Here is a 57,671-nt window from a genome sequence, read left to right as displayed (position 1 = left end):
CACGGCGCCAACATGGCGCGGGTAAGGCCTCCCTTCGGCCTGCCGCAGGTGATCAGCGACTGCGGGCGGGTGAGGCATCATTTCCAGCTCCTTCTGGACGCGCTGCCGGAAGGCGTCCTGGCCGACCGTCGTGCCGCCGTGGAGCAGGTGGCCCGCGACGTCGAACAATTCTATCACCGCGTCGTTCTCCAGCCGCCGAGGCTCGAGCAGTATGTCAAGGCCCTGAACGAGCTTGAGCCGGCGCCGCTCTGGTGGTCAACTGTTGCTTATCCCGCGTTGCAGGACCTGTGGACGCATGAAAAGGAGATACAATGAACAGCGTGAAATTCGGAGATGTGCCGGTTGGGACGGATACTCACCCCTATGTAATTGCCGAGATCGGTTCCAACCATAACGGAGACATGAACCTCTGCCGTCAGCTGATCGATGCCGCGGCCGAGGCCGGCGCCCATGCCGTGAAGTTCCAGTCGTGGACGGAAAAGTCGCTCATCGCCCGGGAGGAATATGAGCGTAACACCGAGTACTCCGACAAAAAGCGTCATTTCGGCTCCCTGTGGGACATGGTGAAAGCCTATCAGTTCACGGCAGAGCAGCATAAGGAAGCCCATGCCTACTGCCTGGAGCGTGGGATAGCCTTTTGTTCCACCCCCTTTTCGCCGGAAGAGACCGATCTGCTGGAATCGCTGGACGTGCCGTTCTACAAGATTGCATCCATGGATATCGTTCATCTGCCGTTTCTGAAGTACGTGGCGCGCAAGCAGCGGCCGATGCTGATCTCGACCGGTATGGCAACCCTGGCGGAAATCGAGGCGGCCGTTGAAACCGTGCGTGCCGAAGGTAACGATCAGATCGTGCTGCTGCACTGTGTATCAATCTATCCGCCCGACTACGAGATGATCCATCTGCGCAACATGGCCACGCTCCAGCAGGCGTTTGATGTCCCGGTCGGGTTCAGCGATCACACCATGGGTACGGCCATCCCCCTCGCGGCCATCGCCCTGGGAGCCTGTGTAATCGAGAAGCACTTCACCCTCGACCAGGATATGGAAGGATGGGATCACGCCATCTCCGCCACGCCGGCCGAGTTGCGGACCATCGTGGAGGAGGGGAGAAACATCCGGATAGCGCTCGGCGGCGGCAAGCGAATCGTTACCGAAGCCGAGATGGAGAAACGCAAGAAATTCAGGCGGAGCCTGGTAACCCGCCGCGCCCTTCCCCAAGGCCATGTCCTCGTCGAAGCCGACCTGGACGCCAAGCGTCCCGGCACCGGCATTTCCCCCGCCGAGATGAACTATGCCCTCGGCCGCAAGCTGGCCCGGGACATGCAGGAAGATGACGTTATCCGCTGGGAGGATCTGGTGTGATGGGTCCGCTGCGACCAGAGCACGGGATGGGCGGCATGTGCCGCATGAATGTCAGAGGTGAGCTTGATGTCTGAAACCGTGTATGTCGTTCATTGCATCGATACCGAAGGACCTCTGCACGAATCGACCGAGGCAACCTTCGATCGTCTGAAATCGATCTTCAAGCTCGATCTGGAGCCGAGCTCCGCACTGCTGCGCCGCCTGCAGGCCGGCGAGGTGGACCTGGGCGGGATCGAGTCGGCGGTGATGAAGGTGGTGGACCCTCATCTCCTTGCCTACAACGATACCTGGGACAAGGTGGATGCCATGCTGGCCGAATGTCTCTCTGACGAGTTCCGCATGAAGATGCGCGACTCCTTCGGCGGTGGATGGGTCTACAACTGGTTCTGCGTCGATCATGTGGATTACGATTATAATCCCCGCCGGCGGGACATGGGATACCACAATGTCTTCGACCACTACCGGCAGCTCATGCGGGAAACGGGGTCAACCCGGGACGGGCTCCATTTTCACTACCATCCCCATCCCTTCAGCCGGGAGGCCCATCGCTGCGCCACCCACTGGTGGGCCAATTCGGACAGCCTGCCCCAGATCCTGTCGCGGCGGGTCATTGACCGGAACTGGTTCCCGTCTGCCCATCGGCCCGGGTTCCACGTGATCCGTCCGGACAGTCACTGGTTCCTGGAGCAGTTCATTCCCTTCGACTTCTCCAGCCAGGCCATGGTACCGACCGGGGACGACACCGCCCAGTTCGGTCTCAAGGGAGGGCGGTTCGGCGACTGGCGCCGGGCGCCGGTGAACTGGCAGCCGTTCCACCCCGCGCCCGATGATTACCAGGTGCCCGGCTCCTGCCGCCGCTGGGTGGCGCGCTGCCTCAATGTGGGCACGCGGTACAGGCTCATGACAGAAATCGATGTGCGCCAGGCCTTCCGTGAGGCCCGGGACGGCAAACCCGTGGTGCTTTCCTTCACCAATCATGATTTTCGCGACATGCGGCCCGACATCGAAGGCGTGCTGCACCTGCTCGGCCGCGTTGCCGCCGAGTTCCCGGATGTCCCGTTCCGGTTCGCCGAGGCGCTGGAGGCCATGCGCGGCGCGTTCGGCCTGCCCCTGCCGCCGCCCTGCGAGCTGGACCTTACCCTGACCGCCGTGGGCGATTCGGCCCACGTGCTGGAGGTCCGTTCCGAAACGCCGACCTTTGGCCCGCAGCCCTGGCTTGCCCTCAAAACGGCGGCCGGAACGTACCACTATGACAACTTCGACATCGAGATACCTTTCCACCGCTGGCAGTATGTGTTCGACGAGGAAACGTTCCCCCTGAACGCCCTGAGTGCCGTGGGGGTTGCCGCCAACAACGCTGCGGGCACTGCGACCGTGGCCGTGATGGACACGGCGACCGGTACGGTTACCAGACGCCACTGGAATGGAACATCATCCGCCAGCCACCAGGAGTGAGCCATGACCTCCGATACCAAAACCATTCTCGAACAGGTCGTCGTTTCTCCCGACGTCCCCATTGCCGAGGCCATCGCCCAGCTTGACAGGGCAGGGACCGGCTCCCTCGTGGTCTGCTCGGCGGACAGAAAGCTCTACGGCCTCCTGACCGACGGTGACGTGCGCCGTGCCCTGCTCAAGGCGGTCGACATGAGCGCGCCGTGCGGCGACATCGCCAACCGGAAGCCGGTAATCACGTTCGTGCCGCTGCTGCCGATCGAAGCCCTCCGGCTCATGAACCATCACGACATCAACCACCTGCCGGTGCTGGACGCCGAGGGGAGGGTGGTTGATTTCCTGTTGCGCCGCGACCTGGTTGCCGAGGACGAATTGGCCGCCCGGGCCAGACGCCGGCTCGACAGCGTTGTTATCCCCTGTTCCGCTTCCATTGCCGAGGCCATCGCCCAACTGGACAGGGCAGGGACCGGCGCGTTGGTGCTCTGCGCGGAAGAGGACCGGCTCCACGGTCTCCTGACCGACGGCGATATCCGCCGCGCCGTGCTCCGCGGCATCTCGCTCAATACCCCCTGCCAGGATATCGCCAGCCGCAGGCCCGTGACGGTGGATCCTTCGTTTTCGGCAGCCCAGGCCCTCCAGCTGATGAACCAGCACGATATCAACCATCTGCCAGTGGTGGACGACACGGGCCGGGTCGTCGATTTCCTGCTCCGCAGGGATCTCATTGCCGATGACCAGCTCAACCTGTCGGCGGTGGTAATGGCGGGAGGCTACGGCAAGCGGCTGCTCCCCCTCACCGAGCAGGTTCCCAAGCCGATGCTCCCGGTGGGTGACCGGCCCCTGCTGGAGCGGACCATCGACCAACTCCGCCGGTCGGGCATCAGGGAGGTCAACCTGACCACCCACTACCTGCCCGACAGCATCGTGGAGCATTTCGGCGACGGCGATTCGTTCGGCGTGAAGCTGAACTACCTTAAGGAAGACCATCCCCTGGGCACCGCCGGCGGACTCAAGCTGATGAAAAAGGCGAGCGGCCCCTTTCTGGTGATGAACGGTGACATCCTCACCGGTGTTCCGTTTCAGGAAATGTTCGCCTACCACCGCAAGAACGGCGCCGAGATCACCGTGGGGGTCAGGAAATACGAGGTTCAGGTCCCCTTCGGCGTGGTGGAGTGTGAAGATGTCAGGATCACGGGGCTGAAGGAAAAACCGTCCCTCACGTTCTTCATCAACGCGGGAATCTATCTGCTGGAACCGTCGGTCTGCGACCTGATTCCCGAGGGGGAGCGCTTCGACATGACCGACCTGATCCAGAAGCTGCTGGACGAGGGCCGCTCCGTGGTCAGCTTCCCCATCATGGAGTACTGGCTCGATGTGGGGCGGCACGAGGACTACCAGAAGGCCCAGGAAGATGTGCGGAGCGGAAAGATACAGTGAGGAGAGTCGTATTCTTGGAATTTATCGCACGAAGATCTTGTTGGAAAATAGACATCTATGCTTGGTTCTGATCTGATAATTGATTTTGAGAACTGCGGTCAAGAAATGTACCGGCTCATGGCCGAGCTGTTTCCCCTCTGTCGCAGCATTACCGGCGACGGTGTCCGGGAAACCCTCCGGACCATCCAGGGGCAGATCCCTCTCCGGCTCGTGGAGGTCCCGACAGGCACGCAGGTGTTCGATTGGACCGTTCCCCGCGAATGGGCGATCCGCGACGCCCACATCAGCGACAGCAATGGCAAACGGATTGTCGATTTCCGGAGTAACAACCTCCACGTGGTCGGCTACTCCGTGCCGGTGGACAGGACGATAAGCCTTGCCGAACTGCAGAACCACCTCTATTCGCTGGAAACCATGCCCGACGCCATCCCGTACGTCACATCCTACTACCAGGAGCGCTGGGGGTTCTGTCTTACGCACCGCCAGCGCTCCGGCCTTCCCGACGGCGAATACCGGGTCTTCATCGACAGCGAACTGAAAGACGGCCATCTGACCTATGGTGAGTTGATCATTCCGGGGGAGACCGACCGGGAGATCTTCCTTTCAACGTATGTCTGCCACCCGTCCATGGCCAACAATGAGCTGTCGGGGCCGGTGGTGGCAACCATGCTGGCCAGGTGGATCATGAGCCGGCCGCGCCGGTTCACCTACCGCATCGTCTTCCTCCCCGAGACGATCGGCTCCCTGACCTATCTGAGCAGGAATCTGGACAGAATGAAGGAGAACATCGTGGCCGGGTTCAACCTGACCTGCATCGGCGACGACCGGGCCTATTCCTTCCTTCCCTCGCGAAGCGGTTCGACCCTGGCCGACAGGGCCGCCCTGAACATCCTGGGGCACAAGCATCCGGACTTCATCAGGTACTCCTTCCTGGACCGCGGCAGTGACGAGCGCCAGTACTGCAGCCCGGGGGTCGACCTCCCGGTGGTGTCGGTCATGCGTTCCAAATACCGCGAGTACCCGGAGTATCATACCTCCTTGGACAATTTGGACCTGGTGACGCCGGCTGGCCTGCAGGGGGGATTTTCGGCGGTGCGGGACTGTCTCGAACTTCTGGAAAACAACCGCGTCTACCGGGCAACGTGCCTCGGCGAACCCCAACTCGGCAGGAGAGGGTTGTTCCCCACCGTGGGCACCAGGGATTCCCACAGCCAAGTGGCCGATATGCTTAATGTTCTCGCCTACGCGGATGGGACAAGCGATCTGATTGACATCAGCAACATTATCAAAGCGCCCGTATATCAACTATATCCGATTATAGATGAGTTGCTATCTACAGGTCTGATCGGATGCGTTTCTGTTTAATGTGAGGCACGTTACGTTGCATGCGAGGATGTGAGGAATAAATGAAAATACTGCTTATTAATGATTCGAGTAGTAATCCGAATTGGGGTGATCGGGCAGCTGCAATCGCTCTAAAGAAAATGTTGTCAAAAATAGGTGGACAAATAATTAAAGCTGTCACTGAAACAGATTTATACCTCTCTAGATTTAACAACAGTGATCACAATGTTGCTGAGCATAAAACTCATAAGTCGATAATAAACGCTGCAAAAAAATTCATACCACCATTAATTATTGATATTAAACAATTTATAAGTAGAGCGATCAATAACAGAAGCATTATACCTAATATTTGGTCACAGTTTGAAGTGTATGCTGAGCTAATAATAAAAAATAGCGAGTTTACTGCAAATATGCATCGAATAATTAGTGACGCTGATGTAGTGGTAATTCATGGTGACGGATGCATGACCGGAAACAATTTAATCCCGCGCACGCAGCTGTTCCTTACATATGTGATAAAAAAATACTATTCTAAACCTGTAATTATGATAAATCATACCGCAGACTTTTCTCATCCGATATTGAGAGAAATTGCGGTAAAGGTATATCCGCTTTTTGATGATGTGGTTTTTAGAGATAATATCTCACTTGCAAATTGTCAAGATATATGCAGTGGTAGATTTGCAGCTGATACAGCTTTCATTTTTGAGCCAATGCCTCTGTCAAAACTAATCACTGTTACACGACGTGATACTTATTACGATTGCTGGCCAGACACGGCAAATATAGATCTAGAAAAACCTTACATCTGTATTGGCGGATCAGCAGCTTATCCATATATTAAAGGCTATGATCCTATAAAATCATTCTACGAACTGATCGTTTATTTGCAAAACACATATAATGGTCAAATTGTATTAACTGTTTCAGACGGAAGGGATCAGGATATTTTCCGTCCGATTGCTGCGCATCTGAATTTACCTATAATTGGATTAGTCACGCCTGTGCAGCAGGCAGTTGACATAGTTGGTAATGCGGATGCCTATATTGGCGGTAGATGGCATCCAAGTATATTTGCTTTGCGCGGTGGAACACCCATCATCCCGATCAGTTCAAACACATTCAAGATGAACGCCATAGTTGAAATGTCTGGCTTGTCGGTTGAAATATTTAGTGCAACCAATTTGAGTCATGATAAAGAGTTGATAGGACAAAAACTAATTGATTACCTGGATGATGGTAAGAATCTACGCAACAGATTGCGAAAATGGGCCGATGTAACCGCAGATACTGCTTGGGATAACTTGAGTTATTTAATGACCAAACAGCAGTAATATACTATTGGTATTGCATAATGAGGTCAGAATTGAACATTTATATAGTCGAAACTAGGCTCCAATTAGTTAACGCAACCGAGGCTAAGCACAAATTCGAAAGCATATACAATGTGCTCATAATTTTCTATTCAAAAATGTCCCCTATTGAAGCTTTTCAACCGCTTCTTGTAAATGAGAATTGGACTAAGATAATCTACTTTCAAATCAGTGACCGAGTATACAGACCTGGGATGACAACAAGTTCCAGTACCTTGTTTGGTGTTATTCAAGAGTACTTCAATACGCTTAAACAATTTAAGCGCAGGAGGCGATTGGATGCGATGCTAGATGCTTTCCCGAATGCAGATGCCTTGTTCCTTGGCAATTATTTGATTCCCTACATGAGGCATTCAGCAACACGTCTGAAGTATCGTAAATTAGTTGCTCTAGATGATGGGACAGATACTTTACGGATTAACGACTTGAGAAAAAGAAATTGTTTTGGTGAGAATTTTCGCGAGAGAGTACCTATTTGGAAATCAATCAAAAGTTATATTCGTAAGGAATATATTGACTGGACATTATTCGATGAACACGAATTGTGTTTTTTCTCGACATATGACCTGGAAGTAAAAAAAAGCGACAGCTTAATAACTAATAACTATGAACACCTTAGGCGTAGACTGAATAATCAGCGTGTTGTGAATGAAGTATATTTTTTAGGCGAACCATTGTGTGAAGATGGCTACATATCAGATATAGTATACAGCAAATACTTGACTCGGATACAACAATATTTCGCTGGGCAGAAATTCATATATGTGCCACATCCGAGAGAGTCGAATGATAAAGTTACTAACATATCTGCTAAGCATGGATTTCCTGTGCGCAGGTTCAATGTGCCAATAGAGATCCAACTCATTCTCGGGGAGCAACAACCCATTGTATTAGCATCATTCTTCTCAACTGCACTGGATAATTGTCGTTTAATATTCGGGCAACGCCTTGCGATTAAAGCATTTTACATAGACAGGCAAGATTTGAATGTTGGGTATGATTTTATTTATGATATTTATGACTATCTAGATAGCAAAATAACATACAATTTTGACGTTCTGAGACAATATTGATACCAAAGACATTTGAATTAAAAGGTTAAGGAACGCAATTATGGGAATTGGCAGTAAAATATTTAAACACACAGTTATTTATAGTTTTGGAACAATCTTGGGAAAGCTGATCAGTTTCTTGATGTTGCCATTTTACGCAAATATTTTCAGGACTGAGGGTTATGGCGTAATTGCAATGATAGATACTAGCCTCGGCTTGTTCACAATTATGTTTGCTGGTGGTGTTCACACAGCTATTACACGTATTTATCACGAGCATAGTAGGGAAACACAATGTCTTGTTTTGGGTACTGCTATACGAATTGTTTGGATTGTTGGCGCTATTGCTGTTACTTTACCATTGATATTCAGTAAGACTATAAGTAATGTGTTGCTGGGAAGTCAACAGTATTATACGTTATTTTGTATCGCATTGATTACATTTGTAATAGAAGTTGCAGGACAAAGCGCTAGTACAATTCTGATAATAAGACAAAAATCAATTGCGTTTTCATCTGTTGAGTTGATAAGGTTAATTATTGGTGTCACTTTTAATATTTTACTGGTTATCATGATGGATATCGGTTTGATTGGAATATTTATATCTTCATTCCTTTCAACAGCGATGAGTGCGGCTATTTACCATATCTTATCGTTTAAGGAGAGTGGTTTGGGCTTTGATGGGAAAATTGCGTTAGAACTTCTCAGATTCCAACTGCCTCTTATTCCTGGAGAGTTGATAGCTTTCCTCGGACGTCAGGCAGAAAGAGTTATTGTCAGGATAATGCTTGGTCTTGAGGGTATGGGTGTGTTGGAAATGGCTTACAAATTCCCGCCACTACTCAATTTGCTTATAGTAATTCCTTTTACAAGGGCATGGCGTACAAAATGTATAGAAATTGCCGATCGTGAGGGGAGTCAGGATGTTATAGGAAGAATGTTCACAAACTTCCTTTTTGTAGTGATTTTTGCGGGTCTATTACTAGCGGTTACTATTCCTTATCTACTCGAAGTGATGACCCCGGCAGAGTTTTGGAACGCGAGCAGGATTGCACAAATTGAGATCTTGAGTACGATATTGGCTGCCAGTTCCTCCTATATGGTTTTTGGTATTTTGATAAGGCAGCAGACGGCTGTTATATCAATAATTAAATCAGCTCTCACCCCTGTAAAGATTATACTTGCATTTGCGCTGATATATGCATGGGGACTTGCAGGTGCTGCTTATTCTGCATTGGTAATAGAAGTTCTAACTCTGATATGGATTAGTGTTAAGTCACAGTCTTTTTACTCAATTACACTCGAATATAAGAAAATTGGTATGATTATATGCGGAGCAGCTATGATTTTTGTAATGTTGGATGGTAATAACTATACAACATCCGGTCCTGCACGATATTTTAAAGAGCATTTTCTTAGACCAGTGTTATTGTGTTTACAGTCATCTCCTTTAGGCGATGGGAAGTCTGGGAGGCTTGTACGTGCTCTAATGATAAAAGAGGATCAGCTCGTGGCTATTATTTTTAATTCTGCAATCAGTTCAATTTTGTGGGTTTTGTTTCCTTTTGTTAAACAGAGAAGGCTCGTCGGAAGTCGAATGAGTTAAAACCTGTGCTTGACAAGCATTGGTTGCAAATATTCGTAGCGGAGAACTACATGTGCGGTTTGATTGCTTTATTTGACAAAAGCAATAATAATGTTGATGCCAGAACCATAGAGTCAAGACTACTGACATGTAACCAGATGCTAGACACTTTACGGTTTCGTGGTCCTGACGAATCAAGTTTAATGCATGATAAATCTGTCATACTTGGTCATACTAGATTAAGCATTATTGATATAGCAACCGGATCACAACCGATATACAATGAAGATAAAACAATATCTGTTATTCTTAATGGCGAAATATATAATTATCACCGATTGAGGCGTGAATTAGAATTAAGGGGTCACCAATTTCGAACGACTTCAGACACTGAAGTAATAGTCCACCTTTATGAGGAGTGCGCTGAAGACGTCTTTTCTAAGTTAAATGGGATGTTTGCTATTGTCATCTATGATAACCGGACAAACACTTTTATCGCTGCCAGGGACAGGGCCGGCGAGAAGCCCCTTGTTTATTGGGAATCTCCTGAGCTGTTCATAGTGGCATCCGAGATCAAGGCACTGCTTCAATATCCCGCCGTTTCCCGTGAAATTGACGGGAATGCCTTGGCTCTCTATCTAAATAGCATGTATGTTCCCTCGCCGATGAGCATTTTCGTTGGAATAAGAAAACTTCCTCCGGCTCATTTCATCAGAATTTCCGGCGGTAAGACGAGCATCCTGAAGTATTGGGAGCCATGTCAGACCATCAGATGGGGATGGCGAGAAGACGATATTCGCGAGCAGTTTCTTGAGACTTTCGCGGACGCGGTAAAAATCCGGACTTATTCTGACGTCCCACTCGGTGTCTTTCTCTCGGGTGGCATCGATTCTAGTGCGGTGGCAGCTTTCATGGCACGAGATTCCAGTAGCCCCATAAGAACTTTCACGGTTGGATTTACTCAGGAAATAGATGAGCGGCCTTTTGCGCGTTTGGTTGCTGAAAGATACCAGACTGCGCACACCGAGATCCTGATAAGTGATCGTATAGATGACGTAGTAGAAGATGTCCTTGGATACTTTGATGAGCCTTTCGGCGATTCTTCCGCGATACCCACCTATCTGATTTCACGCGAGGCAAGAGAGCACGTCAAGGTTATACTGACTGGAGATGGCGGGGATGAGCTTTTCGCCGGATATGGATCCTATCTGGACCAGAAATATCAGACCCGGAGCAGAGTGTTGACTAAATTGTATAAGTCTGTAAATCAGTTCTCCAAGGGCTATTGGGGCTCAGGACTCCTAGAGTCACTTTATCCCCGAAGTACCAATAGCCTGCGTGCTTTTAAACACTGGCACTGGGTAAGAACGATATACACGGACCAGGAGCTCAGAGAGATCCTGCCTGCCCAGAGTGTGTGCAGTCAGGACTTTTTCAGGAACAGTCGGTGGCTTGAGTTGAATGGCGCTGATGCGCTCACCGCATCGTATTCCTTCGATATGAACTTCTATCTTCCCGACGACTTGCTGAAAAAAGTCGATATGGCATCCATGCTCTCCAGCCTCGAATGCCGTGCCCCGTTCCTCGACCACAGGTTGATCGAGCTTTCGTTTCAAATGCCGCCGAACCTGAAGGTGAAGAACGATTGCCTCAAGTACCTCCTGAAGAAGAGCATGGCGGATTTTCTTCCGCCGGAGATTCTGCACAGGCGGAAGACAGGTTTTGGGGCACCCGTCGAGTCTTGGCTCAAGAGTCACCTGAAAACATTGACTTTGGACTTGCTACATCGCGGTTGCAAGATCGAATCATATGTCGAGCCAAAGGCCATCCAGCGTATAGTCAATGCATTTTATCAAAGCGATTCGCATCATGATTACCGTGTAGCATATAAATTGTGGTTACTGTTTGTACTTGAACTGTGGATGAGGAAATACTTGTGATTAGGGAAACTATGAATAAGCCAACTGTCAGTGTAGTTATTACATGCTTTAATTACGGCAAATATCTCAATGGATGTCTTACTTCGGTCTTGTCGCAAACTTTTAAAGACATAGAAATAATAGTCGTAAATGATGGATCGACCGACAATACCGATGATGTGATGAAGGATTTCGAGCATGTTGCCAATCTTAGATATATAGTGCAGAATAACGCTGGCCAGGCAAATGCAAAGAATACCGGAATCAAGCATGCCAAGGGAGAATTCATCGCGTTTCTGGATGCAGATGACCTGTGGTGTGATGAGAAATTGGAAAAGCAGATGAAATGCTTCCAGAATTCAGGCGTTGGTGTTGTCTATTGCAGGGCAAGATATCTGGACGAGCGCAATGAGGAATTCACCTACGAAATGACATCCCCCTATCTGCAGCCTAGGCGGGGGTCGGTCACTCGTTGGCTCGTATTCGATAATTTTGTTCAGTTTTCCTCAACAATTGTCAGAAAAGAGTGCTTAGACAGATTTGGAGTGTTCGATGAGAGCTTGAAAATGGGTATTGATTGGCATTTGTGGTTGAGGATTTCAGTGGCATACGAATTCGATTATGTTGATGAGTGGTTGTTATTTTATCGCATGGGGCACTCAGGGCAGATGTCAAAAAACGTAGAAGAACGCCAACGCTGTTCTGACAGGATTATAGCAGATTTCATACAGAGTCATGTGGGCTCAGTTTCAGCAAGTTTAATAAGTCAAGCAATGGCGTATACATATTGCAATAGAGGTGAATATTACAGAAGTACTGACAGATGGAGGTCTACTTGTTATTACATCAAGGCACTCAAAATGGCACCTCTTAATGTAATAGCATACAAAGGTCTGATAAAGAACATTCTTTACTGGTGACCTCACTGCTGTCCCATAGTTTCTAAAGTAGCACCAGTTGTGGCGAAGCCTCTATTTTTGGTGGTTTGAATAGACTTTCGAGGTCTCGCTGCTCGAACAGATTCAGCTGTAATAACCGCAAGATCTGCTGCATCGACGCTCCGATCGTTGACAGAAACGCCAGATACGCCAGCACCAAGTACACGCACAGGGCAACCCAGATCTGCGTGAGTACCGCATTCTCCGAGGTGCCAAGGAAGGTCTTGATCTTCAGGTTTTGCTTGATCCACTTGAAGAACAGCTCAATCTTCCAGCGTTCCTTGTAGAGATCGGCCACGGTTGCCGCTTGCAGGTGATGGGCATTGGTAACGAAACGGTACTCGTTGCCGTCGTCGGCGATGAACTGGACGAGCCGCAGCTTGTCTTTCATTCCCTTGAGCCTGATCTCCTGATCGAGGACAACACCCTTGGCTTTGCGGCCGGGCCGCTTCTTGAAGTATTCCACCAGGGCGTTGTCTTTGAGTCGGGTGACGAAGAAGATGCCGTTGGTGGTCAGTTCCTGCCACCACTCATAGTCGGTGAAGCCCTTGTCGAAGACGGCAAGAGAGCCCTTGGGCAGCTTCAGCATTCTGGCCCAGGACATCTCGTGCTTCTTGCCTTCGGTCACATCGATGAACTCGGGCAAGTAACCGTCGGCATCCAGACCGATGTGTAGCTTGATGGCGCCTTTGTTCTGCCGGTAGGTGGCCCAAGGAAATGCCGCCAGACAGAGATTGATGATGCTGGCGTCCAGCAAATAGACTTTTTCCGCAAGCTTGAAGCGATTCCTGGGAGCCACGGTCTGGCAGCGCTGTAGCATTTTGTGAAAGAGCTCTTTGTACAATGCAGCCGGCTGTCCGTCGTTGACTCTGGCCAGGGTGGAGCGGGAAACCTTCTTCATCCCCAGGTGGTACAACTTGTGGCCTTGGGCTTTGAGGTTCTCCACCACATCCCGCAGGCTTTTTCTGCCGGAAAGCTGGCAGACCATCATGGCCATGAACTGCGACCAGCGATTGAACGACCGAAACTTATGCCCGACGTGATGCTTGCGGGCAATGGATTCAAATTCATGTCTCTTGAAAAAACCGACAACTTGATTCAGCACTGTGTTACAATGGGCCACGGCTCGGATCTCCTTGTGATTGTTATGGTTTTGGCGAACACATAATACCACAGGTAGCTCTCCGAGCCTCTTTTTATTGGATCAAACTATGGGACAGCAGTGTGGTGACCTATGAGAAATACGAAGTGGACCTATTATGCCTATATTGTCTCCTCAGATCTTTTCAGATACGGCGGCGAAAACAGTATTTCCGCGTTCCTGAAAGCTATAATGTGCATCCCCGGCTTCAGGTACACGTTTCTCATGCGCACGGCAAAATACCTGAAGAGCCGGGGCACGCTCCTGCTGCCCCTCTACGCGATCTCCCGCTTTCTGCTGAACCACTACCAGTACAAGTACGGCATCAGCATTCCGTACAACACCGACATCGGCCCCGGGCTCTACATCGGGCACTTTGGCGGCATCATCGTCAATGCCGAGGCAAAGATCGGCCGCAACTGCAATATCAATCAGGAAGTGACCGTCGGCGCCACCTATGGCGGAAAATATCCCGGCACCCCCGTTATCATGAACAACGTCTACCTGGGCCCCGGCAGCAAGATCATCGGCGGCATCACCCTCGGCAGCCACGCGGCCGTTGGCGCGAACTGCGTGGTGACGAAGCCGGTTCCCGACCACGGCGTGGTGGTGGGAATCCCGGGCGATGTGGTTTCCACCAAGGGTTCCGGTGAGTATGTGGTGAATACGGTGGGCGCAGAATAGAACGGTTGCGTAATCTATTCATGGTTTCAAACACGGGTATTTTTCTCTATGACACGTACCGTCCGCATCGCATATCTCATTGACACCATCAGTTCCGACAAGGCCGGAACCGAGAAGCAGTTGCTCAACATCCTGAAACGCCTCCCCATGGACGCGCTCGTGATCTGCCTGCACGATTCTCCCTGGTTGGCCGCTAATCGTCTGCCCTGTGATGTGGTAACCCTTGGATATCGAGGGTTTCTGACTCCCGGTTTCCCGTTTGTGCTGGCTAGCTATCTGCGGCTTCTCAAGGAAAGGAATATCGATATTGTCCAGACTTTTTTCGAAGACTCGATGTTTGTCGGTTTCCTGGGAAAGGTTCTGAGCAGGAGGCGTCACGCTCTGGTTGTCAGCAGGCGCGATCTGGGTCTGGGAAGTGACGAACCCGCGTATCACGGACTGTTCAGGAAGATACGTCCCCATGTTTTTCGGTTGTGCGACGGCATTGCCGTAAATGCACACGCGATAAAGGCCCATGTGGCGGCGTATGAACAGGTGCCCGCCGGCAAGATTACCGTGATCGGCAACGGTCTTGATCTGCCGGTGCCGCCACCTGTGCTGCCATCTCTCTTCCGTGAAAGCAAGGCGGATGTGTGGATCGCCATTGCCGCAAACCTGAAGCCGATCAAACGTATCGATCTGTTGGTGCGTGCCTTGGCGCACCTGAAAAACAACGGAGTCAAGGACGTTGTCAGGGCTGTGGTGCTGGGGGAGGGCCGGCTGGAGTCAGAATTGACCCACCTGGCGACCGATCTCGGTATCGGCGACAGGGTTCATTTTGTCGGCGCCGTTGAGAACGTAAGTGATTACCTGTACGGTGCCGATATAGGAGTACTCTGCTCCGACAAGGAGGGGCTGTCGAACGCCATTCTCGAATATATGGCCTGCGGTCTGCCCGTCGTTGCCACTGACGCGGGTGGAAACGGCGAGTTGGTCAATGAAATGAACGGAGCCTGCGTGCCGACAGGTGACCACGTGGCCCTGGCGCACGCATTGGCACGGCTCATCGAGTCGCCTCGCCTCCGCAAGGAATTGGGGGCACATTCCCTGGAAAAGGTAAGGCAGAACTTTACCTGGGACAAGGTACTGCCCCAGTGGGAGAACTTTTACGACTCGCTTGCCAAGGGCCTGGCACGCGGCAACAATCCAGTGGAGAATACCCATGCTGAAGCATAGATTGTTCTCCCCCTTGCGCAGGCACCTGATGGAGCCGCTCGATGCCCTGCGGAGCGGCACTCCTTTCCTCAACTACTGGAAAGAGCTCGAACGCACCCAGTATCTGCCGGAAGCGGCCCTGCGCCGGGTTCAGTGGGAAAGGCTCACGGATCTGCTGGCGTATGTGTGGGACAATAATCAGTTTTACCGTGAGCGCATGGAGCAGGCCGGCCTGACGCCCGAAACGGTCACCTCTCCGGAGGAATTCAGGAAGATCCCCGTGCTTTCAAAGGAATGCATCCGTCAGAACACCCTGGCGATGATAAGCAGAGGGTATGACGTCGGGTCGCTCATGAAATTCAAGACCGGCGGGTCAACGGGAAAATCCCTCGAAATTTACCTGACCGAGGAGTGCAGCGAGCGTCGCAATGCATGCGCCCGTCGGCATGACAGGTGGGCAGGGTGGAACCCGGGCGAGCCCATTGGTGCCGTGTGGGGAAATCCCGAGCTTCCCCGTGATATGAAAAGCCGCATCAAAGACTGGTTTCTGTCCCCCGTTATCTATCTTGATACCATGAGTGTGACAGAAGCTTCTGTCAGGGCATTTGCCGCGGAATGGGAACAGGTGCAGCCGACCCTCCTGTACGGGCATGCGCACTCCATCTTCGTACTGGCCGAGTTTGTCCGGGACCTGCGCCTGAACAGCATAGCGCCGAAAGGAATCCTATCGACCTCCATGATGCTCATGCCTCACGAGCGCAGGACCATAGAATCGGTCTTCGGCATCAAGGTAACAGACCGTTACGGTTGCGAAGAGGTCAGCCTGATCGCCTCCGAGTGCGAGAGGCACGAGGGGATGCACCTGAACATCGAGCACCTGTACATCGAGTTCCTTCGTGAAGACGGTAGCCCGGCGTCCCCCGGCGAGCCGGGTACCATTGTCGTCACCGACCTGATGAACCGCGCCATGCCGTTTATCCGCTACCGGGTCGAGGATGTGGGAGTGCTGAGCGGCAGGAAATGCAGGTGTGGCCGGGGGCTTCCCCTCATGGAAAGCGTTACCGGACGGGTGGCCGATTTTCTGATCAAGAAAGATGGATCGCGGGTTGCGGGGGTTTCACTGATCGAAAACACACTGACAAAAATGCCCGGAATCGTCCAGATGCAGATAGTGCAGGAGTCGATGGATTCACTTATCGTCAGGGTGGTGCCCGGGGCTGAGTTTAAGGATAGTACCCAGTGTGGATTACGTGACTATCTGGCGGAGCTTTTTGGCAGCGGCACATCGGTTGAAGTCAGCATCGTCGATGCTATCGCGCCGGAAGCGTCTGGAAAGTATCGGTTCTCTATATGCAGGATTTCTTAATAAACAATCGGCGCGTCAATGTGCTGGACGGAGAGGCAACCGAAGAGTATTCGGTTAAGTATCCCTCTATCAACAAAACACTTTTGCTGTTGTTTTGCGGCTATGTTGTCGCGTGGTATCTGCAGATCGGGTACAGGATTCCGGTGCTGGGGGACATCAGGTTCGAGTTTATCTATGCCCTGGTTCTGACCGTGCTGGCGTTTCTGGCAACGCCGAAGATCGACACGAAATGCCCTCTGCTCCCGTATGTTTTGCTGTACTTTCTGGTGATTGTCATCCAGGTGCCATTTTCCCACGATTTCGCCAGATCGTGGGACGTTTTCGTCGACCGGATCGTCAAGTTTGCCTTTATGGCGTTTTTTATCGTTTCATTTGTGCGTAGTCCGAGTCATATGAAATATTTCCTGGGAGCATTCCTGTTGGCTTGCCTGAAAATGGGGCAGGAGGGGCTCGTGGGACGGTTGTCTGGGGGGCTCATCTGGGAAAATCAAGGGATTATGCGGCTCCATGGTCCGACACCTATCTATGGTCATCCAAATTCCTTTGCCGGCATGGCAATGGGAACGCTTCCATTTGTCTATTTCCTCTGGCCTCTGAGCAATAAATATATCAAGGCGGTTTTGCTGGTCATTGGTATCCTGTCCTTGCACATTGTGTTGTACACTGGTTCCAGGACAGCGTATGTCGGCATTTTTGCCTTTGTTGCTTTTGCCTTCTATACCACAAGTAACAAAAAAAGATTCATTGGTTGCATGGTGCTTGCTCTGGCACTGTCCCTGCCAATGGTTCCCTCTGATTATCAGGAAAGATTCAGATCGATTTTTACTCTTGAGGAAAAAGAGGGCAGGTCAAGCGAAGCGAGAATACAAATTATTGAAGACGCCTGGAAAATATTTACGGACAATCCTTTTGGCGTAGGGGTTTCCGCTTTCCCGAAGGTGCGGGCGGAACGTTTCGGCAGATCGCAGGATACTCATAATATGTATCTTGAAATAGCTACCAACCTGGGAATACAAGGTATTATTGTCGTCGGTATGATGATATATAAAATGCTTGGCATTCTGCATTACATACGAACTAAAAGTAAGCTGCTCCTGGTCAAATTAGATTCAAATGATTCTTTGACCGAAGTTGTAAACGACTTGAAACTAGTGGAAGCAATAGCATCATCAATTATAGGTTTTATAATATTAAGACTTACCCTTGGTTTGTTTGGAATGGATTTGTATGAAATATACTGGTGGTTTGCCATAGGGATAACGTTTTCTCTCTATTCCATGTTGATTAAAATAGAAAATAGTTTGATAGCTAAAAACGACAGTGCTATTGGTTAAGTTAATGAACTGTAGATTTTGTTATCACCTAAATGACGTCAAGGAACACTAATGTGCGGAATTGTCGGTAAATATTATTTTAATAAAAATGCCTGTGACAGCAGTGACATAGATGCAATGATGCAGGCAATTTACCATCGGGGTCCCGATTCCTCGGGTAAATACCTAAGCGGGAGGGCTGCGCTCGGGTTTCAGCGATTGAGTATCATTGATACGGTTTCAGGTCATCAGCCACTGTATAATGAAACAAAAACCATCGTCCTGCTTGCCAATGGGGAGATATACAATTACAAGGAATTCGTTCCACTGTTGGAAAGCAAGGGCCACGTGTTTTCCACGCGGAGTGATTGCGAAGTAATTATTCACCTGTATGAAGAATACGGGATTGAGTTCATAAGCAAGCTTAACGGGATGTTTGCGTTCTGTCTCTATGACACACGCAATGACGTCATGTTCATTGCGAGAGACAGGGTTGGCATCAAGCCCCTCTACTATCATCTCAACAAGGAAGCCATTATTTTCGGATCGGAGATCAAGGGAATTCTGGCGTCAGGCGAGGTTGTAACCGACGAGGCAAATGACTCACTGGCGGAATACCTTTGTTTCAGATATCTGGCTAATTACAGAACGTTCTTCTCTTCCGTCAATGCCCTTGAGCCGGGCACGTATGTCAGAATTTCGCCAAGCGGATGCACGTTCGAAACGTTCTGGGATCTATCCCGGTACGTGTTGAACTATGCCCAAGACGGAGATCTCGTCGGGACGATCGATGCCGCATTGACATCATCGGTGCAGCGCCAGATGATGACGGACGTTCCCCTTGGCACTCAACTAAGCGGGGGGGTCGATTCGAGTCTTGTCAGCAAGCTGGCTGCCGGATACTCACCCGGACTGAAGACCTTTACGGTCAGTTTTTTCGAAAGTGCCTATGACGAGTCAGCCTATGCGCGACTGCTGGCGGATTCGGCGGGGCTTGAGTATCACCAGATCAGGGTCGACGGCAAGACCTTTGCCGACACTCTGCCCAAGGTTATCTGGTATCACGACGAGCCCCTCTGTCATGCCAACTCCGTGCATATGTACCTGCTGTGCAAGTACGCACGACAGTTTGTGACGGTCCTGCTGACCGGCGAAGGGGCCGATGAACTTTTTGCCGGTTATCCCCGTTATCAGATTTGCAGGTTCGGCGATGCATATAACAAGTTGAATCCGAGTGTTGCTTCGCTGGTGAAGTCGGTCCTGAAGGGCGTTCCTGCACGAAAGATCGTCAAAATAGTCGACAACCTCGGTCTTGGTGCCCGTGAACTGGCCTTGTGGAATTCATCTTTTACCACCAAGGAGAAGGTTTCCTGGCTGCTGAATTCCGGCGATGTCGCCCTCGATGCCCGATCCGCCCTGGTGGACAGCGTCTGGAACGATGAGTTGAGCCTTTTCGACAATCTCCTCCTCTATGAACAGAAGTCCTATCTTCAGCCGATTCTGATGCGGCAGGACAAGATGAGCATGGCCGCCTCTGTTGAGTCCAGGGTTCCGGTCCTTGACAACGAGATGCTGGACGTGGCCAATGCAATTCCCTATCAGTACAAAGTACGGCACTTCACTCCCAAGCACGTGTTCAAGAAGGTTGCGGAAAGGCACATATCCCGAAAGATCGTCTACAAGAAAAAGGTCGGCTTCGGCGTGCCCGTGGACGAATGGCTGCGCGACAATAGCGGTTTGGGCAGATACCTGGATCTTCTCCTCGATACCGCCCGTGGCATCAACGGCGTCAGCAGGCCGAGGATCGAGCAGTTGGTTTCGGAGCACGTGAGCCGGAAGCACAACCATGGCGATGTGTTGTGGCCCCTGGTCAATTATGCGATCTGGCGGGAACAATTTCTCAAGTAAGGAATGTGTGAACTGCGGGGCCATTGAATGAAAAAAGCCATCTGGATCACCTGGGAGCATCAGATACGCAACAGATCGATGGCTGCCATGCTTGGTGCGGATCTCCACGTCATCGCGCACAGCGGTGCGAGATTGCGGCGCTATCTTTTCTGTACATACAACACCATAGCCACGGTCCGCAGGGAAAAGCCCGCTGTGGTGTTCGCCCAGAACCCTTCCATCGTCCTGAACTATCTGCTGCTGCTGGCTCGGGTGTTGTTCGGGTATAAGTTTGTCACCGATGCCCACTTCGGGGGCGTCATCGCGTACAACGGCAATTATCTGTTTCAGAAAGCTCTCGATCTCTGCAACAGATCGGCAGATCTGGTCATCGTTACCAATCGGGACCATGCCGCCCATGTGGAATCCATTGGTGGGCAGGCGCTGGTATGCGAGGACCCGCTGCCCGACCTGGCCCGCTATGATTCAGGTGCCGCCCCTGAGGATAAATCGGTCTTTTTTATCTGTTCCTTTGACATTGACGAACCGTACGAGTCGGCTTTCGAGGCTGCCCGTGAGCTTTCTGCCGAAAGCTTCAGATTTTATGTCTCCGGCAATTACGCCAAGGTCGGCATTGATCCGTCCGATTACCCCCATGTGAGCTTCCTGGGATTTGTGCCGGAACAGCACTTTTATGAGAGGCTTTACCAGTCGGATATCGTTCTCGACCTGACGGAGCACGAGAACTGCCTCGTATGCGGAGCCTACGAAGCCATGGCTGCTGAACGGCCGCTGGTCACGTCCGACAGGGCCTGTTTGCGGGCATATTTTGATCAGGGAACGGTGTTTACCGCTCACGATAGCGCTAGTATTGCTGAAGCGATAAGGGAAGCGTATCGGGACCGTTTCCGCCTGGGGGATAATATCCGGGAGTGGAAAGTACGAGCTATTCGAACGCAGAATGAACGACGGGATGTGCTCAGAACTACACTGGGGATGGACCGGTAATCCGGGGAGTTGCCATGAAGCCCATTAAGTGCATCTTTGTCGGCGATATCGCTCTTGGGGATCACCCGAAATCAGTCGGGTTCGGTTTCTATTCCAGATATTGCGACGGCATTCCACCGGATAAGGCACACGCGCTGTTCCGGAGAGGCTGCGAACACGACATCCTGTTCGGCAATCTGGAGTTCACGCTCGGGACTGCCGAGTTGACGGCCGCGTCGCACGAGGAGCTTAACTGCAGGGGGATAGCGGCATATGCCGACTTTCTGGAGCAGGCGGGTTTCAATGCCGTCAATATTGCCAATAACCACATTTACCAGCATGGGATTGATCCATTCGACAAGACTCTGAAGGTGCTTGCCGACAAAGGGATCGGCATCGTGGGGCTGGGGCGCAATGGTGGCAGTTCGAATATAGTCGGTACCGGCGACCGCTCCGTATGCTTTCTCGGCTGGTCAGCACGGCCCCGTCAGGGCTTCTCCGATCAACCACCGTACCGCGAATTCGACGAAGCGAGCTGCTATGGGGAGATAGCCGAGGCGGCGAAAGCACATCCGATCGTCTGCGTTTCCCTGCACTGGGGGGACGAGTTCATCGAGATCCCCAGTGAAGACGAAAAGCGGATTGCGCGAAGGATGATCGATGCCGGGGCGAAGGTGGTCGTGGGGCACCACCCCCATGTCATGCGGGAGGTTGAGGAGTATAACGGCGGCCTGATCGCCTATAGTCTGGGTAACTTCATCTGCGATATGATCTGGAACGAAAGCACCCGGAAAACGGGCTATCTTTACGTGGAGTTCACTGACGGCGCAATCTCGAAATGGGAGATTGTGCACGGAAGGATCGGTGACGATTACTTCCCCGACTTCGACAGTACGGTTCCCGATCCGTCCGATACATACAAGCAACTGTACTCAAAACTGAGTGGCAGTTCCTATGACCGTCTGGCGCGGAATGCGCTGCGTCGCCACCAGGTGCTGACCCTTTTGCACATGCTGCGCAACTGCGGGAGGTACCGGGCGGGGGTATGGCGGTCCATGCTTGAGGGTGCCATTAAAAGCCGCCTCACCGCAAACCATCATTCATGATGTCGCTTAAAAAGAAATTTTAACCCAGCCACTAAGGGAGTCCCTTGATGTCGCTATATACAACCATGTGCGAGAATGTGTTGTTGCCCGTTGCCGATTATGCGACCCGGAACTGCACCATGCGTTATTACCGTCTGTACAGGGACATGCAGTGGCTGGGCAGGGAAGAGCTTCAGCGCCGCCAGGACGAACTGGTGCGCGAGACTGTCCGGACAGCCTATGCAGACGTACCCTTTTATCGCGAGCTCTATGACAGGCACGGGGTGAACATCGCCGGCGTTCTCAAGGCCGAAGATCTGTCTTTGCTGCCGATGGTGACGAAGGACATGCTCAGGGAAGCCTATCCCCATTTGTGCACCAGGGACACCGGGTGGCCCTGGCGCGAGTATTGTACCAGCGGCTCATCGGGAAGCCCCTTTGCCGTTCGGGTGGATAATGAAACGATGAGCATGGCCCGGGCACTGATGTTTCTCAGGGCCAACTACTCGGGCTGGAACATCGGTGACCCGTTCCTCCAGACCGGCATGACTCTGGAGAGGGGAGCGGTCAAGAAGCTGAAGGACATCCTTCTGAGAGTAGAATACGCCTCTGCCTTCGATTTGTCGGATCGGGTACTGGATAGGTACCTGGACCTCATCGACAGCAAAAAGTTGGACTACGTCATGGGGTATGCCGGCAGCCTTTATTGCGTGGCCACGAGAGCGTTGGAGGTGGGATTCAACAGACCCCTGACCGGAATTGTCTCGTGGGGAGACAATCTCTATGCCCATTACCGCGAAAAGGTCGAAAGCGCGTTCAAGTGCCGGGTCACCGACACCTACGGCTGCGGAGAAGGCATCCAGATCGCTGCCCAGTGTGGAAGAAGCGATGGCGCATATCATATCTTCATGCCCCATGTGGCGCTGGAGGTGGTGGATGATGAGGGCAACCCCGTTCCTCCCGGTCATGTGGGGAACATCGTGCTGACTCGCCTGCATCCCGGCGCCATGCCCCTGATACGATACCGCGTGGGAGACCTTGGCGTCAAAAGTGCCGATGAAACCTGCCCGTGCGGGCGGGGGTTCGAACTGCTCGCCAAGGTTGAGGGACGTGACACCGATGTGGTTGTGACGCCGCGGGGCAACCGGCTGATCGTGCATTTCTTCACGGGGATATTCGAGTACTACAAGACCATTGATACGTTCAAGGTCATTCAGGAGGAACGGGACCGGATCACCGTTCTGATCGTGCCGCGACCGGATTTCAAGCCCGAGCACTGGACAAGCCTCAAGTCCGAAATCCTTGAAAAAGGAGATCCGGAACTGATCATAGATATGAAGCTGGTGGAGGAAATACCGCTTGAAAGATCGAACAAACGTCGATTCGTCGTGTCGAAAGTCTGCAGATAACGGGGATAATTTGAACCCGCCTATGACCTTCTTCTGGTCACGATTCAGGTTGTGTTAAATTTTCTTCTTTCTTCTGAGAAGGATAATGCCGGCAAGTCCGGCCCCAAGAAATGCGAAGGTTGATGGTTCGGGCACAGGAACGGTTTCTGCGTTAGTTATTTGAGCCGAGAAGTAGAATTTGGAGCTGTTGCCGAACTCATCGAAAATGGTGTTGCGCATGGTTCCGGCCCCGAAAGCGCGCGCGGAACTCGCCGACCACTCTCCGAGGGCATCCGGTTGCAGCAGCATGTCGTAGAATGAGAGATAGTTGTTTCCACTGCTCACACTGAGCCAGCGTTCCGAAAAGGTGCTGGTCAACCACTTGTTCCCGCCATAGTTGTTTTCGGTTATTCCATTATATGAGCTTAGATAATTGTTAGAAGTGATGGTCGAACCTCCGGCGTAGTGAGCATAAAATGTTCCTCTACCATATGAGTCTGTTCGCTCGATTACGGTACCGTCGTTCATTAACATAGTTCCCCTGGCATCCAGGTCTATTACAACGCTATAGGAAACACGGCTTCCAACTGTTATCCCCATATCGGAGAGAAAGCCCGCTGAATCATCAATGCCGGGCCCCTGGATTACGTACCCTTCCAGAGTATATTGTACGGGGTAGCTCCACGCGGAGGGTCCAGCCAGTAACAATGTCACAAACAAAATTAGGGACAACCTGTCTGGGCGTATCATGACCGGCCCTCCTTCATGCATCTTTTGGATAAGTATAGGGATACAAGCAATTAGCGTACCCTAAAAACGATTTCATGCTGTTGCCATTATATCCCGTAATTCAGAGTGTTGTAGGTAGTTGGTTGAAATTTTTAAACTTTTCTTTACATATGCGTGTAAATTCCACCGACATCCGATGATGCGGTCGATTCGGGAGGTACATTGCGTATATGTAGCTTAATAATGTATTAAAATTATTACAATGAAATTGTTATGTGTTGACTTGAACCTTCAACTCATGTACTAAAAGCACAAAGCAGGCGGTAGACGATAATACTAAACCATTCGCGAGAATGGGGCGGAAAGCCTATAGGGTCTCCACGAGACAGCCGGGTTGCCGAAATACCAGTTCATGGGTAGCGGCTCCCGGCATTTTTTTTGTCTGACAGGCCAAATGGGGCTTTGGTGACACAAATCACAGTTTAATTTTCCCGGGTGGACGAAAGTATAAACAAATAAAAAAATTGATCGCTCTGTTTCCGAAGAGGTAAAGCCAGGGTAACCTGGTGACACAAAGCCACGGGTCCTGAAATCGTCCTAGGTATTCAGGATGGCCGGGTTGGCGAAGAAACAGCCCATCTGTCGACAAGTCGCACAATTGTCATGGGGGGCTGTTTTTTGTTGGGAAAAGGACCGGTATATGCCGGTAAAACGAGTAAACTAAGAGTAGCAGGGAGGTAGTCAACATGAAAACCAAGAGGACACTACAGGCGATAGTTCCGTCGCTCCTCATTCCACTTCTCGTCCCGCTGGGCGCTCTCGCCGCTCCGTCTATCACTTCGATGAGCAACTCAGCGCTTACCAATGGCCAAGTCGTTACTATCTCCGGTAGCGGGTTTGGCACCAAGAGCACTGTGGCTCCCCAGTTCTGGGATACTGTAGAGAACCAGACGGCGTATTCAAGCCTTGCTAATGGAGCAACCGTCCCGACTGGGTCGGGCAAGCCCTGGGAATCACAATGCACTTGGGATGGCGGCGCGTGTGTAAAGTATTCAACTACGGCCAGCGAACAACGTGGGTTGAGCACAGCGACTTACAGGGCCACAACTACAACCCAGGGATTACTGGAGGGTCGGCGGATTACTGGAACTAATAAAATCTATGTCTCTTGGTGGTGGAAACCAGCATCAAATCCCGTAACCGGCGATCATTCGAGTAAATTTTTACGATTGTCCAATAATGCTGATGTGACGAACAAAACCTTTTCGTGGACCCAAATGCAGGATTATATCTATCGAACCGATCAAGGCTATTGTCAAAATGGGGCAGCGCATTGGGCCAACTGGAATGGCAACGTAAATCAGTGGAATTTTCATGAAGTATGGATTGATGGTGCAACGAGAACATACACTATTAAGATTAACGGAAAAGCGACAGCTAATAATGTTTCCTGGTCGAGCTGCACGGCTTTCAATTTCGACTATGTGTGGATGATAGGTTGGGATGGTGGAGGGAATTCACCCCCGGCAATTACTTCATGGCTGGACGATATATATGTAGACAACACGCTCTCTCGCGTCATGATATGTGACAATGCCAACTTCTCAAGTGCAACTAAATGCGAAATGCAGATTCCCACCAATACCTGGACTGATGGGCAGTTGCAGGTTGCGGTTAACCAAGGAAGTTTTCCCACCAACTCTACGGCGTATCTCTATGTGGTGGATGCCAATGGCAGTCCCAGTGCCAGCAAGCAGATTACGTTCGGAGCCAGTTCGGGTGGGGGAACCGCAACAATAGCGCCTCCCAGTGGCCTCAAAGTTGTGAACTGATCCGAACAGTTTTTATGGGAGCCGGAGTGAAGCACATGGAACTTTCATTCATGAGAACAGGTTGCCTCGTTTCAGCCTTTCTGTTGTTCACCGCCGGCATGGTGTCGGCAGGCATCTCACGGAACGAGTGCTCGAACCCCCCGGCAGGAACAGTTTTTTGCGAGGATTTCGAGGGGACTAATCCCAAGGCCAACTTCAGCGACTACGACGGCAACCCTGACACGGAAAACCTTATCGTGACCAACACGGGACCAGCAGGTGATACCGCGAACCGGGCAATCCGTTTGCGGGTGCCTGCAGGGCAGGGGGGGGGATCCGATCTGTTCAAGGTTCTGTCTTCCGGGTACGACAAACTCTATGCCCGCTGGTATTTCATGTATGAACCAGGGTTCAACTTCAGTGCCCGTAATCATGGCGGCGGCTTGGCGGCAGGAGACCGGAATCTGGTCGGTTCATCCGGGAATCGGCCGACCGGAAGCGATTGGGCCGGCTTTTTCGTGCAGTACATGGAAGGCCCCGCAACACCCTATGCCTACAGCTACTACCGGGGCATGTACCAGGACTGCTCCAATCCGTCGGGCAATTGCTGGGGCGACTCATTGCCCTGCGTCTACGACAGCGGGGCATATTACTGCAAACAGCCGCAGCACCGCCCGACCGAAACCCTACCTAAACTGGTGGCGGGGCAGTGGTACTGCGTCGAGCAAATGCTCGATATGGGCACGCCAACCACTACGGGGGTGGGAGCTGACGGTCGCCTGGCGATCTGGCTGGATTCAAAGCTGCTGGGCGACTATCAGGATCTGTGGATCAGAACCACATCATCCCTTAAAATCCGGAATCTCTGGTTGAGCCTTTATCATCATGACGGTACCCATTCAACCGTCGGAGAGCTTATCGATAACGTAGTCGTATCGACCCAGCCCATTGGCTGCGGATCGGTGCCGCCGGAAGTTTTGTCGGCGCCGAAGAATCTCAGGATTTTCAAGGTCGTGCCCTAACAGGCTGATGCCCTCAACACGATGAGGGCTTCGAGGAGTGAACGCCCCCCCTGATGCACGCACCGGGAGGTCGTTCGGTGCATATGCTGTTGAATTCTTTAGTGCCCCCAAGGTTAAAAAGGTTGACAGGGGGGACAAAGGGGTGTATCAACAGCAGCTGAAAATTGAATAGGCGGTACACGATAATACTCAACCATTCGCGAGGATGGGGCGGAAAGCCTACAGGGTCTCACAGAGACAGCCGGGTTGCCGAAATGCCTGAAATGGTATACGGCCCCGGCTTTTTTTTGTTCTTTTTCCGGAAAGCCAGTCGCAGCGAAAATTGACGGTAAATCATGTGGTTGAATCTTTTTTGCGACATGGCCGGTTTTGGTGATACGAGTCACAACGGTTCTGCAAAACAGGGCCGATAATACCAACAAAAGGAATAATCAAGCAGTACTGTTTCCGAAGGGGTAAACCCAGGGTAACCTGGGGACACAAAGCTACGGGTCCTGAAATGTCCTAGGGTTTTCAGGATAGCCGGGTTGGCGAGAAACAGGTTCCTCATTAGTCCATCAAAAGACTAAGGCGGGCTGTTTCTTTTTTTTGTGCTCGCGACTCGAAAGGCGCGGGCAGGAAAAGGAGAAGCGGACGCCGAAAGAAGTACAAAGGAGCCCGTTTATGAAAACCCGCACGCTAACAACTCTTATTCTTGCCTGGTTGCTCAGTTTTACCATGGTTGCAGCCAGCCAGGCCCGGGACGTGACCCTGCAGTGGGATGCAAACAGTGAAACGACCGTTGCCGGCTACAAGGTTTACTACAACGCCGACTCGGCAGGCCCTCCCTTCAGCGGGACCGGAACAGTCGGCAAAGTGACCTCCACCACTCTCACCGGTCTTGATCCGAGCAAGACTTATTATTTCGCCGTCACCGCCTACGATGCCACCGGCACTGAAAGCACCTACTCCAATATCGTAAGCGCGGCCGAAGCAACCGCCCCCACCGTTTCGATTACCTCCCCCGCCTCGGGCGCGACCATCTCCGGTACCACCAGCGTTGCCATCAGCGCCACTGACAATGTGGGCGTCACCTCGGTCGAACTCTATGTGGACGGCGTCCTCAAAGGAACCGACACCTCATCTCCGTACAGTGTGAGCCTGAACACCACCCAGCTTTCCGCCGGCACTCACACTCTCCAGGCCAAAGCTTACGACGCTGCCGGGAACGTGGGACAGTCCACGGCGTTTTCCGTGACAGTGGTAAATGATACGACGGCTCCAACGGCTTCCATTACCTCTCCGGCCGGCAGTTCCACCGTGTCGGGCACCGTTACGGTAAACGTTTCCGCCACCGATGCCATGGGCGTGTCAAAGGTGGAACTCTATGTCAACGGTTCCCTTTACGCGACCTACGGTTCGGCTCCCTACTCGATAACCTGGAATACCTCGTCGTATGCCAACGGAACGTACACCCTCCAGGCCAAGGCCTATGACGCAGCGGGCAACGTCGGTCAGTCTTCCTCGGTGACGGTTACGGTAAGCAATACGGTCGCCGATACCACGGTCCCGACTGTTGCCGTGAGCTCCCCCGCCAATGGCGCGACCGTTACCGGTACGGTGAGCATGGCCGCCACGGCCTCCGACAACGTCGGCGTGAGCAAGGTAGAATTCTACGTAAACAACGTGCTCAAGGGGTCGGATACGACGTCTCCTTATGCCTACAGCTGGGATACCACCTCCGCAGCCAACGGCAGCTACACCCTGACCGCCAAGGCCTATGACGCAGCGGGCAACGTAGGTCAGTCTTCCTCGGTGACGGTCACTGTAAGCAATACGGTCGCCGATACCACGGTCCCGACTGTTGCCGTGAGCTCCCCCGCCAATGGCGCGACCGTTGCCGGTACGGTGAGCATGGCCGCTACGGCCTCCGACAACGTCGGCGTGAGCAAGGTCGAATTCTACGTAAACAACGTGCTCAAGGGGTCGGATACGACGTCTCCCTATAACTACAGCTGGGATACCACCTCCGCAGCCAACGGCAGCTACACCCTGACCGCCAAGGCCTATGATGCGGCTGGCAATGTGGGGCAGTCGAGCAGCGTGACCGTGAGTGTGAACAATGTGACGACTCCCCCGGCGGGAAGCAACACGGCCATCTTCGGTAATGCCTTTGGCGCCAATTTCCCGAATACCGTGGAAGACACCTTCCTGAATATCAATAATGACGTAAACGCCACCGGCGTAAGCCTCAGCACCTATACCTGGCCTGCAGCCACGCCGGCCAACGCAGTCGTGATGAAGTGGGACGTATCCGCTCTGCCTGCCAATGCCGAGATCCAGAGCGCCACGCTCTATCTCTACCTGACTGAAGGCGGTGGTGACGACGCTTACGAAATTCCGGTCTCCGCCATCATCAACAAGAACCCGGTCGTCGCCTCCAGCACCGGCAATACCTACGACGGGACCAATGCCTGGACCGCAAGCAGCGTGGCTTACGGTGGGGTGCCCCTGGCCCAGTCCGATATCGACACACCGGTGGATGCACCTCTGGTTGACAAGACCGTTGGCTACAAAGCCTGGAATATCACGAACCTGGTCAAGACCTGGCTGGCGACGCCGGCCGCCAACAGGGGCGTGCTGCTCAACTCCTCCAACAAGGCCACCGCCGACAGCTACAGGCTCTTCGCTTCCAGCGATGCGGCCGATACCAACCTGCGGCCGAAGCTGGTGGTAACCTACAACCTGCCGTCCGATACTGCTGCTCCGACGGTGGCGGTGAGTGCCCCGGCTAATGGCGCGACCGTGAGCGGAACGGTGACCGTCAGCGCAACAGCCTCTGACAATGTGGGCGTGACCAAGGTGGAATTCCTGGTGAACGGCACGGTCGCTTCCACGGTGACCACCGCCCCTTACAGCTACAGCTGGAATACCACGACCTCGGCCAACGGCACCTACACCCTGACTGCCAAGGCCTATGACGCTGCTGGCAACATCGGCCAATCTACCTCCGTATCGGTAACTGTGAACAACCAGACCGGCGACACCACTGCGCCGACCGTGTCGATTACTTCTCCGGCCAATAACGCGACCATCAAAGGAAGCATTACCGTCAGCGCCAGCGCATCGGACAACGTGAAAGTGACCAAGGTCGAGTTCTACCTGGACAACGTGCTCAAGCGCACCGACACGAGTTCGCCCTTTACCTACAGTCTCAACACGACCTCCGTGAGTGACGGCATTCACACCCTGACCGCCAAGGCCTATGATGCGGCAGGCAATATCGGTGAGTCGACCGTAACGGTCAAGGTTGCCAACGACACCACCGCGCCGACCGTGTCCCTGTCGGCCCCGGCCAGCGGCGCAACGGTAAGCGGTGTCGTCTCTGTCAATGCCACCGCAACGGACAACCTGGCAGTTGCCAAAGTCGAATTCTACGTCAACAATGTCCTCGCGAGCACGGATACGACCTCTCCCTACAGTTACATCTGGGATACCACCACCGTTGCGAACGGCGTCTATAGCCTGACCGCCAAGGCCTATGATGCGGCCGGCAACTCGAAGGTTTCGACCGCCGTAACCGTAACCGTCAACAACATCGCAATCATCAAGGGCGATGTGGATGGCGACGGAGCGATTACGGCCAATGACGCGCTCATCGTTCTCAAGGCGGTCGCAGACCCGACCCTGTTGACCTCGACAGTGCAGACCATGGGTGATGTGGCGCCGGTCGATCCGGTTACCTCCAAGCCGGTCGGCAACGGCAAGATTGACATCAACGACGTGCTGATTCTTCTGCGCCGGGCGGTTGGTCTGACGACCTGGTAACCGATCCCTGACCGGGCCCCCGCTGTGCGGTGGTCCTGTAACAGAGCCGCCTTTCCCGCGTTGCCGGGGGAGGCGGCTTTTTTTGTGCGAATGGCGGCTGCCATAACTCAGTTGTCCAAAGACTGCTGTCGGAATTCCTGTCACAATGTGCGGTAGTTATGAGGGATACTGGCAAGAGTCGTTGTTTATCAGGTGGTTGGGTAGCGGCACGTATTATGCTGATTCTGTTTCAGGTGGGCATGCTGAGGATTACTATCCATGAATGATGTCATTTTTCGCCAGTAGTCCCTGATCGGCCTTCATTTAGTGCAGTTGGTGCAGTTGCGCTCGTATGCTCACGCAAACGGCGGAGCTTGGTTTCCGCACTCACCAAAGGAGGTATGATCATGAAGGCACTCGCTGTTCTCCTCGTTGCACTACTGTCTCTGGCAGCAGTTACGTCTGACGCTGCCCCTCTTAGCTATCTGTTCGGCGGCAAAATTACCAGTAGCACCATGGGGGCCTTTGGATTTTCCGAGGTCCAGGTGCAAGTCGGCAGTCCCTTTATCGGTTCGTTCACGTATGACCTTGTCGGCAGCAATCCACAGCCTGTGAACTTCGAAGTCGCTGTTCTGTATGAGCAAATCCCGGGGCTTGGGCAGGGTTGGACCGTACTTATTGACAAGACCCAGGCTCAATTAGGCGTATCCGCCCCCGATGTTCTTGGTTTCGATAGTCTAGCCATTGTTTCGAATGCTCCGGTTTTTGGTGTCTTTGCCGGAAAGCTGGAAAACAATCAGTTGCTTCTTTACGAGTCCACGTATTGGCCGAGCATTCTGTCGGAAACCACCAACACCGCCGCGAACCTTTTCCTGCAGGGGCCAGGCGGAGCAATGGAGTATTGGCCATATCTCGATGAATTCACTCTTCAAAAGTTTTTTGGGGTTCATGGGCTCTTCGAGGGAGAACCCTGGAACTTCGTCGGACAGATTGAGTATCTGCAGCAAACAAGCTCGCCGGTCATCGTTGGGGTGGTGCCGGAACCGGGAACAGGCCTGCTTTTCGCCTTCGGTCTTGCAGGTCTGTGGGCGGTAACCGCATGCTCGCGCAAGCAGAATAAAGGCTGAGTCCAACTATCGTTTCGGCTGTACGAGCGATCGACGATCTTGTCGGATTAGTTTACATTTTAGACAAAAATATATTCTGGTGATTGAATGTAATCTCTTGAATTTATTGTAATGAATGAATTGGTTTAAAAATTGAATCTAATGGCTGAACATCATCACGCAGGTGACGAACGACAGGGAGGCATACATGAAAAAATTGATAGGTGTGGTGGCAGGTTTGCTTCTCATGGGAGGCGTAGCCCAGGCCGCACCGATTACCTTTACGGACACCACGCTTTTTACGCCAACGGGGACCCTTGCCGCCCAGGACCTGGTCGGCCACGGATGGGGCGCGGTAAACTTCCTCGACGGCACGGGGGATTACGTCGCATGGAAGCATCAGTTCACCTTTACGCCGCCGGCTCAGCAGATAGTGAGTGGCAGACTGACTCTTACCCTCCTTGACGACGATGCCGACAAGCTGCTCAACCCTCTTACCTGGGAACTCGCTTTCGGCTATGCCGAGGATGGTTCCTGGGCCCTTGGCGGAGTGAACACCGGCGCCTATGGGTATAACGTGAATGTGGAATTCCTCAAAGATGGCGAGTTCAACGTGAAGCTCGCGTCGCTCCTTGGCGACTTCTACCTTACCCGCTCGGATCTGACCATCACCTACGAACCTGAGTCGGCTCCCGTTCCCGAACCGGGCACGATCGTTCTGTTGGGGGCCGGTCTGTTGGGTCTCGGCGCGTACAGCCGCAAGCACATGAAGCGGTAATCGTAATCCCGACAGGCAGTTTCCCCCACTGATCCCAAGAAGGCGGTGTCAACGCACCGCCTTTTCTTTTGTCTCTGGTGCCCCCCAAAAACAACCATTCGCAACCGTGGGTTTTTTATGATGTTACGTGCATACGCTCCTTGTGCCCGCACGGGATTTGGTGTAAATTTTATCGACAGTGAATGGAAGATAACCTTGGGACTGCACGTGATTCATGGGATCGAGCAAAAGGAGCGCTCAATGACCGCTGACCGCACCATTTCCGTTATCGGACTCGGCTACGTGGGACTCCCCGTGGCGGTTGCCTTCGGCCGGGTTCGCCGGACTGTCGGGTTTGACATCAATGCCGGCCGTATCGCCGAGCTCAAGCAGGGGGTCGATCGAACCGGCGAGGTGACTGCTGAGGACCTGGCCGCAGCGGACATCCTTTTCACCGACCGCATCGAAGAGCTCCGTCTGGCGGATTTTCACATCGTGGCGGTGCCGACTCCCATTGATGAAGCGAATCAGCCCGACCTTGCCCTGATGCTGAAGGCGTCGGAAACGGTGGGGAAGGCCTTGAAGCGGGGCGACATCGTGGTGTACGAGTCCACAGTCTATCCCGGTGTTACTGAGGACGAGTGCGTGCCGATCCTGGAACGGGTGTCGGGACTGCACTGCGGCACCGATTTCACCGTGGGTTACAGCCCTGAGCGGATCAATCCGGGCGACAGAGAGCATACTTTCACGAAGATCACCAAAGTAGTGTCGGGGCAGGATGCGGCGACACTCGACGTGGTGGCCCGGGTGTATGAATCAGTGGTGACGGCGGGGGTCCACCGGGCATCGAGCATCAAGGTGGCCGAAGCGGCCAAGGTGATCGAGAATACCCAACGGGACCTGAACATCGCCCTCATGAACGAGTTGGCTCTGATTTTCGACCGGCTGGGCATCGACACCAGCGAGGTGCTGGAGGCGGCCGGGACCAAGTGGAACTTCCTCAGGTTCAAGCCGGGGCTCGTGGGTGGGCATTGCATCGGTGTGGATCCGTACTATCTGACCCACAAGGCTGAGAAGATCGGTTACATCCCCCAGGTGATCCTGGCGGGCCGCCGGATCAACGACGGTATGGGCAAATTCGTAGCCCAGAAGACGGTGAAAGAGATGATCCTGGCCGGGCACCCGGTTCTGGGAGCCAGGGTAACGGTGCTCGGCCTCACCTTCAAGGAGGATTGCCCGGATCTGCGCAATTCCCGTGTGATCGACATTATCCGCGAGCTTGAGGAGTATGGTGTGAAGGTACAGGTCCACGACCCCTTGGCCGACCCTGACGAGGCCCTGCATGAATACGGAGTGAGGCTTGTGCCGGCAGACGGCCTGGAGCCTGCCGCTGCGGTGGTTGCCGCTGTGGCACACCGTCAGTTCCGGTCCCTGGCCGGGGATGACTTGCTTCGATTGATGGCCCCCCCCGCGGTTCTCGTGGATGTAAAGGGGATGTACTGCCAGAACATGCTGCGACAGGCGGGAATCCGCTTCTGGAGGCTCTGAGCCGGTCATGATGCAGGTGGTCCTTTCAGCGGGGGCAGTGTTGCTCTCCCTGGCCGTAATCGGAGTCACCATCCGCCGCCAGGGGCTTACCCTTTCAGCCTGCGCGACAGTTGCCGCCCTGACGGCGGCTTCGGCTCTCGAAGTCCTGGACTTCATGGTAATGCTCGATCCGGATCGACTGTTTGAGTGGAAACGGTGGGTTCTGGCGGTCGAATCCCTTTTGCCTGCGGCATGGCTTAGCTATAGCCTCACTCACTCCCGGCGGACCGCGACATCTGCTGTGCCCCGGCTGCAGTGGTTTTTCGCGGCAGCTACGGCCGCGTTCCCACTGGCCGCTCTGCTGCTGCCGCCGGAGGTTTTCATCTATTCACCGGATTTCGCCACGGAGCGGGTCCTGTTTCTGACGGTTCACGGCTACTACTTCTATCTCGGCCTGCTTCTCTTTGTAGTGGTTTCCCTGGTCAATCTGGAGGGGACGTATTCTCATGCCTCTCTCCTGGAGCGCTGGCGAATCAAATTCGATTTCATCGGCGCGACCAGTTACCTTGCGCTTCTGGTGCTCTACTACAGCCAGGGGCTGCTCCATCGTTCCCTCAACATGGGGCTGTTGCCGGTACGGTCCCTGATCCTGGCCCTTGCCGCCGCCATGATGCTCTATTCGCTTCTCGCGCGGGGCAGCGGCGTGCGGATCGCGGTCTCGCGGAACATGGCCTACAAGTCGGTGGTGCTGGTTGCCGTAGGGCTGTACCTGGTTGCCGTGGGGGTGATGGGGGAGGGGCTGCGCTACTTCGGGGAAGGCTTCCCCAAGGCAATGGCCATTGCCACCCTGTTCTGCATGGGTATCGCCCTGGTGGTCATTCTCCTGTCAGAGACCCTGCGGCGCAGGGTCCGGGTCTTCATTCACAAGAATTTTTACCGGAGCAAGTACGATTACCAGACCCAGTGGCTCCACTTCACCGATCTGTTGGCCTCTGCCCGCAGCTCTGATGGTCTCATGGAGGCAATCCTCGCCGGCTACAGCGGGGTTTTCGGCATGAACAGCGGAGTTCTTTTTCTTAAAAGCGGAGACAACGGCCCATTCCGCTGGGCCGTTGCCCGGGAGCAGGCACCGGTTGGTGCTTTTTTCTCGTCTAACGATCTTCCGGTGCGCCGGATGGCGGAGGAAGGGTGGATCGTCAATCTCCGCGAGGTAAGCCCTGAGGAGTTCTCCGGCGCCGGTGAGTTTGTGCGGGAGAACAGCGTCGTATTCCTCATCCCTCTGTCGTCCGGCGAGGGGCTTGAGGGAATCGTCGCCCTGGGGCGGCCCGTCCATGAAGGAGAGCTCTACCACTACGAAGATTACGACCTGATGAAGACCATGGCCCGCCAGGCCGCGTCGGCCCTCATGAACCTGCGCCTCTCCGAGGAGCTGGCAAGCGCTCGGGAACTGGAGGTTATGGGGCGGGTGTCGACGTTCATCCTCCACGATCTCAAGAATCTGGTCTACACTCTCTCGCTCACCGTGGACAATGCCCGCGACCACATCGCGGATCCCGAGTTCCAGGACGACATGCTCGGTACCCTCGGCAATACGGTGAACCGGATGAAGCTCCTCATTGCACGGTTGCGCGGCCTTCCCGAGAAGCAGTCCCTGAACCGGGAGGAGGTGGACCTCCTTCTGCTTGCCGGGGAAAGTGCGGGGCTGGCCGGGGGCCGGGACTGCGTCCGGGTCGGCGGGTCAGCGGTTTGCGCCCACGTGGACCGGGAGGAGATCCAGAAGGTGGTTATGAACCTGGTGGTGAACGCCCTGGAGGCCACGGAAGGGAAGGGCCCGGTGACGGTGGAGGTGGGCTGCGGCAACGCCCCCTACATCCGCGTGAGCGATTCCGGCTGCGGCATTCCCGAGGCCTTTCGCGCCCACCTGTTCTCGCCCTTCAGGACCACCAAGAAAAAAGGGCTTGGCATCGGTCTCTACCAGTGCCGCCGGATTGTGGAGGCCCACGGCGGGAGGATAGACGTGGAGAGTGCGCCCGGACAGGGTGCGACGTTTACGGTGTGGCTGTAAGGGGGTGGGAGATTCCATGGAAAAACTGCTGATCGTCGACGACAACGAGGATATCCGCAAGCAACTGAAGTGGGGCATCGGCAAGGAGTACACGCTGTTCCTGGCGGCCGATGCCCGGGAGGCCATTGATGTTTTCCGCAAGCAGCGGCCGGCGGTGGTTACCCTTGACTTGGGGTTGCCACCCCATGAGGACAGCTCCGAGGAGGGTTTCCGCTGCCTGGAGGAGATGCTGCGCATTGCTCCCGATGTGAAGGTAATCGTCATTACCGGTAACGATGGCAGGGAAAACGCGGTCAAGGCAGTTCAACTGGGGGCCTACGATTTTTACCAGAAGCCGATCGATCTCGACGAATTGAAGGTGATCGTGAAGCGGGCGTTTCATCTCCAGATGCTGGAGGAGGAGAACCGGCGCCTCCAGAGCGTTCTGGACGGCGGTTCCACCGAATTCAGGGGGCTTGTCGGCCAGTGCCCCGAGATGCAGCAGGTCTTTTCCACCATCCGCAAGGTTGCGGCTTCCGATATCTCGGTGCTGATCCACGGCGAGAGTGGCACGGGTAAGGAACTGGTGGCCCGGGCGATCCACGCCATGAGCCTGCGCAAGGACGGGCCATTCATTCCCATCAACTGTGGCGCCATCCCTGAAAACCTTCTGGAGGCGGAGCTCTTCGGTCACGAGAAGGGGGCGTTCACGGGCGCCCTCAATCGAGTGCTGGGCAAGGTCGAGTACGCTCATAAGGGCACCCTTTTCCTCGATGAAATCGGTGAGTTGCCGCTCAATCTTCAGGTAAAGCTTTTACGTTTTCTGCAGGAGAAGGTTATCCAGCGGGTCGGCGGCAGGGAGGACATCGCCGTTGATGCCCGCATCGTGGCTGCCACCAATGTGGACATCGCCCGCTCCATGGCCGAGGGGACCTTCAGGGAAGACCTGTTCTACCGGATCGGGGTGGTCTCCATCACCCTGCCGCCCCTCAGAAGCCGGGGAGAGGATGTAATGCCCCTGGCAAATCTGTTCCTGAAGCGGTTTTCGGTTGATTTGCGCAAGAAGGCGAAGGGGTTCAGCTCGACCTCGCGCGAATATCTCGAAGCCTACGCCTGGCCCGGCAATGTGCGTGAGTTGGAGAACAAGGTGCAACGGGCCGTGCTCATGGCCGCATCGCCGATTATCGAGCCGGATGATCTGGGATTCACCGAACGGCCGATGCCGCGGGCTTCCGCGTCGCTGGAGGGGGTATCGCTCCGCGAGGCGCGGGATCGGGTGGAGCGTGAGATGGTGCGGGAGGCCATATCAAGGTGCAAGGGGAACATTGCCCGGGCGGCCGAGGAGTTGGGGATCAGCCGGCCCACTATCTACGACCTGATGAAAAAACACGGGGTCAGCGGATGAGGGGGGCGGGCAGGTCAGGGGTGCATTGACAGGGGCTGTTTCTTTTTGCCGCCCGCGGCCCGTGACCCGTTGCCGGTTTTACCGTTGGGTCCATGGCCGGTTTCTTTGGCTTTTTCCCGCTGAACCTCCAGGACGGCTTCAAGGGCTTCCACGACGCGAGGATCGTACACGGTCCCCGCTTTTGTTTTGATTTCCTGCAGGGCGTGCCGGACGGGCACCCGTTTGCGGTAGGGGCGGTCCGAGGTCATGGCGCAGAAGGAATCGACCACTGCCAGGACGCGCGAAATGAGAGGGATGTCGTCCCCCTGGAGCCCGTCGGGGTACCCGCTGCCGTCAAGGTGCTCGTGATGGTGGAGGATGCCGCGCTTGACCTCTTCGGAGAACTCGATGGCATTAATCAGCCCGACCGTGGTGTAGGGATGGACCTTGAGGCTGTTGCGCTCGGACGGCAGAAGCGTTTCCCGTTTGTTCAGGATGCTCTTTTCCATGACCACGAGCCCCAGGTCGTAGACCATGGAAGCATAGAGCGCCACCCTGCACATGTCCTCGCCGGCACCCAGCCGCTCCATGATCCGCACCGTCAGTTCCGGCAGGATCGAGTCCTTTTTGTGGTATTTCTTCTCTGCTGAGATCAGGTTGTCAAACGATGTCATGAAGTTGCGGAAATTGTCCTCATGGTGTTCGCCGGCATGGAGCCGTTCGATGAAGTAGGATACCCGCTCGCTCAGAAGCGAGGCAACGTCGTAGTCACGCCGGGTGAAGGGGGTTGCGGTGCGCTTGTTGTTGAGGTTGAGCACGCCGATGACCTTGCCGCCGACCCTGAGGGGGAGCGAGATAAGGGATTTGTTGTTGTACTGGGAGATGTTTCTTCTGCCGAACCGCGAATCCTTCTCGATGTCTTCGATGAAGAGCGGTTTCCCCTCCAGGGCGACCCAGCCGGCGATCCGGTCGCCCAGCCGCACCCGCGTCTGCTTGATGAGATAATCTTCAAGCCCCCGGGCACTCTTGATGACCAGGTCGCCGGAGATATCGTCGCACAGCATGATGGAACAGATATTCAGGTCGAGCACTTCGGCGATGAACTCCAGGAACATCTCAATGGTATTGTTCATGACCGCGTCGACCTTCTGCCGGGTGCTCTTGGGAATCGCCAGGTTGACGACGAGCCCCTGCTCCCGGTTCTCCGCAGTCAGCTCCCACTGGTGGAGGTCCACCACCTTGCGGGCAAGGTAGAGCTTCAGCTTTTCGTCGGGCTGCGTAGCCTGGAAGATGTGGCTCGAACTGAAGAGGAAGGGGAGAATGGCCTCGGGGATCTGACGCGGCAGTTGGATGGAAACCTCCACGCTGTCGTTTTCGCCCACCGTCACGGTCATGGTGTCGCCCCGGTCGAGGAAGTGGCAGAGCCCTTCGATGACGTTCAGGAAGAACTGGACGATCCGCACCTTGTCACCGACAATGTCCGAACTTTCCTCGTCGATTGTGATGCCGACCATGACATTCTTGCGGGCCAGGAACGTTTTGAGGTTTTTCGACCCGAGGACTTCGTTGAGAACCTCCTTGAGATTGACCACGGTCTTGGTGATGATCATGGTTTCATCTTCGAAGCGGAGGAAATCGAGCTGGTTTTCAACGATGGCGATGAGCTTGTCGGTTTCAGTGGCAATGATGTCGTAGAACTCCTGCTGCTCCAACCGGGTCAGCCGGTCCGATTGCTGGAGGTAGTAGACGGAACCCTTGATGGAATTGAGAGGGGTGCGTAACTCGTGGGACACGCGGGTGATGAACTCGGTCTTGATCACATCGCTTTCGATGAGTTTGCGGTTGATTCCCTCCTGTTCACCCGCCTTGAACCGGAGCTGGTTGACCAGCATGGCGTTTTCCAGGGCGATGGCCGCTTGGTTGGCAATGATCTTGATGAGGGAGAACTCGTCGTCGAGAAACGCCGTGCCGTCAGCCTTGTCGTTGATGTTGAGCAGCCCCAGCAGGCGATCCTTGATGACGATGGGGCACGAGATGAACGAGGGGGTCTTGTACCGGTCGCGGGTCATCCCCTGAAACCGGGGCTCCTGGTCGATGTCCGTCACCAGGACGGGCACGCGTCCCTTGGCAATAACGCCGGCGATTCCCTCCCCGAGTCGTGCCCGGTAGGTTTTCATGAGTTGGAGGTCTATGCCGCGGCCCGCGAGGATGAACAGCTCGTCCCGCTCGTTGAGAAGCAGGAGAGATCCCTTTTCCGCCTTCGTATAATTCACGGCCAGATCGAGCATCAGGTTGGCGATGGCGCTGATGTTGTCGGTCACGACGAGCGCGCTCGATATTTCCTGGATGATCGCGAACTTTTTCTCGAAGAGGCGCAGATTTTCTTCGGCGAGGGTCATTGTTGGCCGTTTCCTGATCGCGTAACGAGTGCCGGGGAGTCTACGTCATCTGGACCAGTTCCTGACAGAGGAAAAGCAACTAGAGTGCCAGAGTGTTGATTGTAAAAAAGCTAATGATTCTTGCTTGTTGGTTTGACGGCGCCCGTTGTTGTCGAATGGAGTGTCGGAAATACTTACATTAATGGGGGGTACTATACCCCGTTGAGACGGAAAAATTGACACTCTTGCTTTACGGCTTCAGCTTTCTCTCCAGCTCAAGATCAAGGGTTTTGAGCTTTTCCAGGTTGAGCCTCAGTTCCTTGTTTTCCCTGGTCAGGGACAGGTTCAGGTCGCGCAGCGTTTTGAGCTGGCGGCGCAGCTCGCCCGCTGCCTCGATGCGGACCGGAATCTCAGCGATGAAGTCGCTGAGGGGAAGGGCCTGGTGGGCCCAGGGGCTGTCGGGATAGTCCCGTTGCAGTTGGTCCAGAAGCTTTGTGGCCTTGGCGATGTCTCCGGTGCGGGGCTCGCTGGGCAGCCGCAGCAGGGCCAGGCGGAAGAGGGCCTCGTCGGTGACGCCGCGGACGGGTTTTTCGATAATGATGGCGTCGAGAAGCACGGCGGCGTTGTCGGTACGCCCCCGGGCGATGAGTTCCACCGCCAGGCTCAGCTTTTCTTCCTGGGCCGAGCGTTGCCGAATGTCCGTCACTGCTTTGCGCACGGGAGCGCAGCCGGTCGGCAGGATCAGGATCAGGACAGCCGCGAGCAGGCGAAGTTTCATCGTTTTCCTTTGCGCCGGTTGATGAGGTAGTTGCTGCCCGGCTTGCTTTTCAGCAAGTCTTTGATGTCGGCGGCCGCCTTGGCGACATCAACGGCTGAGGCGAATTTCTCGCGACTGCAGATGACCACGGCGATTGAAATGCTCATGATGGGGAAGGTACGCGGTACGCCGTAACGGTCGACCCCCTCGATGGCGCCTTTGGCCAGGTCCTCGGGGCTGTAATGCTGGCGGATGAAGTCGTCGAAGCGGGTGATGACGCGCTCGCATACCGGTCCGCCCTTGTCGGAAGCCACCACCATGACGAAGTCGTCGCCCCCCACGTGGCCCACAAAGGCATCGCCTCCCGCCACCTGCCGGACTATATCGTGGATCAACTCTGCCGTCAATTTTATCACTTCGCTTGCTTTTATATACCCGTAATGGTCGTTGAACGCCTTGAAATTGTCCAGATCGGCGTAGCAGACCGCAAAGGGTTCACCCGACTGGAGCCGACGGTTGAGGACCCGCTCGATGGCGATGTTGCCCGGCAGCCTCGTGAGAGGGCTGGCGTCGAGGCTCATCTGTTCCAGTTCCTTGAGCTTTTTCCCCATGCGGACGAAGTCGCCGGCCAGGGCGCCGATTTCGTCTCCGGCTGGCAACTGGGGATCGTAATCGAAATCCCCCTCGGCGATCCGGTGCATCCCCTTTTTGAGTTTGGTAATGGCGGTCGAGATTGAATGAACGGTCAACGAGGCCACGGTGAGGGCGAGGATGAAGCCCGAAAAGGCCAGGATCAGGGCCAGGCGTACCGTGGCCGATTCGCGCCGGTCCGCCTCGGCCAGCTTCTGGTCGAGGAGCGTGCGCCGCAGGGCCGAGATGGCGTCGATGCGGGCGGCAACTTCGTCCGAGTCCTTTCGGGCGGCCAGGGGGTCGCCGTTGCCGGTGGCGAAGATGCGTTCGGTGACCTGCCGGTACTTTTCATAGCTGGCAACCAGGTCGCGGAAGGGCTGATCGTTGCCCCGTCTTCCCAATTCGCCGAGAATTGTCATGAACTCGCTCTGGCGCTGGTTGAAAAGATCTTTGAATTCGCCACTTTTGAGGATCAGGTAGCGCCCGGCAAAGCGGTCCTGGGCGCTGAGCGACTCGCGGAGTCGATAGGTGGCGCTGATGACGAAAAGGTCGGTCCGGGCGATTTCCTTTGCAGTCCTGTTTTGGGAGTAAAGACCCAGCAAAGCGAAGACCAGTGCCGCGGTCGTGAGGAATATGACGACCGCGTAGCTGGCGATCAACTTCTGGACGATGCTGAAGCGTCGCTGGAATGTGGGCATTGAATGGCGCCTTTCCGATGAGAAAAACGGTTTATTCTAATCCAGAGGGGGTGGTAAGTCAACGACTGGCTCTCGGCAGAGGGGTCGGTCCGCGCACCGCCGTAAACCGCGTGATGGCGCGCCCTCTTTGCGGTTGCGGGGTTCCGCGTCCTGTGCTATATAAGGCTCAATTTACCCGCGCGTCTGAAGCGCGCGGAGCCCAAGCGAGGTGCACCGGCATGACCGGCCTTGATTCCATTATCGACAACGCCCTCCGGGAAGATATCCATACCGGCGACATCACGACCCTTTCCGTAGTCCCCGAGCCGCGTCCTGCCCGCGCCCGCCTGATTGCCAAGGAGCCGCTCGTCCTTGGGGGCATCGGCGTGGCGGCACGCGTTTTCCACCGTCTCGACCCGACCGTCAGGTTCGATGCCCGTTTCCCCGATGGTGCGCGAGTGGAGGCGGGTGCACTGCTCGCCGAGATGGCCGGTGATTCGGCCATGCTGCTGCAGGGTGAGCGGGTGGCGCTCAATCTTCTTCAGCGCATGTGCGGCATTGCAACGCTCACCGCCCGCTACGTGGAGGCGGTGGCCGGAACCGGAGCCCGCATTGTGGACACCCGCAAAACCATGCCGGGCCTTCGCATCCTGGACAAGTACGCGGTGCGGTTGGGCGGGGGCATCAATCACCGGACCGGCCTGTACGACGGCGTTCTCATCAAGGAAAACCACATTGCCGCTGCCGGCGGGATTGCCGAGGCGATTCGCCGGGCCCGGGCCTACATTCCCCACACCATGAAGATCGAAGTGGAGACCGAATGCCTTGAAGAGGTTGCCGAGGCCCTGGGGGCCGGGGCTGACATCATCATGCTGGACAACATGGACCTGGCTGCCATGCGCAGGGCGGTTGCCCTCATCGCGGGCCGGGCTCTGGTGGAGGCATCGGGGGGGGTGAACCTGGAAACGGTGCGGGGAATCGCCGAAACCGGGGTCGATATCATTTCCGTGGGCGCATTGACTCACTCGGCCCGAGCCATGGACATCTCCATGCTGTTGGAGGCCGAGTGAGCGGGGAGCGCCCACGCCCCGCAGAGGCGGCCGACCGGGACATGGACCGGAAGATCCTGGAGCTGTTCCGGAGCCGTTCGGGCGGGTTCGTCTCCGGGGAGGTCCTGAGCACTCTGCTGGGTGTTTCGCGGACGGCGGTCTGGAAGCATATCAAGAATCTCAAAAATCTGGGCTATCGCATCGAGTCGGTTCCCTCACGCGGCTACCGTCTCGTGGCCTCTCCCGATATCCTTACCCCGGCCGAAATCTCCGCCGGGCTCGCGGTTCGCCGGATCGGCACCCATGTGGTCTGTTTCCGGGAAACGGGGTCCACCAATACGGTGGCCTCGCAACTGGCCGCCGAAGGCGCTGCCGAGGGGACCGTGGTGCTGGCGGACGCCCAGACCGGCGGCAAGGGACGACTGGGCAGGCGCTGGGAATCTCCGCCGGGGGTAAACGTCTACTGCTCGGTCATCCTCCGTCCTCCCATCTCGCCGCTTCATTCACCGCAACTCACCCTTCTGTCGGCCGGGGCCACGGCCGAGGCCATCGAGCGCACCTCGGGGCTTGTGCCCGCCATCAAGTGGCCCAACGATATCCTGGCGAACGGCTTCAAGGTGGCGGGAATGCTCAGTGAGTTGAGCGCCGAGACGGAGCGGGTGGAGTACCTCGTTCTGGGGATCGGTGTCAACATCAACATGGAGCGGGATCAGTTCCCCGACGGTCTTCGCTACCCGGCCAGTTCCCTGGCCCTGGAGGCGGGGCGGACCGTGGAGCGCATTCCGTTTGTCAGGTCGCTGCTGGAGTCACTGGATCGCCTGTACGATGAGTATCTGCTGAAGGGGTTTCCTCCCGTGCGCGATGCCTGGCTGGCCCGCAGCGCCGTCATGGGGCGGCGGGTGACGGTGGATGGCGGTGCCGGCATCCTCGCCGGTACGGTTGAAGGGATAGACGAGATCGGCGCCTTGCTGGTAAGGACCGCCGGAGGCTCACTGGAGCGGGTGCTGGCGGGGGATGTTTCGCTCGAAGGGTGAGGGTGCGGCGGTAACGCCGTATTCCCGGAGGACGTCTCACAGTGTGGAGGACGTAGTGCTTCTTGTCATAGACGTGGGGAATACCAACATCGTGCTCGGCATCTACGACGGCGAGCGTCTGGTACGGGACTGGCGTCTCTCGACCGACAAGGCCCGTACCGCAGACGAGTACGGTATTCTCATAAATGAGTTGTTCCGGTTGGCCGGTCTCGGGCTCGATCAGATCCGCGCCGTGATCATTTCCTCGGTGGTGCCGCCCCTCACCGGCGTGCTGGAGCGCCTTTCCCTGGGGTATTTCGGGATGCGCCCCCTGGTGGTGGGCCCGGGCATCAGGACCGGCATGCCGATCCAGTACGACAACCCCCGCGAGGTGGGGGCCGACCGGATCGTGAACGCGGTGGCGGGGTACGAGAAATACCGCACCTCTCTCATTATCGTCGATTTCGGCACCGCTACTACGTTCGACTACGTGAACCGCAAGGGAGAGTACTGCGGGGGGGCCATCGCGCCGGGACTCGTCATTTCCACCGAGGCCCTGTTCCAGCGGGCCAGCAAGCTGCCCCGGGTTGATATCGTGCGTCCGCCTGTCATCATTGCCAGGAACACGGTCAATTCGATGCAGGCGGGAATTTACTATGGCTACGTGGGACTCGTGGATGAGATCGTCACCCGGATGAAGGCCGAGAGCAAGGATGCGCCCCGGGTCGTCGCCACCGGGGGGCTGGCGTCGCTCTTGGCTCCCGAGTCCAAGACCATCGATGCTGTTGAGGAATATCTGACACTGGAGGGATTGCGCATACTGTACGAACGAAACAGGGAGTGAGACAGCGGATAATTGCAGCGGATGTGAAGTGCCCACTGTGGGAATCACGGGTCGGCGTCGACCCCTACCTTACACGTCACGGGAGGATGTATGGGCAAGTATGATACCGCGAAGCTGAGAAACCTTGGAATTGTGGCCCACGGGGGCGCCGGCAAGACCTCGCTTGCCGAGGCCATCCTGTACACGGCCGGGATGATCGACCGCCTCGGCCGGGTGGACGACGGCACCTCCACCATGGATTTCGAGCCCGAGGAAATCAAGCGCAAGATCACGATTTCGTCCTCCCTGGACCACTGCGAGTGGAACGGTCATTCACTGCATATCGTCGACACCCCCGGCTACGGCAACTTCATCGCCGATACCCGGGCCTGCATGCGTGCCCTGGGTGGCTGCGTCGTCATCCTCTCCGCCATCTCGGGGGTCAAGGTACAGACCGAGGAGGTCTGGGAGTGGGCCAACGAGTTCGAGCTGCCGCGCATCGCCTTCGTGAACAAGATGGACCGGGAATATGCCAATTTCCTGCGGGCCATCGACGACATGGAGAAATCGCTCAAGGCCCGTGGGGTTGCCGTCCAGATGCCGCTTGGCGCGGCCGAGACCTTCGAGGGGGTCATCGACCTGATCACCATGAAGGCGTATCGTTACGCCAAAGACACCTCCGGCACCTTCACGGAAGAAGACATTCCCGCCGAGTACCGTGACGAGGCCCAGCGGCTCCGCGAACATCTGGTTGAAACCGTGGCCGAGGCCTATGACGGCCTCACTGAGAAGTACCTGGAAACGGGCGAGCTGACCGAGGAGGAGATCCTGGACGGCCTGCGGGTGGGAACCCTGCGGTACACCTTCACGCCGGTCTTCTGCGGTTCGGCCACCATGAACATCGGGGTGCGCCATCTGCTGGACTATATCTGCGCCTGCCTGCCATCCCCCCTGGACCGTGGAGCCGTTGCCGGCACCAACCCCAAGAACGGCGAACCGACCGAGCGGCGACCGGAGGAGAGTGAGCCCTTCTCGGCCCTGGTCTTCAAGACCACCTCCGATCCCTACACCGGCAAGATATCCATCTTTCGGGTCTATTCCGGCACCCTCAACTCAGACTCCACCATCTACAATCCGGTCCGCGAATGCGAGGAGCGGATCGGCCAGATCTATGAGCTGGAGGGCAAAAAGCAGAAGCCGATCAAGCAGGCCGTTGCCGGCGACATCGTTGCGGTGGCCAAGCTCAAGGAAACCCTCACGGGCGACACCCTCTGCGACAAGGATCACCCCATCGTCTACGAGCCGGCAAAACCGCTCCAGCCGGTAATTTCCTACGCGGTCCAGCCCAAGACCAAGAATGACGAGGACAAGATCCACGGCGCGCTCCAGCGGCTCATGGAAGAGGACCAGACCATCCAGGTCCGCCGCGACGAGAAGACCCGCGAGCTGATCCTTTCCGGCATGGGGCAGGTTCACCTGGAAGTGACCATCGAGAAGCTCAAGCGGAAGTTCAACGTTGACGTGGAAATGAAGACCCAGAAGGTTCCCTACCTGGAAACCTTCAAAGCCCAGGTCAAGGCCCAGGGCAAGTATAAGAAACAGTCCGGCGGCCGGGGTCAGTACGGCGACTGCTGGGTGGAATTCTCGCCGCTCGGCCGGGGAGATGGGTTCCAGTTCGAAGACAAGATCGTGGGCGGCGTCATCCCCCGCCAGTATATTCCGGCCGTGGAAAAAGGGATATTCGAGGCCTCCCAGGACGGCTTCCTGGCCGGCTACCCCCTGGTGGACTTCAAGGCGGCGGTCTATGACGGCTCTTTCCATACGGTGGACTCATCGGAAATGGCATTCAAGGTGGCCGGCTCCCTGGCGTTCAAGAAGGCCATGGAGACGGCCAAGGTGGTACTGCTGGAGCCAATGATGAACATGAAGGTCACCGTGCCCGAAGAGACCATGGGCGACGTCATCGGTGATCTGAACTCCCGGCGGGGCAAGGTGGTGGGTGTTGAGCCCAAGGCCAATTCCCAGATCATCCGTGCCGTGGTCCCCATGTCCGAGGTGCTGGCCTATGCCAACGATCTCAAGTCCATGACGAGCGACCGGGGGCTGTTCACCATGGAGTTCTCCCACTACGAGGAAGTGCCGACGCATCTGGCCCAGAAGGTCGTTGCCGAGGCCCAGAAGGCGGAAGGCAAGAATAACCATTAAGCTGCTGCGGTCACGGGCGGCGGAGCGTACGGCACGCTGCTCCGCCGCCCTGCGCACGGCAGCGGTTTCCGGAGGAGGTAACGAGCGTTATGAACATCGAATTCGATCAGGAGCCCGCGGGCCGGGAGCCTGAAAACAAAGGGGGCAACACACGGGTACTCCTGCTCGTTCTCCTGCTGCTCGTGGCGGTATTCGGGTACCTCTACTATTTCACCGGTTTCATCAAGCCCCGTGAAGAAGCGAAGGCTCCCGCACCGGTTCAGCCGGTTCAGGTCAAGCAGCCCATCCCTCCGCGGCCCGAGGGGCAGCCTGCCGGTGAAGGTGCCAAGGACGCGGCGACAAACGAGCTTGCCGCTGCCCCGAAAGCCGAACCCGCCAAACCCGAGCCTGCCAAGCCGGAGGCCGGGAAAGCCGAGGCTCAGAAAGAGCCGGCCCCGAAGGCCGCGCCGCCCAGGGATGCTGTAAAAAAGCCCGAACCCGCATCTGCCAAGGCCGCGAAGCCGGTTCACGCGCCCCAGGCAGTGGCCAAGGCCGCTCCGGCTAAACCCGCACCGGCGCCTGCCGCAGTGGGCAAGGCCAAGGCGGAAGCCGCAAAGAAAGCCGCGCCAGCCGCAAAGCCGGCTGCCGACAAGGGGGCAAAGCCCGAAGCCGCTGTTGCCGCAAAGGCGGATGGTGGTGCTTCCGGCAAGAAAAAGCCTTTAACAGCCGAACCGGTCGCAGCAGCCGCCAAGATCGGCGACACAAAAGGGACTGCTGCGACAGCCAGGAAGGAGAAGCCCACGGCCGCCGCTGTGGCGAAAAGCGCAGCCACCGGCGCGAAAGTACCTGCCACGGGGCCGTACACCCTCAGAATCGGCGAATATGTTGTTCCCTCCGCCATGGACAAGGATAAGGACCGGGTCCGGAACGCCGGGCTCGCACCGGTTGTGAAGGAAGGGAACAAAAAGAAGGAACCGATGGTCCGCCTGTTGCTGACCGAGGCCGCTGATCAGGAAGGCGCCCGCCGGGAGCTTGCCCGCCTCAAGGATGCCACGGTGGAAGGGTTTATTCTGAACGAAGGCGGTATCTATCGGGTCTATGCCGGATCCTATTTCGTTGCCGAGCGGGCCCACCGCGAACAGGCCCGGCTGGCTTCCCTGGGGATAAAGGTGGCCCTGCGCAAGGCGTCGGTATCCGTGCCCACCCTTGTGCTGACCGCCGGCACGTTCGAGACGAAGGACGAGGCACTCAAGGCCGCGGCAATGCTCAGGAAGGCCGGGCTCAAGCCTGTCCTTACCGGGGCCGGCAAGTAGCGGGAGGAACGTCCTGGCAGTTACCCTGAGAATATCATCCGCTGCAGCGGCACTTCTGCGCAAGGATACACCCCGGGAGGAGAAACTGAGGGTCACCGCCGGAGCGCATGCGCTTCCCGCTGCCGAGGAGGTGACGGTCCTGTTTTTTCTTGCCCTGGATGCAGATACGGCGGTCCACGGGAGCGCGAGAAAACGGTTGAGAGACATGCCGTTGGCCGTCCTGGCCGGTGCAGTGGCGTGCCGTACCCTTCACCCCCGCGTTCTGGATGCCCTTGCGCGTCTCCACTACCGGCACGGGGAACTGGCCGCCCACATCGCCGTTCACCCCAATTGCGACGATGGTACCCGTGCCTTTCTGGCCGAACGGGGGATTGCCGCGGCAACGGGAACGGCGGCAGTGCACCCTGTGCACGCTGCAGAGCACCCGCCGCAGGATGAATCGGCCCTCGAAGAGGATGATGAACCGGTGGACGAGGAGAGTGAGCAGTTCAAGAGCAAATATCAGCTCGCCAAGGTGATGGGGGTTGCCGAGAAGATCAAGATAGGCCAGACCGGCGACAAGGAATGGCGGATGATTCTCATCAAGGACTCCAACAAGCTCGTGTCGGGGACGGTTATCAGAAACCCGCGCATTACCGAGTCGGAAGTCCTTGCCATTGTCAAGTCATCGATCCAGAACGATGAGATTCTCAGGGTCGTCTGCGCCAGCAAGGAATGGCTCAAGAATTACCAGATCCGCAAGGCACTGGTCGAGAATCCCAAGACCCCGATCCATTCAGCGCTTCGCCTGCTGACGACCCTGACCGAGAAGGACCTGGCCCATCTGGCCAAGAGCAAGAACATCCAGACGGTTCTCTCGACCCAGGCGAGGAAGCTGCTCATTGCAAAAAAAGAGAAGCGGTAGCGGGGGCAACTGCGCCTTGACGCACCATCTTTCCGGAGATTCCCATGGCCCTGCTCAACAGCGCGAAACGCGAGATCAACGCCAAGATCGTCTTCTTCGGCGCACCCCTTTCCGGTAAAGCCACGCTGCTTCGCCATATCCACGGCAAGCTGAAGCAGGAGCACCGGGGGCCCCTCAAAACCGTGGGGGGGCACCGGGATCGCCTCTTCTTTTTTGATGTGATGCCGCCGGAACTGGGCGAGGTGAACGGCAGCCGGGTCCGTTTTCATCTCTACACGGTGCAGGGCGAGGTTGCCGATCTCGCCACCTGGAAAATGGTGCTCAAGGGTGCGGATGGGGTGGTGTTCGTCGCGGACGCCTCTCCCGGCGGTTTTGCCGGCACCCGGCGGAGTCTTGAGGATTTGAGGGAGATTTTCCGCGGGTACGGCCAGGACCTTTCGACGCTGCCATTTGAGATGGTGTGCAACAAGAGCGACCTGCCGGATGCCGTTTCCGCCGACGACCTGCGCTGCGAGCTGGGAGTCGATGCGGTTGCGCTCCCCTGCTCTGCTGTCACGGGGGAAGGCATCCTGTCCGCCTTGTCGCGCGTGGTCTCGTCGGTGATCCGGAACCTGCGGGCCCGGCAGGCGTCTGACGGCGAAGGGGTGGAGGGCTTCACTGCGGACGTGGGGGAACCTCCTGGCGATGGGGTCGCCCGGCAGTCGGAGCGCGGGGATACAGCATCGTCCGCCGTCGGCGGCCAGCCTGTGTCCCCTGAGGTTCCGGTCATCGGCGGGGGAGAGCCCGAGTTGCACCTGGTCGGCACCCCGACCGTCAGTGACGGGGGCTGCCGCATGACTCTCGCGGTTCGGGCCGGTGGCCGCGAGTCCCGCTACACCCTGACCGTTGCGCTCGCGCCGGAGCCAGCCGCCGGCTGACACCACCCGCCGTCGGACCACGTGCCGACGCCTGTGAGGAACCATGGATTTCACGTTGGAGATGATAGGGAGACTTGTTCTCGCGTCCGTCCTTGGCGCCCTCATTGGTTTGGAGCGCGAACTCCACGGCCGGCCCGCCGGTTTCAGAACCCACCTGCTCGTTTCCCTCGGAGCTTGTCTCTTTGTTGCCACTTCCATCGAGTTCCATCGCCTCTATGCCAACACGAGCGGCATAGGCCCCATAGGCGTCGACCCCGGCCGTGTGGCGGCCCAGGTGGTGACCGGCATCGGCTTTCTGGGAGCCGGGGCCATAATCCGTGAAGGGACCTCCATCCGAGGGCTTACCACTGCTGCCTGCCTCTGGGTCGCCGCTGCCATCGGATTGTCCTGCGGCATCGGCCTGTTCGCCATCCCGCTGTTCGTGACTGCCATCTCGCTGGCGGCTCTCCTTCTGCTCAAAAGGGTCGAGGGACTGCTTTCCCGGGATATGTACACGTCCGTCAAGGTCTGGAGCGACGACCTGGAAGGACAGTTGGAACGTATCGAACATATCTTGCAAGAGTGTCGCCTCCAGGTGCTTACGATGAGTGTGGAACGGGATGTGACTGCCGCGAGTCTCCGGATCTCCTACCAGGTCAAAGCCACTTCCCGCAGTCCCGCATGCGGCATCATGGATGCAGTGGCGTCCGTGTCCGGCGTTAAACGGGTCAGGATCGTCTGATTTCCCGGGTCGGCGTCGCAAGCGGGTTATCGCCCGCTCGTGTCTTTCGGTGCGTTTTAGCGTTCTGTTATGAGTATGTTTAAAAGATGTAATAACAATGCATTTGAGACCGCAGTGCGCAGGCGCGGCACTATGGGGAAGGGCCTATGACAAGGGGGATATCCCTGTCCCTTGACCGCAGGCTCACCCTGGTCACCATGGCCACCTGCGTGACAGTGCTGATCCTGGCGTTTGCCGGATTCGTGGCGCGGGACCTGACAATGGAGCCCGCAGAACTCCGGAAACGGCTGGAGATCATTGCAGAGGTCGTTGGCGATAAAAGCGCGGCCAGCATCGTGTTTAACGATGTCCGCACCGTATCGGAGATGCTGGATGTCCTCAAGGCGGACCCGCACATCATCGTGGGGCGTATCTACCTCAAGGATGGTTCGATCTTTGCGCATTACCGGCGGAAGGGGTCACTGGCATCGCCCGCCTCAGACTCGTCGGCAGATGATGTGACCACCTGGATCGAGTATCGGCAACAGATGGTGGAAAAGGTGGGAGATCCCCTCCCCAGTCACCGCTGGCATGGCGATCACCTCGACGTGTTCAGGCCGGTAACGTTAGACGGTGAAGTCATCGGCACCGTCTATCTGCGGGCCGATCATCGGGAGATCCGTTCGCGTTTGCGCTGGTATGCGCTGAGCGGAGGGGCGTTGCTGATTATGCTCTCCGCCTTTGCCTACGTTCTTTCGTCAAAGCTGCAGCGACGGGTTTCTGCGCCTATTACCGAGCTGCTTGAGGTTACGCGGCGCGTTTCTGAAGAGCACAACTACTCGGTACGGGCCGCGGGGGGGGGCGTCGACGAGATCGGCGAACTCGTGTCGGGCTTTAACAGGATGCTTCAGATCATCGAAGAGAGCGACGCGAGTCTGAAGCGGAATCGCGAAGACCTGGAGGCGGAAGTCACCCGCCGCACCGAGGATCTGTCGCGGACCAACGAGGAACTGGGACGGGCTGTTGCCGACCTGAGCAAGGCAAAAGAGGCCGCTGATTCCGCCAGCCAGTCGAAATCACGGTTTCTGGCCAACGTGAGTCACGAAATCCGTACGCCCATGAACGGCGTTCTCGGCATGGTCAGCCTCCTTCTCGAAACCGACCTTCAACACAAGCAGCGCGAGTATGCGGAGATCATCCGATCATCCGGCGAACTGCTCATGCAGGTCATTAATGATCTGCTCGATTTTTCCCGTATTGAGTCGGGAAAGCTGAAGATGGAACAACTGCCCTTTGCGGCCCGCCGTGTCTTTGAAGAAATGGCCACCATCTATGGTGAGCGGGCTCGCCAGAAGGGGGTCTTCCTGGAATACGCCATGGAAGGGGAGGTGCCCGACCGGCTTATGGGTGACCGTCACAGGCTCCGCCAGGTGTTGGGGAATCTTCTCGACAATGCCGTGAAATTCACCCTCAAGGGGACCATCACCCTGACTGTTCGCGGGAGCGTGGAGGGGGGGATCTGCCGACTCAATTGCATCATAAGCGATACGGGGATCGGCATTCCCCAGGATATGCTGCCCCGTCTGTTCCACCCGTTCACCCAGGCCGATGACTCCAATACCCGCCGATTCGGGGGAACCGGGCTGGGGCTCGCCATTGTCCGCCACCTGGTGGAGCTCATGGGGGGTACGGCCAGTTGCGACAGTGAGCCGGGGTGCGGGTCGATCTTCCGGTTTACGGTCACCCTGCCGCTGGTGCCGGATACGGGTGAGCCGGAGCCGGAACCGTCCCCTGAAGCAGTCGGGTCTTTCCCGTTCCGCCTGCTGCTGGCAGAGGATAACGCCGTCAACCGAACGGTACTGCAGGAGATGCTCCGGAGCCTCGGCGCGGATGTCGTGGTGGTCCCGGACGGTGCCGACGCAGTGGCTGCCATCTCGGCGGATCGGTTCGACATGGTGTTCATGGATTGCCAGATGGCAGGCATGGACGGGATTGTCGCCACCACCGAAATCCGCCGCATGGAGCGCGCCGGACAGCTCGCAGGCCGAACTCACATCATCGCCCTCACCGGAAGGGTAGAGGCTGGGGACCGGGAGGCCTGTCTGGTGGCGGGAATGGATGATTACCTCATCAAGCCGGTTCTGCGCCATGACCTGGTGACGGTTCTTAGGCGCTGGCTGAGCACGCCTGACGGAGCGGCGCCGTTCACAACATGCGCTGGCACGGATGGAGAGGGGAGCGGGGAGGCGGAAGGCATCCTCGACCGTCACATTCTGGATGGCATTCGTGCCCTGGAGGCGGGCGGATCCGAGGGGCTCCTCGACCGTGTCATTGATATCTTCATTTCCGATTCACCGCGGCACCTGCGTGACATGAGGGAGGCACTGGCACGGGAGAACCTGCCTGCTGCGCGTCGGGCCGCCCACACCCTCAAATCGGGATGCCTCAATCTGGGAGCCGTTGCCCTCGCAGCCCTGTGCGGGGAGATGGAACGACCCGGCGAAGGGGAAGACGCCCTGCCGTTGCGGCTGCTTTCACGCATGGAGTCGGAATTCATCAGGGTGTGTGCCGCGCTGGAGCATGAGCGCACCGGAGCGTGAGATGAGAAAAGAGGGCAAGGACGGGGCCTCAACCACCGTAATGATCATTGACGACGATGAGCTGGTGCGCGTCCTTGCCCGGCGCGCCGTGGAGCAGGGGGGCTTCGCGGTGGTCGAGGCCGGCGACGGCGCTACCGCCATTGAGATGTTCAGCCGGCTTGTCCCCGACATCGTTCTGCTCGACGTGGTGATGCCCGGCATGGGCGGGTTTGACGTCTGCCGGCGTATTCGCCGTCTGCCGGGAGGAGACCGCGCTCAGATCGTCGTCATGACGAGTCTCGATGATACCGGTGCCATTGATGAAGCCTACGAGGCAGGGGCCTCGGACTTCCTGGCCAAGCCGATCGACTGGGTTCTGCTGCCCCGTCGTATCCGTTATCTGCTGCGCGCCAAGCTCGCTTTCGATGAGCTTCACAAGAGCAGGACCATGCTGTACAACGCTCAACGCATTGCCCGCCTGGGAAACTGGGAGTTCGACCTGGAGACCAACGTCTTTACCTGCTCCGAGGAGTCGTGCCGCATTTTCGGCATCAGGGACCATCGGCAGGGGAAGAGTCACCGGGCCCTGATGCGCCGGGTGCATCCCGAAGACCGGGTAACGGTCAAGAAGGCCATCTTTCAGGCGTTCCGGACCGGTATCGGCTACTGCATGGATCACCGGATCGTTCTCGATGATGGTGTTGAGCGGATCGTCAGCCAGCATGCCGAGCTTCTGTCCGCAGATGACGGGCGGACGTCAAGGCTGGTGGGAACGGTCCACGACATAACCGACCGCACCCTTGCCGAAGAGCGGATTCGCTACCTTGCCCATCACGATACCCTGACGGCACTGCCCAACCGGTTCCAGTTCGAGGAGCGGATGGAGCAGGCCCTGGCCTTTGCCCAGCGCAACGGCTTCATGATGGCAGTCCTGTTCCTGGATCTCGACCACTTCAAAAAGGTTAACGATACCCTGGGGCACCATGCGGGCGACCGGCTGCTTCAGGAGGCGGCCGGCCGGCTGATGAAATGCCTGCGGCGCAGCGATACGCTCACCCATGCCTCCCACGAGGATGCGAGCCCCTTCATCTCCCGCATGGGCGGGGACGAGTTCACCATTCTGCTGACCGATCTGGCCCATCCCCAGGATGCCGCCAGGGTTTCGCAACGCATCATCACCGCCCTGTCGAAACGTTACGTTATCGGCGGCCACGAGGTCTTCGTGGGGGCAAGCATCGGCATCAGCCTCTTTCCAGCCGATGGCGAAGACTGCGACCAGCTTCTGCGCAATGCGGACACGGCCATGTATCACGCCAAAGAACTGGGCCGCAATACCTATCAGTACTATTCGGGCTCCATGAACGCCATGGCGCTCGAGCGGCTGACCCTGGAAAACAGCCTGCGTTGGGCGCTCAAACGGAATGAATTCCGCCTCTGCTACCAACCTCAGTTGGATGCTGCCACGGGACGCGTGGTGGGGATGGAGGCCCTGTTGAGCTGGCACCGGCCGGGTTGCGACGTGGTCCCGCCGGACGACTTCATCCCCTTGGCCGAGGAAACCGGCCTGATCGCATCGATTGGCGAGTGGGTTCTCTGGAACGCCTGTGCCCAGGCGGTTACCTGGCTCCATGAGGGGCTCCCGCCGGTACGGGTGGCGGTTAATCTTTCCAGCCTCCAGTTCCGGTCGCGCCGCCTGGCCGAGTTGGTGAGGAAGGTGCTGCGCGCCACCGGGCTGCCTCCGTCGCATCTGGAGCTGGAAATCACCGAGGGGGTCTTCATGTCCAACGAAGAGGATGCGGCAGCGGTCATTCGCGATCTGAAGAAGATGGGGGTCCGTTTTTCCGTCGACGATTTCGGCACCGGCTACTCGTCCCTCAGCAGGCTGTCGCGCTTTCCGCTCGATGCTCTCAAGATCGACCGCTCCTTTGTCCGGGACATTTCCGCCGATCCGGCCGCGGCGGGCTTGACGGCCGCCATCATTGCCATGGCCCGCAACCTTGGTCTGAACGTTATTGCCGAAGGGGTCGAAACCCTTGAGCAGTTCGCCTTTCTCCGGGCAAACGGCTGTGCCGAGGTCCAGGGGTTCCTCTTCAGCCAGCCGCTTACCCCTGACGCGGCCGCAGCGTTCCTACGCGCACGGTCGCACTGAGAGGCACCGCTACTCTTTCGCCGCGAATCTCCCCATCCGCGGGATGAACATCGGAACTTGGCGCCGGTAGCTGCGATAGGCGTCACCGAATTCCCTTTCGAGCCTCCGTTCCTCCACCACGGCCCCCACCACGAAATATCCCCCTGCCATAAGGGTAAACAAGAGCCATTTCACGGTCATGAGCGGGTTGAAGAGGCAAAAGACCATGGATAGCCCGTAGAGCGGGTGGCGGACTGTGCCGTAGCATCCCGTGGTGACCAACTCGTGTGCGGCAATCTCCCGCCTCAGGTGCGGGATGCCGAGGAAATCCGCCATGCCGGTCCGGGAGACGCAGCGTATCATCTGCAGCAGGGCGAAGGCCTGCACCGCATGGAAAGCCAGGCTTCCCGCACCGGGCACCAGATAGATAACCGGTGACAGGGGCCATGCAGCCATAACCCACCCGAAGGTGACCAGTGCGGCAAGATTGTAGGCTGCCCGATAGAAGCGGAATCCCCTCGGAAACACGTTGCCGATGCGCTGCTGAACGCCTGGCAGGGCCGCAACCGAGTGAAGCATGGCGAACAGAAGGAACCGGATGACGAGATCAAAGGCGCCGTTCACGACACACCTCGTCCGCACGCCGGCGTATAGACTTTAACATGCTGTAATTGCTGGTCAAAATAACTCCTTGTATACACCAATTCCTCATGCTAGGATTAGTCACTTTCCCCAGAACAGGAGGGCACATGGCAGTAATTACGATCTCCAGAGAGATGGGTACGGGAGCTTACCAGATTGCCCGCGAGGTGGCCAAGCGCCTCAAACATACCCTTGTCGACGGCAATAAGATCGCGGAGCTTGCACCCCGTTACGGCCTTGACAAGGAGCTCCTCAAGCGGGTGGACGAGAAGCCGCCGGTCTATATCACTACCGAGGACCGGATGCATGCCGCACATCTCAACACCATCGAAATCGTAATTCTCGACTGTGTCAAACAGGGAAACGTGATCCTGTACGGCCGCGGCGCCCAGGACCTGCTCTCCGACGTGGAGAATATTCTCAGAATCCGCTTCATCGCCCCCTTTGAACACCGGGTTGAAAGCTTTTCCGAGCGCGAATGGATCGATCCTGATCTGGCGCGGGAACTGATCCGCAAGAGCGATCACCAGCGGGGCGGCTTCATTCATTTTTATTTCAACCGCAACTGGAACGATTCGCTCGGCTACGACCTGACGTTTAACACCGAGCGCATGAGCCAGACTGCGATCATCGAAAGCATCATCGCGGCGGCGAAGGACCCCCGGCTCAAGGAGGGGGAGGAGCGTCTGAAGCAGGTGATCGATGAAACCATTCTTGCCAAGAGAGTGGAAACGGCCTTTCTCAAGTCTGCCGACATCGAGTACATCCATTTCAGGATCAGCGTGTCCGGCACGGTAGTGAACTTCTCCGGTCACGTGCATTCCGAGGCGGAAAAACGGGAGGCGATCCGCCTCGCCACCGCCGTCGAAGGTGTCGAGAGGGTCGAGGGGGATTTGCAGGTCCTGAACTACAAGTCCCACAAGGGATAGCCGAAGGCTCCGCACTCTCTGCCCCTCATGCATCAGACGCATTCCGGCGTGCCGGCGGTTGCTTTCCGTCCGGCGCGCCGTTTGTTTTACGGAGCGGATACCTGTACGACCGAGCTGGTTTCGCCACCGGGATTGATGACCTGCAACCGTAGATCCTTGTCGGTCGGATCGACCGGATACCGCTGGTAGACCAGTCTCGAACAGTCCACGTAGATCAGCATGTCTCGTTCCCCTGTTGCCCCTGCCCTGAGGCGTTTGCCCCCCCCCGCGTTAAGCCCCAGTTGCAGGCCGCTCTCCTCGATTGACAGCGTTGCCCCTGGCTGGAAGTTCCTGCCCTCGATCACCAGGTTGTAGTAATTCACCGAGCTCT

At 56.3% G+C, this 57,671-nt stretch carries 43 protein-coding genes, 1 pseudogene and 4 riboswitches (1 of these 48 running past the window's edge); of the genes and pseudogenes, 37 read left to right on the top strand and 7 right to left on the bottom strand.

Going from position 1 to position 57,671, the window contains the following annotated elements:
• The 10 genes from AC6CDK_RS05065 to AC6CDK_RS05020 all read left to right on the top strand — a co-directional run.
• Positions 1–315: the 3' portion of a glycosyltransferase family protein gene (locus AC6CDK_RS05065; protein ID WP_039644149.1), read on the top strand. It extends 621 nt beyond the left edge of the window; 315 of the gene's 936 nt are visible here — the last part of the coding sequence; its start codon lies off the left edge, out of view; it ends in the stop codon at positions 313–315.
• Complete coding sequence (locus AC6CDK_RS05060) at positions 312–1,364, top strand: N-acetylneuraminate synthase family protein (RefSeq protein ID WP_192905036.1); 1,053 nt, start codon at positions 312–314, stop codon at positions 1,362–1,364. Before AC6CDK_RS05065 ends, AC6CDK_RS05060 begins: the two co-directional genes overlap by 4 nt.
• Before the next feature lie 66 nt (positions 1,365–1,430).
• Entirely contained in the window at positions 1,431–2,819 is a 1,389-nt protein-coding gene (locus AC6CDK_RS05055; RefSeq protein ID WP_039644153.1) for a hypothetical protein, read from the top strand.
• Positions 2,820–2,822: 3 nt separating this feature from the next.
• Positions 2,823–4,253 carry a nucleotidyltransferase family protein gene (locus AC6CDK_RS05050; RefSeq protein ID WP_192905035.1) on the top strand — a complete coding sequence of 477 codons (1,431 nt, stop codon included), beginning with the start codon at positions 2,823–2,825 and terminating at the stop codon, positions 4,251–4,253.
• 57 nt (positions 4,254–4,310) lie between these two features.
• Positions 4,311–5,618, top strand: a complete 1,308-nt coding sequence (locus tag AC6CDK_RS05045; protein ID WP_192905034.1) for a DUF4910 domain-containing protein — start codon at positions 4,311–4,313, stop codon at positions 5,616–5,618.
• 41 nt (positions 5,619–5,659) lie between these two features.
• A complete protein-coding gene (locus AC6CDK_RS05040; RefSeq protein WP_192905033.1) occupies positions 5,660–6,934 on the top strand; it encodes a polysaccharide pyruvyl transferase family protein in 1,275 nt (424 codons plus the stop codon).
• A gap of 323 nt (positions 6,935–7,257) precedes the next feature.
• Entirely contained in the window at positions 7,258–8,046 is a 789-nt protein-coding gene (locus AC6CDK_RS05035) for a polysialyltransferase family glycosyltransferase (RefSeq protein ID WP_192905032.1), read from the top strand.
• Positions 8,047–8,086: 40 nt separating this feature from the next.
• Complete coding sequence (locus AC6CDK_RS05030) at positions 8,087–9,631, top strand: lipopolysaccharide biosynthesis protein (RefSeq protein ID WP_192905031.1); 1,545 nt, start codon at positions 8,087–8,089, stop codon at positions 9,629–9,631.
• A gap of 50 nt (positions 9,632–9,681) precedes the next feature.
• A complete protein-coding gene (gene asnB, locus AC6CDK_RS05025) occupies positions 9,682–11,550 on the top strand; it encodes an asparagine synthase (glutamine-hydrolyzing) (RefSeq protein ID WP_192905030.1) in 1,869 nt (622 codons plus the stop codon).
• Positions 11,551–11,561: 11 nt separating this feature from the next.
• Positions 11,562–12,449, top strand: coding sequence for a glycosyltransferase family 2 protein (locus AC6CDK_RS05020; protein WP_192905061.1), 888 nt, complete (start codon positions 11,562–11,564; stop codon positions 12,447–12,449).
• A gap of 22 nt (positions 12,450–12,471) precedes the next feature.
• On the opposite strand, the gene AC6CDK_RS05015 is transcribed toward AC6CDK_RS05020, so the two are convergent.
• On the bottom strand, positions 12,472–13,590 hold the full coding sequence (locus AC6CDK_RS05015; RefSeq protein WP_192905029.1) for an IS4 family transposase: 1,119 nt from the start codon (positions 13,588–13,590) through the stop codon (positions 12,472–12,474).
• Positions 13,591–13,833: 243 nt separating this feature from the next.
• Between AC6CDK_RS05015 and AC6CDK_RS05010 the strand changes: the two genes are divergently transcribed.
• Genes AC6CDK_RS05010 through AC6CDK_RS04975 form a run of 8 tightly spaced genes read left to right on the top strand, consistent with a single transcriptional unit; the run spans position 13,834 to position 23,533 of the window.
• Positions 13,834–14,292 (top strand): serine O-acetyltransferase, encoded by a 459-nt coding sequence (locus AC6CDK_RS05010; protein WP_226048183.1) that lies wholly within the window; start codon positions 13,834–13,836, stop codon positions 14,290–14,292.
• A 48-nt stretch (positions 14,293–14,340) separates the two neighbouring features.
• Positions 14,341–15,507, top strand: a complete 1,167-nt coding sequence (locus AC6CDK_RS05005) for a glycosyltransferase family 4 protein (protein WP_192905027.1) — start codon at positions 14,341–14,343, stop codon at positions 15,505–15,507.
• Positions 15,494–16,852 carry a phenylacetate--CoA ligase family protein gene (locus tag AC6CDK_RS05000; protein WP_192905026.1) on the top strand — a complete coding sequence of 453 codons (1,359 nt, stop codon included), beginning with the start codon at positions 15,494–15,496 and terminating at the stop codon, positions 16,850–16,852. The genes AC6CDK_RS05005 and AC6CDK_RS05000 overlap by 14 nt, the downstream gene beginning before the upstream one ends.
• Positions 16,837–18,186: an O-antigen ligase family protein gene (locus tag AC6CDK_RS04995; RefSeq protein ID WP_192905025.1), complete on the top strand. Its 1,350-nt coding sequence runs from the start codon at positions 16,837–16,839 to the stop codon at positions 18,184–18,186. The genes AC6CDK_RS05000 and AC6CDK_RS04995 overlap by 16 nt, the downstream gene beginning before the upstream one ends.
• A 51-nt stretch (positions 18,187–18,237) precedes the next feature.
• On the top strand, positions 18,238–20,073 hold the full coding sequence (gene asnB, locus AC6CDK_RS04990; RefSeq protein ID WP_192905024.1) for an asparagine synthase (glutamine-hydrolyzing): 1,836 nt from the start codon (positions 18,238–18,240) through the stop codon (positions 20,071–20,073).
• A gap of 27 nt (positions 20,074–20,100) precedes the next feature.
• A complete protein-coding gene (locus AC6CDK_RS04985; protein ID WP_192905023.1) occupies positions 20,101–21,060 on the top strand; it encodes a glycosyltransferase family protein in 960 nt (319 codons plus the stop codon).
• Positions 21,061–21,074: 14 nt separating this feature from the next.
• Positions 21,075–22,145 (top strand): CapA family protein, encoded by a 1,071-nt coding sequence (locus AC6CDK_RS04980; RefSeq protein WP_192905022.1) that lies wholly within the window; start codon positions 21,075–21,077, stop codon positions 22,143–22,145.
• 47 nt (positions 22,146–22,192) lie between these two features.
• A complete protein-coding gene (locus AC6CDK_RS04975; protein WP_192905021.1) occupies positions 22,193–23,533 on the top strand; it encodes a phenylacetate--CoA ligase family protein in 1,341 nt (446 codons plus the stop codon).
• Between the two features lie 54 nt (positions 23,534–23,587).
• Here the strand turns inward: AC6CDK_RS04975 and AC6CDK_RS04970 are convergent, their stop codons facing one another.
• Positions 23,588–24,262 (bottom strand): PEP-CTERM sorting domain-containing protein, encoded by a 675-nt coding sequence (locus tag AC6CDK_RS04970; RefSeq protein WP_192905020.1) that lies wholly within the window; start codon positions 24,260–24,262, stop codon positions 23,588–23,590.
• A gap of 304 nt (positions 24,263–24,566) precedes the next feature.
• Positions 24,567–24,643: riboswitch (cyclic di-GMP riboswitch) on the top strand.
• 134 nt (positions 24,644–24,777) lie between these two features.
• Positions 24,778–24,868: riboswitch (cyclic di-GMP riboswitch) on the top strand.
• Positions 24,869–24,987: 119 nt separating this feature from the next.
• Between AC6CDK_RS04970 and AC6CDK_RS04965 the strand changes: the two genes are divergently transcribed.
• The 8 genes from AC6CDK_RS04965 to prsR all read left to right on the top strand — a co-directional run bounded on the left by AC6CDK_RS04965 (position 24,988) and on the right by prsR (position 37,699).
• Positions 24,988–26,073, top strand: a complete 1,086-nt coding sequence (locus tag AC6CDK_RS04965; RefSeq protein ID WP_192905019.1) for a hypothetical protein — start codon at positions 24,988–24,990, stop codon at positions 26,071–26,073.
• A 35-nt stretch (positions 26,074–26,108) separates the two neighbouring features.
• Positions 26,109–27,074, top strand: a complete 966-nt coding sequence (locus AC6CDK_RS04960) for a hypothetical protein (protein ID WP_192905018.1) — start codon at positions 26,109–26,111, stop codon at positions 27,072–27,074.
• A gap of 177 nt (positions 27,075–27,251) precedes the next feature.
• Positions 27,252–27,328: riboswitch (cyclic di-GMP riboswitch) on the top strand.
• Between the two features lie 190 nt (positions 27,329–27,518).
• Positions 27,519–27,609, top strand: a riboswitch (cyclic di-GMP riboswitch).
• Positions 27,610–27,737: 128 nt separating this feature from the next.
• Positions 27,738–30,881 (top strand): Ig-like domain-containing protein, encoded by a 3,144-nt coding sequence (locus AC6CDK_RS04955; RefSeq protein WP_192905017.1) that lies wholly within the window; start codon positions 27,738–27,740, stop codon positions 30,879–30,881.
• 386 nt (positions 30,882–31,267) lie between these two features.
• Positions 31,268–31,987 carry a PEP-CTERM sorting domain-containing protein gene (locus AC6CDK_RS04950; RefSeq protein ID WP_039648196.1) on the top strand — a complete coding sequence of 240 codons (720 nt, stop codon included), beginning with the start codon at positions 31,268–31,270 and terminating at the stop codon, positions 31,985–31,987.
• Positions 31,988–32,174: 187 nt separating this feature from the next.
• A complete protein-coding gene (locus AC6CDK_RS04945) occupies positions 32,175–32,744 on the top strand; it encodes a PEP-CTERM sorting domain-containing protein (protein ID WP_192905016.1) in 570 nt (189 codons plus the stop codon).
• A gap of 240 nt (positions 32,745–32,984) precedes the next feature.
• Positions 32,985–34,271 carry a nucleotide sugar dehydrogenase gene (locus tag AC6CDK_RS04940; protein WP_039644191.1) on the top strand — a complete coding sequence of 429 codons (1,287 nt, stop codon included), beginning with the start codon at positions 32,985–32,987 and terminating at the stop codon, positions 34,269–34,271.
• Between the two features lie 7 nt (positions 34,272–34,278).
• On the top strand, positions 34,279–36,315 hold the full coding sequence (gene prsK, locus AC6CDK_RS04935; protein WP_192905015.1) for an XrtA/PEP-CTERM system histidine kinase PrsK: 2,037 nt from the start codon (positions 34,279–34,281) through the stop codon (positions 36,313–36,315).
• Between the two features lie 16 nt (positions 36,316–36,331).
• A complete protein-coding gene (gene prsR, locus AC6CDK_RS04930; protein WP_039644195.1) occupies positions 36,332–37,699 on the top strand; it encodes a PEP-CTERM-box response regulator transcription factor in 1,368 nt (455 codons plus the stop codon).
• 14 nt (positions 37,700–37,713) lie between these two features.
• Here prsR and AC6CDK_RS04925 read toward each other — a convergent pair whose 3' ends face one another.
• The 3 genes from AC6CDK_RS04925 to AC6CDK_RS04915 all read right to left on the bottom strand — a co-directional run bounded on the left by AC6CDK_RS04925 (position 37,714) and on the right by AC6CDK_RS04915 (position 42,141).
• Positions 37,714–40,077 (bottom strand): HD domain-containing phosphohydrolase, encoded by a 2,364-nt coding sequence (locus AC6CDK_RS04925; RefSeq protein ID WP_039644197.1) that lies wholly within the window; start codon positions 40,075–40,077, stop codon positions 37,714–37,716.
• 229 nt (positions 40,078–40,306) lie between these two features.
• A complete protein-coding gene (locus tag AC6CDK_RS04920) occupies positions 40,307–40,834 on the bottom strand; it encodes a tetratricopeptide repeat protein (protein ID WP_192905014.1) in 528 nt (175 codons plus the stop codon).
• Positions 40,831–42,141: a diguanylate cyclase domain-containing protein gene (locus AC6CDK_RS04915; RefSeq protein ID WP_192905013.1), complete on the bottom strand. Its 1,311-nt coding sequence runs from the start codon at positions 42,139–42,141 to the stop codon at positions 40,831–40,833. The genes AC6CDK_RS04920 and AC6CDK_RS04915 overlap by 4 nt, the downstream gene beginning before the upstream one ends.
• A gap of 218 nt (positions 42,142–42,359) precedes the next feature.
• On the opposite strand from AC6CDK_RS04915, the gene nadC reads away from it, so the two are divergent.
• The 10 genes from nadC to AC6CDK_RS04865 all read left to right on the top strand — a co-directional run bounded on the left by nadC (position 42,360) and on the right by AC6CDK_RS04865 (position 55,751).
• Entirely contained in the window at positions 42,360–43,190 is an 831-nt protein-coding gene (gene nadC / locus AC6CDK_RS04910) for a carboxylating nicotinate-nucleotide diphosphorylase (protein ID WP_039644202.1), read from the top strand.
• Positions 43,187–44,203 (top strand): biotin--[acetyl-CoA-carboxylase] ligase, encoded by a 1,017-nt coding sequence (locus AC6CDK_RS04905; protein WP_496639754.1) that lies wholly within the window; start codon positions 43,187–43,189, stop codon positions 44,201–44,203. Before nadC ends, AC6CDK_RS04905 begins: the two co-directional genes overlap by 4 nt.
• Positions 44,204–44,258: 55 nt before the next feature.
• A complete protein-coding gene (locus tag AC6CDK_RS04900) occupies positions 44,259–45,026 on the top strand; it encodes a type III pantothenate kinase (RefSeq protein WP_039644206.1) in 768 nt (255 codons plus the stop codon).
• Between the two features lie 90 nt (positions 45,027–45,116).
• Positions 45,117–47,210: an elongation factor G gene (fusA, locus tag AC6CDK_RS04895; protein WP_039644208.1), complete on the top strand. Its 2,094-nt coding sequence runs from the start codon at positions 45,117–45,119 to the stop codon at positions 47,208–47,210.
• Positions 47,211–47,299: 89 nt separating this feature from the next.
• On the top strand, positions 47,300–48,502 hold the full coding sequence (locus AC6CDK_RS04890; protein WP_192905012.1) for an SPOR domain-containing protein: 1,203 nt from the start codon (positions 47,300–47,302) through the stop codon (positions 48,500–48,502).
• Between the two features lie 205 nt (positions 48,503–48,707).
• Positions 48,708–49,406, top strand: coding sequence for a hypothetical protein (locus AC6CDK_RS04885; protein ID WP_318258765.1), 699 nt, complete (start codon positions 48,708–48,710; stop codon positions 49,404–49,406).
• 44 nt (positions 49,407–49,450) lie between these two features.
• On the top strand, positions 49,451–50,323 hold the full coding sequence (locus AC6CDK_RS04880; protein ID WP_039644216.1) for a GTP-binding protein: 873 nt from the start codon (positions 49,451–49,453) through the stop codon (positions 50,321–50,323).
• A 43-nt stretch (positions 50,324–50,366) separates the two neighbouring features.
• A complete protein-coding gene (locus tag AC6CDK_RS04875) occupies positions 50,367–51,044 on the top strand; it encodes an MgtC/SapB family protein (protein WP_039644218.1) in 678 nt (225 codons plus the stop codon).
• A gap of 146 nt (positions 51,045–51,190) precedes the next feature.
• Entirely contained in the window at positions 51,191–53,623 is a 2,433-nt protein-coding gene (locus AC6CDK_RS04870; RefSeq protein WP_066357318.1) for an ATP-binding protein, read from the top strand.
• Position 53,624: 1 nt separating this feature from the next.
• Complete coding sequence (locus AC6CDK_RS04865; protein WP_039644221.1) at positions 53,625–55,751, top strand: putative bifunctional diguanylate cyclase/phosphodiesterase; 2,127 nt, start codon at positions 53,625–53,627, stop codon at positions 55,749–55,751.
• A 9-nt stretch (positions 55,752–55,760) separates the two neighbouring features.
• Here the strand turns inward: AC6CDK_RS04865 and AC6CDK_RS04860 are convergent, their stop codons facing one another.
• The gene (locus tag AC6CDK_RS04860) at positions 55,761–56,354 is read right to left on the bottom strand and encodes a methyltransferase family protein (RefSeq protein WP_039644223.1); all 594 of its coding nucleotides are present in this window, start codon (positions 56,352–56,354) and stop codon (positions 55,761–55,763) included.
• A gap of 125 nt (positions 56,355–56,479) precedes the next feature.
• Between AC6CDK_RS04860 and AC6CDK_RS04855 the strand changes: the two genes are divergently transcribed.
• The gene (locus tag AC6CDK_RS04855; RefSeq protein WP_039644225.1) at positions 56,480–57,301 is read left to right on the top strand and encodes a cytidylate kinase family protein; all 822 of its coding nucleotides are present in this window, start codon (positions 56,480–56,482) and stop codon (positions 57,299–57,301) included.
• An 86-nt stretch (positions 57,302–57,387) separates the two neighbouring features.
• Here the strand turns inward: AC6CDK_RS04855 and AC6CDK_RS04850 are convergent.
• Positions 57,388–57,671: pseudogene (locus tag AC6CDK_RS04850) on the bottom strand (IPT/TIG domain-containing protein); the annotation flags it as partial.

Source organism: Geobacter sp. PheSNFMC, assembly GCF_059620965.1.
This window is presented reverse-complemented; position numbering and strand designations above follow the sequence as displayed.

Bases quoted from the DNA above. Each gene is read 5' to 3' on its own strand.
- AC6CDK_RS05050 (WP_192905035.1), top strand. From the start codon at position 2,823: ATGACCTCCGATACCAAAACCATTCTCGAACAGGTCGTCGTTTCTCCC.
- AC6CDK_RS05055 (WP_039644153.1), top strand. From the start codon at position 1,431: ATGTCTGAAACCGTGTATGTCGTTCATTGCATCGATACCGAAGGACCT.
- fusA (WP_039644208.1), top strand. From the start codon at position 45,117: ATGGGCAAGTATGATACCGCGAAGCTGAGAAACCTTGGAATTGTGGCC.
- AC6CDK_RS04980 (WP_192905022.1), top strand. From the start codon at position 21,075: ATGAAGCCCATTAAGTGCATCTTTGTCGGCGATATCGCTCTTGGGGAT.
- AC6CDK_RS05005 (WP_192905027.1), top strand. From the start codon at position 14,341: ATGACACGTACCGTCCGCATCGCATATCTCATTGACACCATCAGTTCC.
- AC6CDK_RS04890 (WP_192905012.1), top strand. From the start codon at position 47,300: ATGAACATCGAATTCGATCAGGAGCCCGCGGGCCGGGAGCCTGAAAAC.
- AC6CDK_RS05000 (WP_192905026.1), top strand. From the start codon at position 15,494: ATGCTGAAGCATAGATTGTTCTCCCCCTTGCGCAGGCACCTGATGGAG.
- nadC (WP_039644202.1), top strand. From the start codon at position 42,360: ATGACCGGCCTTGATTCCATTATCGACAACGCCCTCCGGGAAGATATC.
- AC6CDK_RS04885 (WP_318258765.1), top strand. From the start codon at position 48,708: ATGCCGTTGGCCGTCCTGGCCGGTGCAGTGGCGTGCCGTACCCTTCAC.
- AC6CDK_RS05060 (WP_192905036.1), top strand. From the start codon at position 312: ATGAACAGCGTGAAATTCGGAGATGTGCCGGTTGGGACGGATACTCAC.
- AC6CDK_RS04965 (WP_192905019.1), top strand. From the start codon at position 24,988: ATGAAAACCAAGAGGACACTACAGGCGATAGTTCCGTCGCTCCTCATT.
- AC6CDK_RS05045 (WP_192905034.1), top strand. From the start codon at position 4,311: ATGCTTGGTTCTGATCTGATAATTGATTTTGAGAACTGCGGTCAAGAA.
- AC6CDK_RS04985 (WP_192905023.1), top strand. From the start codon at position 20,101: ATGAAAAAAGCCATCTGGATCACCTGGGAGCATCAGATACGCAACAGA.
- AC6CDK_RS04880 (WP_039644216.1), top strand. From the start codon at position 49,451: ATGGCCCTGCTCAACAGCGCGAAACGCGAGATCAACGCCAAGATCGTC.
- AC6CDK_RS05030 (WP_192905031.1), top strand. From the start codon at position 8,087: ATGGGAATTGGCAGTAAAATATTTAAACACACAGTTATTTATAGTTTT.
- AC6CDK_RS04945 (WP_192905016.1), top strand. From the start codon at position 32,175: ATGAAAAAATTGATAGGTGTGGTGGCAGGTTTGCTTCTCATGGGAGGC.
- AC6CDK_RS04950 (WP_039648196.1), top strand. From the start codon at position 31,268: ATGAAGGCACTCGCTGTTCTCCTCGTTGCACTACTGTCTCTGGCAGCA.
- AC6CDK_RS04915 (WP_192905013.1), bottom strand. From the start codon at position 42,141: ATGCCCACATTCCAGCGACGCTTCAGCATCGTCCAGAAGTTGATCGCC.
- AC6CDK_RS04960 (WP_192905018.1), top strand. From the start codon at position 26,109: ATGGAACTTTCATTCATGAGAACAGGTTGCCTCGTTTCAGCCTTTCTG.
- AC6CDK_RS04940 (WP_039644191.1), top strand. From the start codon at position 32,985: ATGACCGCTGACCGCACCATTTCCGTTATCGGACTCGGCTACGTGGGA.
- AC6CDK_RS04855 (WP_039644225.1), top strand. From the start codon at position 56,480: ATGGCAGTAATTACGATCTCCAGAGAGATGGGTACGGGAGCTTACCAG.
- AC6CDK_RS05035 (WP_192905032.1), top strand. From the start codon at position 7,258: ATGCTAGATGCTTTCCCGAATGCAGATGCCTTGTTCCTTGGCAATTAT.
- AC6CDK_RS04865 (WP_039644221.1), top strand. From the start codon at position 53,625: ATGAGAAAAGAGGGCAAGGACGGGGCCTCAACCACCGTAATGATCATT.
- AC6CDK_RS04875 (WP_039644218.1), top strand. From the start codon at position 50,367: ATGGATTTCACGTTGGAGATGATAGGGAGACTTGTTCTCGCGTCCGTC.
- AC6CDK_RS04920 (WP_192905014.1), bottom strand. From the start codon at position 40,834: ATGAAACTTCGCCTGCTCGCGGCTGTCCTGATCCTGATCCTGCCGACC.
- AC6CDK_RS04870 (WP_066357318.1), top strand. From the start codon at position 51,191: ATGACAAGGGGGATATCCCTGTCCCTTGACCGCAGGCTCACCCTGGTC.
- AC6CDK_RS04970 (WP_192905020.1), bottom strand. From the start codon at position 24,262: ATGATACGCCCAGACAGGTTGTCCCTAATTTTGTTTGTGACATTGTTA.
- AC6CDK_RS05010 (WP_226048183.1), top strand. From the start codon at position 13,834: ATGCGCACGGCAAAATACCTGAAGAGCCGGGGCACGCTCCTGCTGCCC.
- prsR (WP_039644195.1), top strand. From the start codon at position 36,332: ATGGAAAAACTGCTGATCGTCGACGACAACGAGGATATCCGCAAGCAA.
- asnB (WP_192905024.1), top strand. From the start codon at position 18,238: ATGTGCGGAATTGTCGGTAAATATTATTTTAATAAAAATGCCTGTGAC.
- prsK (WP_192905015.1), top strand. From the start codon at position 34,279: ATGATGCAGGTGGTCCTTTCAGCGGGGGCAGTGTTGCTCTCCCTGGCC.
- asnB (WP_192905030.1), top strand. From the start codon at position 9,682: ATGTGCGGTTTGATTGCTTTATTTGACAAAAGCAATAATAATGTTGAT.
- AC6CDK_RS05040 (WP_192905033.1), top strand. From the start codon at position 5,660: ATGAAAATACTGCTTATTAATGATTCGAGTAGTAATCCGAATTGGGGT.
- AC6CDK_RS04925 (WP_039644197.1), bottom strand. From the start codon at position 40,077: ATGACCCTCGCCGAAGAAAATCTGCGCCTCTTCGAGAAAAAGTTCGCG.
- AC6CDK_RS04995 (WP_192905025.1), top strand. From the start codon at position 16,837: ATGCAGGATTTCTTAATAAACAATCGGCGCGTCAATGTGCTGGACGGA.
- AC6CDK_RS04975 (WP_192905021.1), top strand. From the start codon at position 22,193: ATGTCGCTATATACAACCATGTGCGAGAATGTGTTGTTGCCCGTTGCC.
- AC6CDK_RS05020 (WP_192905061.1), top strand. From the start codon at position 11,562: ATGAATAAGCCAACTGTCAGTGTAGTTATTACATGCTTTAATTACGGC.
- AC6CDK_RS04955 (WP_192905017.1), top strand. From the start codon at position 27,738: ATGAAAACCCGCACGCTAACAACTCTTATTCTTGCCTGGTTGCTCAGT.